Origin of the sequence: Paraburkholderia sp. SIMBA_054, from assembly GCF_046534875.1 — a bacterium.
GTDB classification, from domain to species: Bacteria; Pseudomonadota; Gammaproteobacteria; order Burkholderiales; family Burkholderiaceae; genus Paraburkholderia; species Paraburkholderia hospita.
The window spans coordinates 113,795-169,874 of sequence record NZ_JAWRXV010000009.1 but is presented as its reverse complement, the minus strand read 5'-3'; the positions used below and the strand labels follow the sequence as shown (position 1 = coordinate 169,874).

Genomic DNA, 56,080 nt, shown 5'->3' with positions numbered 1-56,080 from the left:
CAACAAAGGGCTCATCACGGCCGTTCACTACAAGGACCCGAACGGCAACAGCACGCGCGTGACGGGCAAGCTGTTCGTGCTCGCGGCGAATGGTATCGAGACGCCGAAACTGATGCTGATGTCGACGTCCGACGCATTCCCGCACGGCATCGGCAACAGCTCCGATCAGGTCGGACGTAACCTGATGGACCATCCCGGCACGGGCGTCACGTTTCTCGCGAACGAATCGTTGTGGCCGGGGCGCGGGCCGATGGAGATGACGTCGGTGGTGAACTTCCGCGACGGCGCGTTCCGCTCGGAGTACGCGTCGAAGAAGCTGCATGTATCGAACGGTGTGCCGACCATGGCGATTACATCGGCGCTGCTCAAAGGCGGGCTGACGGGCGCCGAACTGGACCGGCAGATTCGCGACCGCGCCGCGCGCATGGTGACCATCAACAGTTTTCACGAGCATCTGCCCGAGCCGCAGAACCGCATCGTGCCTTCTGCCGATCACAAGGACGCGCTCGGTATCGCGCAGCCCGAAATCTACTACTCGATCAACGACTACGTGAAGAAAAGCGCTGCGCACACGCATGAACTCTATGCACAGATTGCCGGATTGTTCGGCGGCACCGAGGTTTCGTTCGACGATACCTTCGCGCCGAACAATCACATCATGGGCACGACGATCATGGGCAACGACGCCGCCAGTTCCGTCGTCGACGCCGACTGCCGCACGCACGATCACCCGAATCTGTTCATTGCGAGCAGCGGCGTGATGCCGGGCGCGGCGTCGGTGAACTGCACGCTGACGATCGCGGCGCTGTCGCTGAAGCTTGCCGACAAGCTCAAGCGCGAAATCTGAGGGCCTGTTGCCTATGAAACGATCAGACGGAAACGGCGGCAACCTCGATGCGGCGGTTTTCTCCGCGAGCCGGCGCGCGGCGCTCAAAGCGCGCCGCCGCGTATGGAAGATGGCGGCGCTCGCGGCGGCGTTCTCGCTGTTCGCGCTTTATCTCGCATGGCTCGAAGCCTACGACGCCGAGCCGCGCCACACCGACGAATCGCCGCTCGGCGAAGCCGTCGCGCAGGCCAGCGCGCCCGCAAGCGGCGCGTCGGGTCTGGGCCCCGATCTCGTCAGGCGCGGCGAGTATCTGGCGCGCGCGGGCGATTGCATCGCCTGCCATACGTCGGACAAAGGCCGTCCGTTCGCGGGCGGCCGCGCGATCAGCACGCCGTTCGGCACGATCTATACGCCAAACATCACACCCGATCCGGACACGGGCATCGGCCGCTGGACGGACGCCGACTTCATGCGCGCGATGCACGAAGGCATCGGCAAGGACGGCCAGCGGCTCTACCCGGCGTTCCCGTATGTCGAATACACGCGCGTCACCGATCAGGACGTGCAGGCGATCCGCGCGTATCTGAACACAGTGGTGCCCGTGCGCTACACGCCGCCGTCGAACGATCTGCGCTTTCCGTTCAACCAGCGCTGGCTGATGGTCTTCTGGAACCTGCTCGACTTCGACGAAGGGCGCTTCGTGCCCGACCCGCAGCGGAGCGCCGAATGGAATCGCGGTGCGTATCTGGTCGAAGGGCTCGCGCATTGCGAGGAATGCCATACGCCGCGCAACTTCACGCAGGGTCTCAAAACGGGCGAACGTCTGTCGGGCGCGATCCAGGCCGGCTGGCACGCGTACAACATCACGCCGCACAAGACGAGCGGGATCGGCAGCTGGTCGGATCAGGACATCGCCAGCTATCTGTCGACAGGCATTGCGCAGGGCCGCGCGAGCGCGGCGGGGCCGATGGCCGACGTGGTCTCCAACAGCACGCAGTATCTGAACCGCGCAGACCTGCGCTCGATCGCAATCTATCTGCGCGCGCTCAAGCCCATTGACCGGGGCGAGGCGCGTGCGCGTGCCGAATGGGGATCGCCCGCGAGCGACGCCGTCGCGTTGCGCGGCGCGCGGATCGAGGGCGTGAACGGCGCGCAGCTATTCCTCGCGAACTGCGCGAGCTGCCACCACTGGACGGGCGAGGGCGTGGGCGCGAGCGCGCCGGGCGCGTATCCGTCGCTGATCCATAACAGCGTCGCGGGTGCGAGCGACGCGAACAATCTGGCGATGGTGATTCTGCACGGCGTGCACCGTACGACGAAAGACGCCGACGTGCTGATGCCCGCGTTCGACCGCGAACTGACCGACGCGCAGATCGCCGCCGTCACGAATTACGTGACGAAGCAGTTCGGCAATCCCCGATCGACGCTGAGCGCGGAGCAGGTCGGCAGGCTGCGCGGCGTGCCGCAGTGATGGCGCAGTGATCGCCCACTGAGCGTTGGAGCCTGCATTTTGGCGGTGCGCGTGCGCGAAGCTTGTCGCAGCGCATGCGCTGCGAACGAATCCGGCTCACGAACGGCGTGCGAACGCGAGATGCCGCGCATACACGGCTTGCGCGCCCGCACTATCATGGTGTTATGGATTCCACACTTGTCACCGTCGTCCAACATCATCCCGTCAACCGGACCGGGCGCGATTTCGTCGTCGGCGATCTGCACGGCTGCGTCGACGCGCTGCGCTTCCTGCTGCGCGAGGTCGATTTCGATCCGTCGCGCGACCGGCTGTTCTCGGTCGGCGATCTCGTCGATCGCGGCTCGCAGTCGGAAGAGGCGCTGGCGCTGCTCGACAAGCCCTGGTTCCATGCTGTGCTCGGCAATCACGAGGACGCGCTCTGCGCCGTTACTGAAGGCAAGCTGAAGAAGCAGTGGTGGTATGGAATCGGCGGCCTGTGGAGCGTGCAGGTGCCCGTCGAAAGGCTGCGCGTCTATGCGCGGCGTCTACGCACGCTGCCGCTCGTGCGCGTGATCGGCTCGGGTAGCGAGCGCTTCAACGTGCTGCATGCGGAATTTCTCGGCTCGGACGCCGAACTCGACGCCGACACCCTCTCCGAAGAAGTCCGCCAGCAACTGCTGTGGGGCCGCAGCCTCGCAATGGGCGCGGGCGATCCGATGCGCCAGCTTGGGCTATCGCTCACGTATTGCGGCCATACGCCCGTGCGCGAAGTTCAGCAGATTGGCGCGCAGATGTTCATCGATACGGGCGCATTCGGTCCCGGCGGCAAGCTGACCCTCGTCGAGGCGCGCACGACGAAGCGCTGGTCGGTGACGGTCGAACGGGCGCGCTCGGTCGGCGCTTCGGCGCTGGCGTTGCCTTGAGCGCGCTTTAGCGTGCTCAAGCGCTTCCGGCGCCGCTGCCTTTACCCCACCTGGTGCAGTTCGAAGACGATATCGACGGCGCTGCCGTTCCAGTTGTATTCCAGATACGCCGCGTGATGGCAGTCGCGCAGCAGCGTCGTCTTGAACGCGGCGAGGCATTCGCCATCCGCATCCCGCACCGACGGATACACGATCCCCGGCGCGCCCGCCTCGCGTGCCGCGCGGCCGAGCGCCTGGCCGGGCGCGTAGTCGTTCGGCGACAGCACCGACGCATCGACCGATTCGGCATCGCGCAGGTCCACCACGTCGCCCTGCGCCATCACCGTATAGAGGCGCATCTGCTGACGCATCGGCGTCTCCTGCGTGGCGGCGAGGAAGAGACCCGAGTGATAACGCGTTTCAGCGATCGCGGTTTCGCGCGAGCGCGCGCAGTAGAACACGCCGTAGGTGCCGTCCGAGAAACGGCTGCCTTGCGGATTCAGATGCGTGAGCGCGGCCATGATCGGCCCGTAGCCGGGACCGAAGCACCGTTCCTCGCGCGGCACGAGATCGAGATCGCCGACTTCGGTGCGCACGCGGTCGTTGGTCATGGCTTCGAGCGCGTAGAGCGCGTCGAAGTCTTCGGGCGACGCGACGCGGTCGAACAGGTTGACGGCAGGAAAGCGCGTAGGGATCACGCGGAACGCAGGTGTCCAGGCGAGCGAGGCCACACGCCATTGGTCTTGCCATTGCAGTTCAGTCACGCCCAGCCGCCTCGCATTGCGTCGAGATACTGGCGCACAGCCACGAGGTCGCTGATGTTGCCCGCCAGCATGCGGTCCAGCGCGCGGCGCCCGCCGAACGGCGGCGCGCTGTTGGGGCGCTTGATCCACGTGTCGGCGGCGGCAGGCTGCGGCAGCAGGATTTGCAGCGCCTTGTAGATGCCGAGCAGAAGCGACAGCCGCTCCAGCGTGTCGCGGCCGAGGCGCGCTGTTTGCGGCGCGTTCTTCCATTTGAAGAAGGTGGAGCGGCCCGGCGAGCCGAGCAGGATGATCTGCTCTTCGGCGCTCAATTCCCAGTCGCGTGCGATGTTGAAGAACGCGCGCAGACCGGCGGCGGACATGTCCGCCATGGAAGGTTCGGCGGGCGGTCGTCGCAACGGGCGTTCGGCGCTCGAGTAATGGGCAGCGGAAGACATGATCGGAGTCCTGAGTTGAACTTTTTTAACATGTTAGTCTATATATGGATTAATGCAAGCGCGGCTGTATAATCCGCCCTCCAGTTTTTTGCACGGAGACTGCGGTGTCGCTGCGTTCGAAGGTGTGGGTATCGGTTGGTTTGCTGTGCGTGTCGATGGCGGCGCGCGCCGAGTACAAGGAAGTGTGGAATCCGCCTGAGGCCGCGCAGCACGCGAGGCATTCGAAGCACGCGGCCGGTTCCGCTGGTTCGGGTGCAGCGAAGGCCGTGCATCAGGGCAAGTCCGCGCCGCATGGGAAGGTGGCTGCAAAGGCTTCCATCCCGTTCGGGAAAACAAAAAAGACTGGCGCCGCCGTCAAAACGGCCCACGCGCCTGCGCCGCGCGATTCATCGCAAAAGCCTGCGCGCGCAAAACCGGTCGTGGTGGCGGCGAAGCCTCACCAGGTTGCGCAGAGTAGCGCGCCGCAAACCAGCAGCGCACAACCTCCGCGCGAACTTCCGCCGATCCTCCACTAGCTCCCGCCAGCGCCTCACTGCGCGATCAACGCGTTCGTCACGAGCCGCAGCGATTCGACCGAACGCGCGTCGCGCACGCGCGAATGCAACGTGACGCGCGATTCCGGCAACGCCGGCAATCCAAGCCGCGCGCCTGCATCGACCAGTCCGCGCGGCGCGACCCGCCTCGCCAGTGGCGACACGGCAAGTCCGGCCGCAGCCGCTGCGCCGACGGCCTGCACGCCGCCGCCGACAAACGCCTCGCGCCACGCGATACCCGCACCATCCAGCGTGCGCAGCGAGATCGAGCGCACGTTGCAGGGCGCAGCAAGCAGCGCCAGCGGCAGCGGCTCGCCCGCGCGCGGCTGCCATTCGGGCGTCGCGAGCCACGACAGCGGCTCGGTGAAGAGCAACTGGCCGTCTTCGCGCGGTACGTCGTCGGGCTCCGAGCGCACGACCACGGCATCGAGCCGCCGTTCGTCGAAGTGCTGCAACAGCGTCGACGACAACCCCATGTGCAGTTCCAGCACCAGCCCCGGATCATGGGCGTTCACGCGCGCGAGCAGCGCCGCGAGGTCGGTGCCCGCCACATGCTCGCTCAAGCCCAGCGCGAGGCGCCGTCTGTCGGCGGATAACGCGCCGAGCGCTCGGTCGTGCGCGCTCAGCAGGTCGCGTGCGCCATCGAGAAACGCCTGGCCGTGCTCCGACAGCCGCACGACGCGTGGCGTGCGCTCCAGCAAAGGCTTGCCCAGATGCGCTTCCAGCCGTTTCAGCTTGAGGCTGACGGCGGATTGCGTGGTGTCGAGGGCATCGGCGGCGCGGGTGAAGCTCCGCAAATCCGCGACCAGCACGAAAGCGCGCACTGCATCGAGATCGAGTACTTTCATTTCAGATGAAAATAGATGAAATATCCAGTAATATCTGTTCATTATGATAAGCCCGAACTAATCTGAATGCACTTTCTGTTCATTCATAGGAGTTCGACATGCCTTTCACTCGCATCGCAGTTCGCGCCGGCAAGCCCGCTGCTTATCGCCAGGCGCTCACGCAAGGCATCCAGCGCGCGCTGATCGCCGAGTTCAACGTCCCCGAGGACGACATCTTCATGGTCATCACCGAGCACGACGAGAGCAACTTCGTCTATGACCGCAACTATCTCGGCATCGCGCGCAGCGACGATTTCGTGCTGATCCAGCTCACCGTGACCAACAGCCGGACGCAGGAGCAGAAAAAAGCGCTCTACAAGCGCATCGCCGACAACCTCGCCGAGCATCCGGGCGTGCGGCGCGAGGACGTGTTCATCAATCTCGTCGAAGTACTGAAGGAGAACTGGTCGTTCGGCAACGGGATCGCGCAGTACGCGCTCTGAGTGTTCGCGCCACGGCTGGCGTGCGGTCGGCGCAAGGTGCGTCGCTATAATGGTTTGCACCTTGATCCGTTCTTCAGCAGACGCGCACGCGAGCCATGACATCCGATAACAACGACGCTTCCCACGACGCTTTGCAATTTGGCGGTTCCGTCTGGTTCCGCTCCGGCGAGCAGGCGCTCGGCGGCACGCAGCGCATTGCGCTACTGGCGGCGATCGGCGAAACGGGGTCGATCACGGGCGCGGCCAAAGCCATCGGCATGAGCTACAAGGCCGCGTGGGATGCCGTCGATGCGATGAACAATCTCGCGGGCGAAACACTCGTGATCCGCTCGACGGGCGGCAAGGGCGGCGGCGGCACGACGCTCACGCCGCGCGCGCTGACCTTGATCGACACGTTTCGTGCTGTCGAACGCGAGCACCGGCTGTTTCTCGAACGCGCGGGCGCGGCGATCGCTGGATTCTCCGACGACTGGCAGCTGATCGGCCGCATCGGCATGAAGACGAGCGCGCGTAACCAGTGGTACGGCAAGGTCAGCGCGATCCAGCGCGGCACGGTCAACGACGAAGTCTCGCTCGCATTGCCCGGCGGGCAGTCGGTCGTCGCCGTCGTCACGCACGAAAGCACGGAGACGTTGGGGCTTGCCGTCGGCGGCGAGGCGGTGGCGCTCGTCAAGGCGTCGTCAGTGCTGCTGGTTGCCGATGACGGCACGGCGGAGCGCCTGTCGACCCGCAACCGCCTGCGTGGCACGGTGTCGGCCGTGCAGCGTGGCGCCGTGAATGCCGAAGTGTCGCTGACGCTCGAAGGCGGAGCAGTCGTGACGGCCGTCGTCACGAATGAGAGCGTCGCGGAACTGGGTATCGCTGAAGGGCAGGCGCTCGTGGCCGCGTTCAAGGCGTCGAGCGTGATTCTGGGCGTGACGGCCCTGGCTTAAGCGCGGGCGGTCCCGTCTGCTAGGACACCGTGCGCGGATAGCCCGCGAACGGCGCGTTCTCGCGCACGCTGCCGTCGTACACCTGCACGACCTGATCGCCGAACGCGGCGACATCGTCGGGATCGCGCGTGATCAATAGCATCGGGATGTCGAGCCGCGTCTGCAGATCGGACAGCTCCTGCCGCATGCGCGCGCGCAGCGCGTGATCGAGTGCGGAAAACGGCTCGTCGAGCAGCAACAGGCGCGGCTGCGCGACGAGCGCCCGCGCCAGCGCCACGCGCTGCTTCTGCCCGCCCGAAAGCTGAGCCGGATGATGACCGGCCACCGTTTTCAGATCGAGCGCGTCGAGCCAGTAGTCAATCTGCGGATGTGAAAAACGCCGTCCCGGATTCAGCCAGCCTGTGTGCATGCCGAAACCGATGTTTTGCCGCACGTTCAGATGCGGGAACAGCGCGTAGTCCTGAAAGAGATACGCGAGACGGCGCGCCTGCGGCTTCTGGTCGATGCCTTGCGTGCTGTCGAAGAGTGGGTCGCCGTGCAGCACGATCTGGCCTTCGTCGGGACGCAGCAGGCCGGCGATTGCCTGCAGCGTCAGGCTCTTGCCCGCACCCGACGGCCCGAACAGCACCATGCGTTGCGCGCTCGCGGTGAACGATACGTCGAGCGTGAACTGGCGTTCGGCCGTGCGCAGCGTTTTGCGGATATCGACGGTGAGCGGCATGTCAGCGGGACGTCATCAGCGAGTGTTGCGGCACGAGCCGGCCCGCGAGCACGAGAATCACGACGCAGGTGACCGAGGTCACGAGCACGAGGAAATTGGCCGTGCTGTCGTCGCCCGCCTGCACGGCGGCGTAGACGGCAACCGACAGCGTCTGCGTGCGGCCCGGCAGATTGCCCGCGATCATCAACGTCGCGCCGAACTCGCCGAGCGCGCGTGCGAACGCGAGCAGGGCGCCAGCGAGAATGCCGCGCGACGCGAGCGGCAGCGTCACGCGAAAGAAGATCGCCGTTTCGCTGATGCCGAGGGTGCGCGCGGCGCGCTCCAGTTGCGGATCGACGGATTCGAACGCGGCCCGCGCCGACTTCAGCACGAGCGGAAACGCCACCACCATCGACGCGATCACCGCGCCTTGCCACGTGAACACCAGCTGGATGTCGAAACGTTCGAGCCACGCGCCGAATACGCCGCGCCGGCCGAGCAGCACGAGCAGGTAATAGCCGAGCACCGTTGGCGGCATGACGAGCGGCAGCGTCAGCAGCGAGTCGATCAGGTCACGCGCGCCCGAGTGCCAGCGCGCCAGGCCGAAGCCGGCCGCGACACCGAACACGATGTTCAGCGCCGTCGCCCAGCCCGCGACCTTCAGCGACAGCATCAGCGGAATCCAGGCCTGTTCCATGATTTGGGCGTCGTGCTTCGTCTCTGGCGGCGCAGCTTAGTGCGCCGGCTTGAAGCCGTACTTCGCGAGCACGGCCTGGCCGGCCGGCGACAGCACGAAGGTGATGAACGATTGCGCGTCGGCGGCGTGCTTGCTGCCTTCGACCTGCGCGATCGGATAGGTGATCGGCGTGGTGGTCGGCACGGTCAGCGCGACCTTGACCTTGTCGGGCATCACGGCGGCATCGGTGCCGAACACGAAGCCGGCGTCGACTTCGCCGCGCGACACGTAATCGAGGCTCTGACGCACGTTCGACGCCAGCACGCCCTTCGCGCTAACAGCGTCCCACACGCCCGCCGCCTTCAGCGCGCCTTCCGTGTAGCGGCCTACCGGCACGGATGCCGGATCGCCGTATGAAACGCGCTTCACGCTCGCCGACGTCAGCTCGTTCAGGTTCGACGGCGCGAGCTTGCTGTCCGTCGGCACGATCAGCACGAGCGAGTTCGCGGCGAAGTCCTTGCGCGTCGACGGCACGATTACTTTTTGCTCGGCGGCCTTGTCCATCGCTTTCTGGTCGGCGGACGCGAACACGTCGGCGGGCGCGCCCTTCACGATCTGCTGCATCAGCACGTCGGACGCGCCGAAATTGAACAGCAGCTTGGTGCCGGGATGCTCCTTCTCGTACGCGTCGCCGACGGCCTTGAACGCGTTGGTCAGGCTCGCGGCCGCGGACACGACGAGTTCGTCGGCGCGAGCCTGCGCGGCGAAGGCAAACGAAATCGCGCTCGCGGCGAGCAGGGCAGGTTTCAGGAAGCGGATCATCGACGGGAAGGACATGGGAAGGTGGCGCCGGGTCGACCGGAAGCGGGTTGAAAACGCCATCGTAATATATGTAGGGTTATAGCGGTCGGCATATTGAACATGTGGCGCGCAAGATAGCCGGTTTCGTGTGATTTATGCGTCGGAATCGGGCAGGGGCACAGCGACGTTGCGTGATTTCTGCCACGGCGCGATGGGCGCGGCGGGGGCGGCTGGCGCAGCGGGCGCGTAGGCGTCACGCAGCGCCTTCCAGCGGGCGCGGACGAACGGCCGGTCATGGCCGGAAATTTTCAGCGCGATATGTGTGACCCAGCGCTGGGTCGGCAGATGCACCGCGTGCAGACCGAGTGTGATGATCATCAGGCTCAATACCACGGGCGCGACGGGCAGGCGTCCGGGCGGCGTGGCGTTCCACGCGATCCGGACGAACACGAGCGCCGTCAACCCGCCGACGATGCACCCCGTGATCGCTTCCGAAGGCGAATGTGCCTCGATGACGACGCGCGAAAAGCCGACCAGCGCGCCGCCGAACAGCGCGAGCGCTACGCCGACGATGCGCACGGCGGGCGGCGCTGGCAGCAGGACGAGCAAGGCGGCAACGGGGAACACGGCCGTGGCGAACATCGCGTGTCCGCTCAGGCCGGTGAAGTCCCACACGCGCACGCCGACACCCCAGCCGAGGAACGCGATCTTCGTCGCCGTGACCAGCGCGACGGCAACACCGAGCAGAAACAGCCAGACCGCGGCGAGCCGCCACGAATAACCGACGGTGAGCCACAGCGCGATGGCGAAGGCGAGCGGCAACGTCAGACCGGCGCCGCCGAAGTTCGTGACCAGAAGCCAGAATTGAGGTGGAAGGTGAAGCATGGACAATCCTTAACGACATGTACGGGGCGCGAACTTGCCTACGGCCAGAGGTTTCCAGGACAGCCGACGACGGTGCCGGATCGGGAAGGACGTTCCCCGCCCGCGCGTATTCTATAAGTATAGAGGCAGCGGTTACGCGGCAGATGAAAGGAAAAGCCCGAAAACTGCCAGATGTTAGGACGATTCGGAAATCGTCTTATACGAAGCTCGGTGCGACGGGCTTTTTCCGAAAACGGCCTCAGTCGGTGTCAGCATCGCACGGAGATTGATGTTATTGTGCATCGCACAAGACTGCCGGAAGGCAGAGAGCATGAGTCCCTATTAGCGAGAAAATCCTATGCCAAAAAGCTTGACCAAAATCTGGCTAGGCGGCCTGAAACGCCTGTTTGCGATCCAGACGGAGCACGCCCGCGCGACTACGAAGCGCAAGCCAAAACGGTCGTCGACCCGGGCCGCCACCCGGCCGGCGACCACTACGGTCGCGAAACCGTCGGTGAAAGTCCGCCAGACCACTACGCGCGACGTGCCGCAGCGCGGCGCGCGCGAATCCCGTGTACGGCCGCGCGCCGCCGCGTGGGCGAGCGGTTCGTGGACGCGCTCGTTCCACTCCGCACCGGCCGCGCCCGGCAGCCTCATCAATCATTTGCAGTACGGGCTGTATCTGCCCGCCGGCAAGCCGATCAAGCACGCGCCGCTCGTCGTGATGCTGCACGGTTGCACACAGTCCATCGACGAATTCGCCGAAGGCACGCGCATGAACCTGCTGGCCGACCGCTACGGCTTCGCCGTCGTGTACCCGGAGCAGTCGAAGCATGCGCACGCGCATCGCTGCTGGCATTGGTATGACGATACCGACCGTGCGGGACGCGCGGAAGCGCGCGCCGTCGTGTCGCTCGTCGAGGCGCTGGTGGAAGCGCACGGCCTCGACCGCGAGCGGGTGTATGTCGCCGGGATATCGGCGGGCGCCGGGCTGACGTCGTTGCTGGCGCTGCATTTTCCTGAGCATTTCGCCGCCGTCGCGCTGCATTCGGGGCCGGCGTTCGGCGATGCGCATTCGGGCATCGCCGCGATGGATGTGATGCGGCGCGGCACGCGGCAGGACCCCGTTGCGCTCGTCGATGCCGTCGCGGACGTGACGACTTACCCGGGCATGCCCGCCATCATTTTGCAAGGCGAAGCCGATCGCGTCGTCGCGCCTGTCAACGCCGAGCAACTGACGGAGCAGTACCTCCGACTCAACGGAATCGTCGATGCGCGAGGCGTGCGCAAGGTCGGTGATGTCAAGGAAGACCGCAAGGCGACCGTCACGACGCGCGATTACACGCGCGGCGGGCGGCGCGTCGTGCGCCTGTGCCGCGTGCAGGGCCTCGGCCATGAGTGGAGCGGCGGCGACGATGCGGTGCCGTTCCATTCATCGAAGGGTCCGGATGCGTCCAGTCTGTTGTGGGACTTTTTCCGGCATCAGCGTCGCACCGAGTCGGCGCGGCCCGCCGGACGTGCCGCGGACGGCGCCCGGCAGCGCGTGAGTTGACAAATTGCCACACTTCGAATTTGGTGCTGGTGTGTTGCTAGGGTTTTCCCTATAATAGGGGTTATCCCTAGGTGTCAGCCACCTAACACCAAATTCGAGGTTCACCATGTATCTGATCAGCCGCCTTTTCCTGTTCCTGACGAAGTCCTATGACCTGCGCGTCAAAGAGCAAAACGACGCGTATCTGGCCGAAGCCACGGATCTGTACGACCTCGAGTTCCGCATGCGCAAGATCGACCGTGAAGCGCAACTGCGTCAACCGTCGTGGATGAGCCAGCACTAAGCTGCAGCAAGCACGGGCCGGCACGCGAGCCGGCCATGAAAAGCGCTCAACGTGAGCGCAGCATGCCATAGCGCGCCAATGTTTCCTGCCGCGCTTTTGCGTGATCGACGACCGGCTGCGGATAGTCTTTCCCCAGCACCACGCCCCAATCCTTCAAGTCGTCGGGATTCGCCTGCCATGGCGCGTGAATCCACTTCGCGGGCACCTTCTCCAGTTCCGGCAAGAAGCGCTTGATAAAGAGCCCTTGCGGATCGAACTTCTCCGATTGCGTTACCGGGTTGAAAATCCGGAACCACGGCTGCGCGTCACAGCCCGTCGACGCCGCCCATTGCCAGCCGCCGTTGTTCGCGGAGAAGTCGAAGTCGTTGAGCTTTTCCTCGAAGTAGCGCTCCCCGCGCCGCCAGTCGATACCCAGATCCTTCGCCAAAAAACTCGCCGTCACCATCCGCAGACGGTTGTGCATGAAGCCCGTCTGGTTCAGTTGCAGCATCGCGGCATCGACGAGCGGATAGCCGGTGCGCCCTTCGCACCAGGCGGCGAACAGCGCGTCGGCTTGCTTGCCCGTTTCCCAGCGCAGCGTGTCGAATTCCGGCTTGAACGACGCGCGCTTCGCGATATGCGGATGATGCGCGAGGATCATGAAGTAGAAGTCTCGCCAGATCAGTTCCGATAGCCAAGTGGCGGCCCCTTGGCCGTCGGGTTGCAGCGACATCTCGTGCGCGAGCCGCGCGAGCGTGCGAATCGAAACCGTGCCAAAGCGCAAATGCACCGACAGATGGCTCGTCCCGCGTGCGGCGGGAAAGTCGCGCCGGTCGGCGTAACTGTCGATACGGGTCACAAAGTCTTCGAGCAGCGTTTGCGCGCCGCTCATGCCCGTCAGCAGTATTGTTTCCGCCAGTTTGCCGGGCGCGAAGCCCATTTGGCCGAGCGTCGGCCATGCGTGATCGAGCTTGCGCGGCGGCCGCGTGAGACTCTTTGCGTACCGTTCGACGGGGTAGGGCTTCAGGTCGAACGGCGTCAATTTCTTTAGCCACGCGTTCTTATACGGCGTAAACACGGCGAAGGGCTTGCCTTGTCCGTTGAGCAGTTCGTGGCGCTCGAAAATCACCTGGTCCTTGAACGTCAGCAACTGACGTCCGTCGTCGCGCAGCCGATCTGCGACGCTTTCATCGCGCTCGATTGCGACGGGCTCGTAGTCGTGATTGGTGAAAACGGCTTCGGCTTCGAGTTGCGCGGCGAGCCTTGGAATCTCTTCATGCGGATCGCCATGCAGCACGATCAATCCGCCGCCGCCTTCCTTCAGCGACCGGTCGAGCTCTTCCAGCGACGCCAGAATGAATTCGATCCGCCGATCCTGCACCTTGCCCTTATGGTCATCGTGCTCGTTCGCCCAATCGATCAACGGCTGAAGAATGGTCGTGTCGAACACGAACACACACCAGACACGCTCGCAATCCTTGAGCGCGTAATAGAGCGCCGCGTTGTCGCCCGTGCGTAGGTCGCGGCGAAACCATACGAGTCCGTTCTGAAAATTTGCGTCGAGCTGGTAGGCGCGGGTCATGATCGATTGAGTTATTGCGCGTCAGCGGATGCGGACGTCGGGCCGAAAAGCCACCGCCGATGATAGTGTCCGCCAGTCGCAAACCCAACGCCCGCGGCATCGGAAATCAACGCAAAAATGAGGCAGCGCCCGCCTTTCGCACGAAAGGCGGGCGCTGCTCACGAAGCGACGGTCAGTTCAGAACGACTCAGACCACGTTCACACGCACATCGACATTGCCGCGCGTCGCGTTCGAGTACGGGCAAACCTGATGTGCCGCGTTCACCAGCTCTTGCGCTGCCGCTGCGTCGAGGCCCGGCAGCGAGACGCGCAGTTCGATATCCAGCGCGAAGCCGCCCTTGTCGTTCGGACCGACGCCGACATCGGCCGTCACGGTCGTTTCAGCAGGCACCGCCTGCTTGCGCTGGCCGGCGACGAACTTCATTGCGCTCAGGAAACACGCCGAGTAGCCGGCAGCGAACAGTTGTTCCGGGTTCGTGCCTTGCGCGCCGTTGCCGCCGAGTTCGCGCGGCGCCGCCAGCTTCACGTCGAGCGCGTTATCCGACGAAACCGCGCGACCATCGCGACCGCCATTGCTCGTTGCCGTTGCCTTGTACAGTACGTTCATTTTGACGCTCCTTGATCGGTTCCAGTGATTGGGTCAGTGCTTGCCAGTGCTTCGCGTCATCGCTATCGAACTGGCATGGGAGAAATGTATCGTACAAATCATTAGTGTGCAAACTAAATTGCCTATCGACGCGATAGGCGCGAATGCACGCGTTGTCAGTAGCGTTCGAGATAGTCGTTCAGCGTGCCGCGCAACTGTTGCAGATCGCTGCGCAGGCGGATGAGAAATTCGGGCGTCTGCTGGGTCGCGCAGAAGATTTCTTCCGGCACGTCGCGCGCGCTGCGCTTGAGCGCGACGCCTGATTTCGTCAGCCGGATGAAGACGAGCCGTTCGTCTTCCGTGCCGCGCACGCGCTCGATAAACCCTTGCGATTCGAGCCGCTTCAGCAGCGGCGTGACCGTCGCCGAATCGAGGTTCAGGCGCGCGGCGATGTCCTTCACGGTAACGTCGTCGCTTTCCCAGAGGATCAGCATGGTCAGATACTGCGGATACGTGAGGCCAAGCCGGTCGAGAATCGGCTTGTAGGCTTTCGTCATCGCGAGGGACGTCGAATAGAGCGCGAAGCAGAGCTGCTCGTCGAGCGTAACGGGAAAGGCGGTGCGCTGGGTCATGGACGTCCCCTGAAACGAAGCGTGCGAATGGATTGCGTGCAAACTATTGTGCCGCAAAAAAGCGGCGCGATGCCGATGCTTCACACGCGAGCGCGGAAAATCCGCGCCGCATGCGCGGCGCGGACCCGGAAAGCGGAACCGTTCAGGTAGACGACGAAGACGTGGGAGCGGGCGGCAACGGCTGGCCGGGCGATTGCACGCCGAAGCAGCCGCGATACGTGGCGTAGAACGAGCAGTAGAGCATCGTCGTGACGATGATCGACGCGGGCATCAGGATCACCAGCGCGAGTTCGCCCGCGCCAAGCGCCTGCAGCAGCGCGGACAGCCCGAACGAGACCGTCGTCGCGACCGCGAACCACAGCGCGCCATACACGATGAACGCGCCGCGATTACGCCAGCAACTGACGATACTGAAGAACATCGCCTTGATGGTCGGCACGTCGTGCCACGCGGCGAGCACGGGCGCGAACCAGAACAGCATCGCGACGGGCACGTAGAACGCGAGCGCCGTCAGCACGGCGAGGGGTATATCGCTATTGGCGACGGCTTCCGGCTGCATCGATTCGCCGCTGATCATCAGACGCAGCAGCATGCCGCCGTCCGCGAGCGCGGAACCCATCAGCACGATCGCCATCGCGATGATGTACAGCACGCCGAGCAGCAGCAGGCGCTTCGACACCTGGCCGCCGTACGAGCGGAAACCGTCGACAAGAATAGTGGGCAGCACTGGCTTGCCGGCGATCGTATCGCGGCACGCCGACATGAAGCCGACGGCGATGCCTGGAATCAACATGAGCGGCAGCACGCCGCCGATGATGGGAATCAGCGAGATCGCCGTCATCGCGAGCAGGTACGCGAAGAACAGCGTCAGAAATGCGAGCGGGTTCCTGCGAAACAGCCAGATGCCTTGCCGGAACCACACATAGCCGGTTTTCGCCGGAACTTCGATCAGTTGCATGAGGTATGGATGCCTAGGGTCTAGAGTGCGGCGCCCGCAAGGCGCTCGCGCAGGATGCGCTCGAAATGACCCGGATCGTGCGGCTTGAGCAGTTCGGCGGCGCGCGGCATATGGAAATCATACAGGCGCGACACCCAGAAACGGTACGCGCCCGCGCGCAACATGTCGCTCCAGTGCCGGTTTTCGGCGGGAGTGAACGGGCGCACGGTCTGATACGCGCGCAACAGCGCGTCGACGCGCGCGTCGTCGAGCTTGCCTGTCGCGAGGTCGACGCACCAGTCGTTGACGGTCACGGCGACGTCGAAGAGCCACTTGTCGCAGCCTGCGAAATAAAAGTCGAAGAAGCCGCCGAGTTCCACTTCATGATGCGTGCCGGGCGCGGCATGCGCGAACAGCACGTTGTCGCGGAACAGATCGCAATGGCACGGGCCTTCGGGCAGCGACGCGTAGTCCGCCGACGCGAAGAACGCCTGTTGATGCGCGAGTTCTTCCGTGATCAGCGTGCGCTGCGCGTTCGTCAAAAACGGCACGATGCCCGGCACCGTCTCCTGCCACCACGGCAGGCTGCGCAGGTTCGGCTGGTGATGCGCGAAGTCGCGTCCCGCCAGATGCAGACGCGCGAGCATCTGCCCCACTTCGACGCAGTGCGCGACGCCGGGCGTGAGTTCCGGCGCGCCGTCGAGCTTCGTGACGATGGTCGCGGGCTTGCCGTTGAGCATGCCGAACAGCGCGCCGTCGTCGCGCGGCATCGGGTCCGGCACGGGCACGCGGTGCGACGCCAGATGGCGCATCAGATCGAGATAGAACGGCAGTTGCTGCGCCGTGAGCTTTTCGAAGATCGTGAGGACGTACTCGCCGCGCGTGGTCGTCAGAAAGAAATTGCTGTTCTCGATACCGGATGTAATGCCCCGAAACTCGACGACTTCGCCGAGATCGTAGTGGCGCATCCAATCTGCGAGTTGGGCTTCGGTGACAGCGGTGAATACGGCCATGCGTGGGGCGTCGGATCAGGTTGATCGGCTGGCGTTACGCCAGTACGAGGTCGGGGAAAGCGGGCTGAAAGCGTTGTTGCGATCCACGCTGGACTCGTTTGGGCCGGTGGATCGGCTTGAAGCAAGCCGGCGCGCACCCGCAAAGGCAGCGCGCCGGCTCGGGGCGATCAGTAATGCAGGTTCACGGACGGCAGGCGTGCGGGCGGCTTGCCGGATTCGTACACGCGCGGCGACGTATCGGTCGGCGCGCTCATCTGGTAGCGCGTGCCGAAGTTCGAGCGCACGTCGATTTCGACGGGCTTGCCCTTGTCGCGGTACTCGGTGATTTCGGTGCCGTTGCCGCTACGTTCGTGGAAGCTCGGCGTGCGCGGCTGGTTGATCTCGACTTTCGAGCTGACTTCGGCCGCAGGGCGGTTGATCGCTCTCAGATCCGGCAGGCCGGCCCGTTCGTTGGCGGCGGCTTGGGCGTCTGCGGCTGCCTTCGCCTCTTGCGCGGACGGGGCAGGCTGGGCAGCCATCGCGACGCCGCTGACGGCAAGCATCAGCGCAACGGCGACGGGGAAGAGCGGCTTCATGGTGTTTCTCCGATTAGGTGGCCCAATTCTAGCAAATCCACTGCTGCTCACGGACATGAACAACGGGCGATAGCCTTATTTTGCGCGCTTCCCGCGCGACCTGCAGAAAGGGCAACCCTGCGTGCGCGACAACACGCAAACCCGCGATGCGCGGGCGCGTCTTCATCGAAAAGCACGGGTTCCGTGGTAATGTCGTTGCATCAATCGAGGCGAACGAAGATGAACTACGAGACCAGTCAACGCGCGGTGCATATGCCCGCAAACGCGTTCCCGACCGAGGCCTTCGGCGATGCAGCCGACGCCGTCACGCGCCTCTCGGCCATCTATGAAGCGAACACGTCGTTCCTGCGCGATGCGTTCGCGCGCTATCGCCGCAACGAACCGTTCGACCGGCGCGTGAGCGCCTGCTATCCGTTCGTGCGCGTGCGCACGGAGACCAACACGCATGTCGACTCGCGCCGCTCGTATGGCTTCGTCGCGGGTCCGGGTGTGTTCGAAACCACGGTGACGCGGCCCGATCTGTTCGGCAATTACTATCGCGAGCAATTGCGGCTGCTGGTGAAGAACCATCATGTTTCGGTCGAAGTGGGTGTGTCCGACCAGCCAATTCCGATTCACTTCGCGTTCGCCGAAGGCATTCACCTCGAAGGCGATCTGGATCGCGAGCGACTGCTGGCGATGCGCGATGTGTTCGACGCGCCCGATCTCGCGCTGCTCGACGACCGCATCGTCAACGGCACGTACGAGCCGCTGCCGGGCGAGCCGCATCCGCTCGCGCTTTTTACGGCGGCGCGGGTCGACTTTTCGCTGCACCGGCTCAAGCACTACACGGCGACTTCGCCGACGCATTGCCAGAACTACGTGCTGTACACGAACTATCAGTTCTATATCGACGAGTTCGTGAAGCTTGGCCGCACGATGATGACGAAGACCGACGACGCCGATCTGCGCGCGTACCGCAGCGAGTACACGTCGTTCGTCGAGCCAGGCGACGTGATTACGTACAACGCGAATCTCGGCGAGCAGGAAGACGAGGGCCATGCGCCGCCGCGCCTGCCGCAGATGCCCGCGTATCACCTGAAGCGCGCGGACGGCAGCGGCATCACGATGGTCAATATCGGCGTCGGCCCGTCGAATGCGAAGACGATCACCGATCACATCGCCGTGCTGCGTCCGCATGCGTGGATCATGCTCGGGCACTGCGCGGGGCTACGCAATACGCAGCGTCTTGGCGACTACGTTCTTGCGCACGGCTATGTGCGCGAGGATCACGTGCTCGACGACGATCTGCCGCTGTGGGTGCCGATTCCGGCTTTGGCCGAAGTGCAGGTTGCGCTCGAACGAGGGGTAGCGCAGGTCACGCAGCTCGACGGCGCCGAACTCAAGCGCGTGATGCGCACGGGTACGGTGGCGAGCGTCGATAACCGGAACTGGGAATTGCGCGATCATCGCGAGCCGGTGCTGCGTTTGTCGCAAAGCCGGGCTATTGCGCTCGATATGGAAAGCGCGACTATCGCCGCGAATGGGTTCCGGTTTCGGGTGCCTTACGGCACCTTGCTGTGCGTGTCGGACAAGCCCTTGCACGGCGAACTGAAGCTGCCGGGCATGGCCGACCAGTTCTATCGCGCGCAGGTCGATCAGCATTTGCAGATTGGCGTGAAGGCGATGGAGATTCTGCGCACCAACGGCTTGCACAAGCTGCATAGCCGGAAGTTGCGGAGTTTTGCGGAAGTGGCGTTTCAGTAGGGGTTTGTGCGGGATCGGGGGCCTGGCGCGCCGTGAGCGGTCGTGCAGGGCTTTGACCATGTGCGCTGTCATCTGCGCCGGGTTGAAGTCGGCCTGCCGCTGCGGAGTTTGCTGGTGTTTGCGCTGGCATCCGCGCTTTGTTAGCGTGCTTCAAGCGTCGCCCCTGTGCGGGGCGGCACCTACTTTTCTTTGCCGCCGCAAAGAAAAGTAGGCAAAAGAAAGCGGCTAACACCGCTAATTCTTGTACCTGCCTGAGGGCCCCCAACCGGTCCCACGCTTCACGCGGCGGCGAACCTGTTCGCGTGCGTTGCCAACGTTCTCTCTATACGCCTCACCCGCTTCATCTACCCGCGTCACAGCACGCCGTGCCAGATATTCCACCGCCGCCCAGGTGGCAAACTATGTGTAGGTTGTCGTACCGCACAGGTTAGCGCTCTTACCAGAAACACCGATCTGCTACCCAGTCCGGAGTGATGCGCGAATGGCACGAAAGCCTACACACAGTTTGCCACCTGGGCGGCGCAAACCATTCGCTGCCGCCAGCTCTGGTGCGGGTGTGCGAAGCGGGTGAGGCGTCAATTCAAAGCGTTGGCAACAAACATGAGTCACGTGGTTGCCGTGTGAAGTGTGGGACCGGTTGGGGGCCCTCAGGCAAGAAGAAATGTTGGCGGTGTTAGCCGCTTTCTTTTGCCTGGCGGTTTCAAAGGCTAAGTGCAACAGCGGGGTTGATCGCAATATCCTGTTCCGCGCATTTTTCCATAAAAGCTTCTGCAGGGGTCTTCCAGCCGAGCGTCTTGCGCGGACGGATGTTCATGCGCATCGCGATCAGGTCGAGCTGGCGCTGCGAGAACACGGAGAGGTCTGTGCCTTTGGGCAGGTACTGGCGCAGCAGACCATTGGTGTTCTCGCAGATACCGCGTTGCCAGGGGCTGTGCGGATCGCAGAAGTAGATACGGATACCGGTGGCCTCGGCAAGCTTTTTATGTTCTGCCATTTCCTTGCCCTGGTCGTACGTCAGGGTCTGGCGCAGTTCTGCCGGCAGCGGCGCGAACGCCGCACTGTAGGCATCAAGCGCCGCCTCGGCGGTGCTGCCATCAATCTTCACCAGCATCACGAACAGGGTGCTGCGATCAATCAGGGTCCCCACGGCCGAACGGTTGCCCGCACCCTTGATCAGATCGCCTTCCCAGTGGCCCGGAATCAACCGGTCGTTGGCCTCGGGCGGGCGCACATGAATGCTCACCATGTCGACGAGCTTCCCACGGCGGTCCTGCCCGCGTGTGCGCGGCTTGCGCGTGCTACGCCCCTGCCTGAGCAGGGCAACCAGTTCACGCCGCAATGCGCCACGCGGCGCGGCATAGATGGCGTGGTAGATCGTTTCGTGCGAGACGTTCAAGGCAGGTTCTTCGGGATGCACACGTTCGAGTTGGGCGCACACCTGCTCAGGCGAGAGGCCGCCTTCCAGGTATTGACGTACCTCGGCCCACAATGGTCCGTCAGGATGCAGCTTGCGCTCACAGCGCGGCTTGCGCCGCAGCCTTGCCGCCCGGCGGCCCGCGTTCGCGGCATTGTAGCCGCCAGCGATAGCGGGACGTCCCATTGGACCTCGCTCATGATCCGGCTTCCAGCCATTGCGCCTGAGTTCACGGCTGATCGTGGCTGGCGAACGCCGTAACACACGTGCAATCTCCCGCGTACTCTTGTTCTCCTGCTTCATTGCAAAGATAGCACCGCGCTCCTCGGCACCAAGGTGTTCGTATTTTTGTCCCATGCAACACATCCTAAATGAAGTGTTGCACTTGATCCTTGAAACCGCCCCTACTTTTCTTTGCGGCGGCAAAGAAAAGTAGGTGCCGCCCCGCACAGGGGCGACGCGTGAAGCACGAAGACATAACGCGGATGCCAGCGAAAACACAAGCAAACCAAACCAAAGCGTCAAGACATAACTCCCATGCCGATATAGCGCATTCACTTCACACGTACGCCAGCCCAACAAGCCCCACAACCGCCCCGCCTCCCAGCAACCACAACGGGTGAATACGCGTCTTGAACGCGAGCACCGCGCATGCGCCTGTAATGACCCATGCGAGCCACGACGTATCCGACGACTGCGCGATCAGCAGCGCGCTCGCCGCGACCAGCCCCGCCGTCACGGGCACCAGACCTTTCTGCGCGACGCGCCGCCACGGACGGTCCTTGAAGCGGTTCCACGCGTGCATCGCGAGAATCGTCACGATCGACGACGGCCCGAACTTCGCCACCGATGTCACCAGCATTCCCGCCCAGCCCGCTACGTGCCAGCCGACGAGTGTCACGACCATCATGTTCGGACCGGGCGCGGCCTGCGCGAGTGCGAACAGCGCGCTGAACTCGCTGGCGGGCATCCAGTGATGCACTTCGACGACCTGCCGCTGCATCTCCGGCAGGATCGTATTGCCGCCGCCGAAAGCGAGCAGCGACAGCTGGCTGAAGATGACGGCAAGAGCGATCAGCGTTTCCATCATTTCGACACCTCGTTCGGCTGTGACGACGCGGCCGCCGCTTCGGCTTTAGCCACGCGCGACGCGAGGAAGATGCTGAGCGGCGTCAGCACGAGCATCGTCGGCAGCAGCGGGAAGCGCAGCAGCGCAATCGCGACGAAGCCGAGCGCGGCGATCGCCGCGGCACGCGGATCGTGGCGCAACGGCATCAGGATCTTGACGGCCATCGCGACCAGCAATCCCGCCGCAGATGCTGCCAGTCCAGCGAACAGATGCTTGATGTGCGGATCGTTCTGCGTGTGCTCGTAAAGCACGCCGAGCGCGATCACGACCAGCGACGGCCCGGCGATCAGACCGAGAATGCCAGCGAGCGCGCCGCGCAAGCCCCGAAAGCGCATACCGAGCGCTACCGACAGATTGATCACATTACCGCCCGGCAGGAACTGGCACAGGCCGAGCAGATCGGTGAATTCGGCGGCCGTAAGCCAGCGGTGCCGGTCGACGATGGTCCGCCGCGCGAGCGGCAGCGCGCCGCCGAACGACGTCAGGCCGAGGCCCAGAAAGCCCATGAAGATTTCGCGCGTGGTCGGAGCGGGCGCGTGCTCCGGCGCGTCGGGGTGCTGATCCATGACGTTCACTATCCAGTACAAGCCGTGAAGGTTAACGCCGTTTGCCGATCGCTCAAAACGATTTCTTGGGCAAGTCTTTGTGATCTAGAATCACAAGGATGAACCGCAAGCTTCCCCCTTTTCCGGCGCTGCGCGCCTTCGAGGCCGCGGCCCGGCACAACAGCTTCACGGCAGCCGCCGATGAATTCCATGTGACGCACGGTGCAATCAGCCGGCAGGTGGCTGCGTTCGAGGCGTGGGTCGGTGTGCAGGTGTTTCATCGCAACGGCAAGCGCGTGCGGCTCACGGAAGATGGCCGGCGTTATCTGTCGAAGGTGCAGGACGCGTTCGACAGCATCGCTACCGCGACCGATCAGTTGCGCGACACGGGCGTCGTGCATGTGCTGCGCGTGAATGCGCTGCCCACGTTCGCGATGAAGTGGCTGTTGCCGCGTCTGTCGCAGTTTCAGCGGATGGCGCCGAACGTCGAGCTGAGGCTCGCGACATCGAACGAGCCTGTGGAGATGCTCGACAGTTTCGACGTCGCCGTGCGGCGCGGGCCCGCGCACTGGCCGAATTGCGCGAGCGGTCAGTTCCTCGACGAAAGCGAGATTCCCGTGTGCAGTCCGGCGCTGCTGCAACGCCTGCCCATCCACACCGCCGACGATCTCGCGCGCCATGTGCTGCTGCATTCGGATACGCGGCCGGACGCGTGGCATCACTGGTTGCAGACAGCGGGCGTCAAGGCGAAGTGCCGCAAGAAACAGTCGTTCGACCATTTCTATCTGGCCTTGCAAGCGGCCGTCGATGGGCTGGGCGTCGCGCTCGGTCCAATGCCGCTGCTCGATGACGAACTCGCGTCAGGCCGGCTGGTCACGCCGCTGGAAGGACCGCGCATCGATGCGCGCGGTTACTGGTGGGTCGCGCGGCGCGAGGTGGCGAATGCGCCGCTCGTCGAGCAGTTCTGCCGTTGGCTCGAAGCGCAGGCGAGGGAAACGAAGCAAGATAACGCGCAAGAAAAAACGCGCGGCAAGGAGCCGCGCGTCGTGACGCGATAGCGCGCATCGCGGACGCGCCTTCTATACAGCACGCATCCGGGACGCAATCGCGTCAGAAGCTCACAGATAGAACATCCGGTCTTCGTCCGACTTCGGCTGTTGTTCGGGTTGTTCCTCGCGCTCTTCATAGAACGCGAGCACCGCTTCGAGCACCTGGTCGGGATCGTCGATCACCTGCATCAGGTTCATGTCGCCGGGATTGATGAGGCCCATCGGCACCAGTTGCGATTCGAACCAGCCCAGCAGTCCCTTCCAGAACTCCGCGCCGACAAGAATGATGGGCACGTGCCGCGACTTCTTGGTTTGAATCAGCGTGAGCACTTCGGCCAGTTCGTCGAGCGTGCCGAATCCACCCGGCATCACGATCACGGCATCCGAGTTCTTCACGAACGTGACCTTGCGCGTGAAGAAATGACGGAAGCGCAGCGAGATGTCCTGCCACTGGTTGCCCGACTGCTCGTGCGGCAACTCGATGTTCAGGCCGACCGACGGCGCCTTGCCTGCATGCGCGCCCTTGTTGGCCGCTTCCATGATGCCGGGGCCGCCGCCGGAGATCACGGCAAAGCCCGCGTCGGACAGTTTGCGCGCGATCTGCGTGGCCAGTTTGTAGTAAGGCGAGTTCGGTTTCAGACGCGCCGAACCATAGATGCTCACGGCCGGGCGGATCTCCGACAGGTACTCGGTCGCCTCGATAAACTCTGCCATAATCGTGAACATCTGCCACGATGCGCGGGCCTTCTTGGCTGTTGCGCGCTCTTGATCTGCGAGCGATCGCAGACTCGGAATCACTTTTCTCTTAGTCATAATGCCTGAAGAACAGAACCTGGAAGGTAAGACCCTGCTATTGGTTGACGGTTCGAGTTATCTGTACCGGGCCTACCACGCGATGCCTGATTTGCGCGGTCCCGATGGTGCGCCAACGGGAGCGCTCTACGGGATCATCAACATGCTCCGTCGTATGCGCAAGGAGGTTACGGCAGAGTATAGCGCGTGCGTGTTCGATGCCAAAGGCAAGACGTTTCGCGACGACTGGTATCCGGAATACAAGGCGAACCGTGCGTCGATGCCCGACGATCTCTCGAAGCAGATCGAACCGATTCACGTCGCCGTGCGTTCGCTCGGCTGGCCGCTCCTGATGATCGAAGGCGTCGAGGCCGACGACGTGATCGGCACGCTCGCGAAGCGGGCCGAGGCGCGCGGCATGAACGTGATCGTATCCACTGGGGACAAGGATCTGGCGCAGCTCGTGACGGATCATGTCACCCTCATCAATACGATGACGAACGAGAAGCTCGACCGCGAAGGCGTCGTGGGCAAGTTCGGCGTACCGCCCGAGCGCATCGTCGACTATCTGTCGCTGATCGGCGATACCGTCGACAACGTGCCAGGCGTCGAAAAATGTGGCCCGAAAACCGCGATCAAATGGCTTACGCAATTTGAAACCCTTGATGGCATCGTCGCACACGCGGATGAAATCAAAGGTGCGGTAGGAGACAATCTGCGACGCGCGCTCGATTTCCTGCCGATGGCACGAAAGCTCGTCACGGTGGATACGGATTGCGATCTGACGGAACAGATCAACTCGTTCGAAGAAACGCTTGCTACTCGCCCCGAATCGCGCGAAGAACTGCGCGACGTGTTCACGCGTAGCGGCTTCAAGACGTGGCTGCGCGAAGTGGAAATTGCTGATGCCGTCGAAGGGCCCGAGACGGACGTGCCGCCCGCGCCGACTGTCGATGGCGAGCACGAGTACGACACCGTGCAGACGTGGGAGCAGTTCGACGCGTGGCTCGACAAGATCAACGCGGCTGACATTACTTCGTTCGATACCGAAACCACGTCGCTCGATCCGATGACGGCGCAGATCGTCGGCGTTTCGATCTCGGTCGAAGCGGGCAAGGCCGCGTATATACCGCTTGCGCATCGCGGACCGGATGCGCCCGTTCAGTTGCCGCGCGACGAAGTGCTCGCGAAGCTCAAGCCCTGGCTCGAAAGCCGCGACAAGAAGAAGGTCGGCCAGCATCTGAAGTACGACGAGCAGGTGCTCGCGAACTACGGCATCGTGATGGACGGCATCGAGCATGACACGCTGTTGCAGTCGTACGTACTCGAATCGCATCGTCCGCATGACATGGACAACCTGGCGCTGCGTCACCTCGGACTGAAGACGATCAAGTACGAAGACGTCGCGGGCAAGGGCGCATCGCAGATCGGCTTCGACGAAGTCGCGCTCGACAAGGCCGCCGAATACGCAGCCGAAGACGCCGACATCACGTTGCGTCTGCATCAGACGCTGTATCCGCAGGTCGCCGCGGAAGCGCAGCTCGATCACGTGTACCGCGACATCGAAGTGCCGACCTCGCGCGTGCTGCGCAAGATGGAGCGCAACGGCGTCTTGATCGATGCGGAAAAGCTGCGCGTGCAAAGCAACGAGATCGCGACGCGTCTCGTCGAACTCGAAAAACTGGCGTATGAATTCGCAGGCGGTGAATTCAATCTCGGCTCGCCGAAACAGATCGGGCAGATCTTCTTCGAGAAGCTCGAATTGCCCGTCATCAAGAAGACGCCCAGCGGCGCGCCGTCTACTGACGAAGAAGTGCTGCAAAAACTCGCGGAAGACTATCCGCTGCCAAAGGTCCTGCTCGAACATCGCGGCCTGTCGAAGCTCAAGTCGACATACACCGACAAGCTGCCGCGCATGGTCAACGCCACCACGGGCCGCGTGCATACGAACTATGCGCAGGCTGTTGCCGTGACGGGCCGCCTGGCATCGAACGATCCGAATCTGCAGAACATTCCTGTGCGTACAGGCGAAGGCCGCCGTATTCGCGAGGCGTTCATCGCGCCGCCGGGACACAAGCTGGTGTCGGCGGACTACTCGCAGATCGAGCTGCGCATCATGGCGCATATCTCGGGTGACGAAGCGCTGCTGCGCGCGTTCAAGCAGGGCGAGGACATTCACCGCGCCACGGCTTCCGAAGTGTTTGGCGTGACGCCGCTCGAAGTATCGAACGATCAGCGGCGTATCGCCAAGGTCATCAATTTTGGCCTGATCTACGGCATGAGTTCTTTCGGTCTCGCGTCGAATCTCGGCATCACGCGCGATGCGGCGAAGCTTTATATCGACCGCTATTTCGCGCGCTATCCGGGCGTCGCCGCGTATATGGAGAACACGCGGACGAGCGCCAAGATGAAGGGTTATGTCGAAACCGTGTTCGGCCGCCGCCTGTGGCTGCCCGAGATCAACGGCGGCAACGGCCCGCGCCGTCAGGCGGCGGAGCGCGCCGCGATCAACGCGCCGATGCAAGGCACGGCCGCCGATCTGATCAAGATGTCGATGATCGCGGTGCAGAAGTGGATCGAGGAGTCTGGCATCGGCACGCGCATGATCATGCAGGTGCACGATGAACTGATTCTCGAAGTGCCGGAGGACGAACTATCCGACGTACGTAAGCGCTTGCCGGAACTGATGTGCGGCGTCGCGCAACTGAAGGTGCCGCTCGTCGCCGACGTGGGCGCGGGCGCAAACTGGGAGGAAGCGCACTGAGCGCACATCGAGGCTTGGGAGGGCGCACTGACATGTCAGTCATGCTTTTCATGCCACACTGACACAACATTGTTGCTTCTTCAGGTCAATGGGATAACGTCGCTCGCATGTCACAGTTATGTTTTGACAGGCTTGTGACTTGTCCCATTGCTCGCCGACAATCGACACTACGCGATTACACAGCGGCCGCACGCGCGCCGCATCGACGCACAGCTTTATCGGTCAATACGGAGAGTTCTGATGCATCGTTTTGTCGTCGTAGGTGGAGGCGCGGGAGGCCTGGAGCTGGCGACACGGCTCGGCGATCGCTATGCGCGCAGAAAGCGCGGCGGTGAGCCGCGCGCGCAGGTGACGCTGGTCGATCGTAATCCGACGCATATCTGGAAGCCGCTGCTGCACGAGGTGGCGGCGGGCAGCATGGACCCGTTCACGCAGGAACTCGAATATGCGGCACAGGCGCGCTGGCATGGCTTCGAATTCCAGCAGGGCGAACTGGTGGCGCTCGATCGCACGGCGAAGTCCATCAGGCTTGGCCGCGTGCTCGACGACGACGGCGCCGAACTGCTCCCCGAACGGGCTCTCGAATACGACACGCTGGTGATTGCGATCGGCAGTACGACGCATTTCTTCGGCGTCAAGGGCGCGCCTGAATATTCACTCGCGCTCGATACCGTTCACCAGGCCGAACGCTTCCGCAAGCGCCTGATCGCCGCCTGCATGCGCGCCGAGCATCAGGCGCACGAACCCGTCGAAACGAATCCCGGCACGACGTCGACGGAGCCGCGCATCCAGGTCGCGATTGTCGGCGGCGGCGCGACGGGCGTCGAATTGTCGGCGGAACTGCGCAATACGGCGCAGGTGCTGTCCGCCTATGGGCTGCACAAGCTCGATCCGCGCCACGATGTCGGCATCGTGCTGATCGAGGCCGGGCCGCGCATTCTCCCGGCTCTTCAAGAACGCGTATCGACGGCCACGTCCGAGCTGCTGCAAAAGCTTGGCGTGAAGCTGATGGTCGGCGAGACGGTGGCGGAAGTCGCGCCGGGCGTCGTGCGCACGGCAAGCGGCAAGACGGTGCGCGCCGATCTGACCGTGTGGGCGGCGGGCATCAAGGCGCCAGCCGTGCTGAGCCAGCTCGACGGCCTGCCCGTGAACCGGCTTGGCCAGCTCGAAGTGCGTCCCACGCTGCAGACCATGATCGATGACAACGTCTTCGCGCTCGGCGATTGTGCCGCGTGTGCGTGGCCAGGCAACGAACGCAACGTGCCGCCGCGCGCGCAGGCCGCGCACCAGCAGGCGAGCTTCCTGCTGCGGGCGCTTGGCAACCGGCTCGAAGGCCGGCCGCTGCCGGAGTTCACGTATCGCGACTTCGGCTCGCTGGTGTCGCTCGGGCACTTCAGCGCCGTGGGCAATCTGATGGGCGGCGTGATCGGCGGCAATATGCTGATCGAAGGGCTGTTCGCGCGCTTCATGTACATGTCGCTGTACCGGCTGCATATCGCCGCGCTGCACGGCTATGCGCGCATGGTGCTCGATACCTTCGCGCACTGGCTGCGGCGGACCACGCTGCCGCGCGTCAAGCTGCACTGAACCATCATTGAACCTTCGTTGATCGATATCGATGCTTCTGCAACAGGATGCGCTTTGCGCGTATCCTGTTGGCTCCTTGCCGTCTACCCATTCCAAAAGAGGAGCACAGCATGTTGAAGCCAGAAGTCGACAGTCTCGTTCCCCATGTTCCCTTCGACCGGCGCACCTTCATCAAGGCGGCGCTCGGCACTGGCTTCGCGGCATGCGTGCTGCCCGTGTCCGCGCAGACGATCCATACGGACAGCGAAGGCCTCGAGGCGGGCGAAGTCGGCATCAAATCGGGCGATACGCTGGTGCCCGCTTATCGGGCGCAGCCGAAGGGCAAGACGCATCTGCCCGTGATCATCGTGGTTCACGAGGCGTTCGGCGTGCACGAACATATCGCCGATGTCTGCCGGCGCTTCGCCAAGCTTGGCTATCTTGCGATCGCGCCCGACCTCTTCGAGCGGCAGGGCGACCCGAACGCGTATCCGACGATCCAGCAATTGAACGAGCAGATTCTCAGCAAGGTGCCCGATTCACAGGCGATGGCAGACCTCGACGCGACCTTCAAATGGGCAGGCGAGCATGGCGGCGACGTGAACAAGGTCGGCATCAACGGCTTCTGCTGGGGCGGGCGCATCGCGTGGCTCTATGCGGAGCACAATCCGCGGCTGAAGGCGGGCGTGGCGTGGTATGGGCGCGTGGCCGGCAATCAGACGCCGATAACGCCTGCCAATCCGATCGACCGTGTGTCGGATCTGCAGGTGCCCGTGCTGGGGCTATACGGTCGGCAGGACCAGAGCATCCCGCAGGACTCGCTCGACAAGATGAAGCAGGCGATCGCGCAGGGGCCGCAGGCGGGGCGCGGCTCGGAGTTCGTCGTGTATGACGACGCGGGGCATGCGTTCTTTGCGGATTATCGGCCGAGCTACAAGCAAGCCGATGCCGAAGACGGCTGGCGCCGCACGCTTGCGTGGTTCAAGGCGCACGGCGTCGGTTGAGTTTTGGCTCGCGTCTGCGCCGCCGGCGATCGTCGGCAGCGCAGACAAAAAGCGGTTACGGATTCGGTCCCGTCGCCACAGGCCGCGACGTATCCGAACTCCATTCGCTCCACGACCCGGCATACAGCGCCGCGCCATGCAGCCCGGCGATTTCCATGGCCAGCGCGTTGTGGCAAGCGGTGACACCCGAGCCGCATTGCAGCACCACATGCTCGGCGGACACGCCTGCGGGAATTACCGCGTTGAAGTCGTCGCGCAGCGTGTGCGCGGACTTGAAGCGGCCGTCCGCGGTCAGGTTGTCCTTGAAGAAGCGGTTGCGCGCGCCCGGAATGTGGCCGCCCACGCGATCCAGCGTTTCGTTCTCGCCGCGATAGCGGTCAGCGGCACGCGCGTCGATCACCACGCGTTCCTTCGTGCCGATGTTGCGTTCCACGGCCTGCGCATCGACGGTCACGGCCAGCGGCGCGCCCGCCTTGAAGTCGCCGCTCGCCTGGGGCGGCGCGTCCTGCGTCAGCGGGTGGCCAGCCGCTTCCCACGCCTGCAGCCCGCCGTCCAGCAGCGCGACGGAATCGTGACCCAGCCAGCGCAGCAGCCACCACAGACGCGCGGCGTACATGCCGCCTTGCGCGTCGTACGCGACCACTTGCTGGCCTTGCTTGAGGCCGAGTGCGCCGAGACGCTCGACCAGCTTCTGACGGTCCGGCAACGGATGACGTCCGTTGCTGCCCGTCTTCGGTCCGGACAGATCGCGGTCCAGGTGCAGATAGTGCGCTTGCGGCAGATGGCCCGCCGCGTAGGCTTTTTCGCCGGAGTCGGTATCGGCGAGATCGAAACGGCAATCGACGATGAACACGCTGCCCGGCGCGGCGGCCAGACGTTCGGCGAGATTGCCTGCGGAGATCAGCGTGGTGTAGTGAGTGTGTGGCATGACGGCTCCTGAGAGACTGACTTCGGCAGCGCCGAACGATATCTCTAGTCTAAACAAAAATGACGGGCCGAAGCCCGTCATTCCTTGTATGAAGCCGTAGATGCCGCTCGCGGCGGCTCGATCAGACCGTGCCGAGCTCGCGGCGCAGGAACTCGTGGAAGTGCTGCATGCCGTCTTCCATCGGGCTCTGATACGGACCGACCTGCGATTCGCCGCGATCCAGCAGCGCGCGGCGTCCGGCGTCCATGCGTTCGGCGATTTCGTCGTCTTCGCGCGCCGTTTCCATGTACGCGGCGCGCTCCGCTTCGACGAAGTCGCGCTCGAACAGCGCGATTTCCTCAGGGTAATAGAACTCGACGACGTTCGTCGTCTTCTGCGGTCCGCGCGGAATCAGCCATGACACGACGAGCACATGCGGATACCACTCGACCATGATGCCCGGGTAGTACACCATCCAGATCGCGCCGAACTCGGGCATCTTGCCGTCGCGGTAGCGCAGCACTTCATCGTGCCACTTACGATACGTCGGGCTGCCCGGACGTGCGAGCTGGTTGTGCACGCCGACCGTCTGCACGCTGTACCAGTCGCCGAACTCCCACTTCAGATCGTCGCAGTTGACGAAGCTGCCGAGGCCCGGGTGGAACGGCACGACGTGATAGTCCTCCAGATAGACCTCGATGAAGGTCTTCCAGTTGTAGTCGCACTCGTGCACTTCGACGTGATCGAACATGTAGTCCGTGAAGTCGAAGTGCTTCGCCGTGCCGAGACGTGACAGGTCTTTCGCGACGTCGCGGCCCTGCGTTTCGAACAGCAGGCCGTTCCAGCTTTGCAGCGGAGTGGCGCCGAGATTCAGGCAGGGGTTGTCGGCGAAATGCGGCGCGCCGAGCAACTGGCCGTTCAGGTCATAGGTCCAGCGGTGCAGGGGACAGACGATGTTCTCCGTCTGCCCGCGGCCGTTCAGCATGATCGCCTGACGGTGGCGGCACACGTTCGACAGCAGTTCGATCTGCGACTGCTGGTTGCGGACGAGCACACGCCCCTCGCGTTCGCTAGGCAAGGCAAAATAGTTACCCGCTTCGGGAACCATGAGTTCGTGCCCGACGTAGCGAGGACCTTTCTTGAAAAGGGTTTCGAGTTCGCGCTCGTGGAGCGCCGGGTCAAAGTAAGCCGTGACTGGCAGCTGGCTGTGAATAGCCTTGAGCTGCAATGCATTGCTCAGATTGGACATTCCCACTCCCGATGAAGACGTGAAAGCAGTGAACAACCCAACCATCGAAGATTCGATTTAGGGAGCCCGCGATTATACCCGTTTCCCCCTCCTTGGGGCGCTTAAGTACCTGATTTGGGTTAAAAATGTCGGGGAAGCTCGCGATTTCGCCACGCAAACGTTGGATTTATTTCTATCGTCTAAAGTGTTGCGCAACGGCCGTGCCGATACCCATTGGTGGGCTCACAGGTCGAAAATCTCGCTTTTGCCGTAGAATGTTCGACTTGTTTTAATTTTGCGACGATTCATGGCGAAGACGGCTTCCACGGATACGGCTGGTTTGTCCCCCACCAGCACCGAAGGTTCCGACAATTCACCGCTGCCCGAGAGCTACGAGGCAGCGCTGGCGGAACTGGAGGGGCTCGTTGGGCGCATGGAGGGCGGCAGCCTCAGTCTGGAAGAGTCGCTTGCGGCTTACCGGCGCGGCGCCGTGCTCGTGGCGTTCTGCCAGCAGCAACTCGAAAAGGTGGAGCAGCAGGTGCGCGTCCTCGATGGCGAAACGCTCAAGCCGCTTCCCGTGAACACAGCAGGTACAACCGCTGCCGACAGCGGAGACGATCTATGACCTTCGAACAATGGATGCGCTCGGTGCTGGACCGGGTAGAGGGCGCACTCGAGCAATATTTGCCGGCGGACTCGACCGAGCCCGCCCGGCTGCATGAAGCCATGCGCTACGCCGTGCTGGGCGGCGGCAAGCGGGTGCGCCCGCTGCTGTGCCACGCGGCGGGCGAGCTGACGGGCGCGAAGGCCGAGTGCCTCGACGCGGCATCGGCGGCGCTGGAGATGATCCACGTCTATTCGCTCGTGCACGATGACATGCCCTGCATGGACGACGACGAACTGCGCCGCGGCAAGCCCACGGTACACGTCAAATATGACGAAGCGACGGCACTGCTGGTCGGTGACGCGCTGCAGTCGCAAGCTTTCGTTGCGCTGACATCGGATGTGCTCGCACCCGCGCAGCAGGCCGCGCTGGTGCGCGAACTGGCGCTCGCGAGCGGCTCGATCGGCATGGCGGGCGGCCAGGCGATCGATCTGGCGAGCGTCGGCCACACGCTGACGCGCCCGCAGCTCGAAACGATGCACCGTCTGAAGACGGGCGCGTTGCTGCGCGCAGCCGTGCGGATGGGCGCGCTGACAGGCGAGACGCCGGACGCCAAGGCGCTGCAGTCGCTGGACGCCTATTCGGCGGCTGTGGGTCTCGCGTTTCAGGTCGTCGACGACATTCTCGACGTCACGACCGATTCCGCGACGCTCGGCAAAACGGCTGGAAAGGACGCGAAGGACGGCAAGCCGACCTACGTGTCGATCATCGGGCTCGACGCTTCGCGCGCGCTGGCTGCGCAGCTGCGCAGCGACGCGCACCAGGCGCTTGCACCTTTTGGCGCCCGCGCGCAGCGGCTCGCCGAGTTGGCTGACCTCGTGGTGAACCGGGTTAGCTGATGTAGCTGTAACGCGAAAGCCCGCCGCCCGCACAAGACTTCTCGGGTGTGCGCGAACGAAGTGCGGGCGCGTAAGTTTTCCTACAATGGAACGACGATGTACGACTTGCTGAAAACCATTGACGACCCCGCGGACCTGCGCCGCCTTGATCGCCGCCAGTTGCAACCGCTTGCCGACGAGTTGCGTGCCTTCGTGCTCGACAGCGTGTCGCAGACGGGCGGCCACCTGTCGTCCAACCTCGGCACGGTCGAACTGACGATCGCGCTGCACTACGTGTTCGACACGCCGCGCGACCGCATCGTCTGGGACGTGGGTCATCAGACCTACCCCCACAAGATTCTGACGGGCCGCCGCGACCAGATGCACTCGCTGCGCCAGTTGGGCGGCATCTCGGGCTTTCCGAAGCGCGACGAGTCGCCGTACGACACGTTCGGCACCGCGCATTCGAGCACGTCGATCTCGGCGGCACTCGGCATGGCGATCGGCAGCAAGCTGCGCGGTGAAGACGCCTACTCGATCGCGGTGATCGGCGACGGCGCGATGACGGCGGGCATGGCCTTCGAGGCCATGAACAACGCCGGCGTCGAAGACGACGTGCCGCTGCTCGTCATCCTCAACGACAACGACATGTCGATTTCGCCGCCCGTCGGCGCGCTGAATCGCCATCTCGCGCGTCTGATGTCGGGCCGCTTCTACGCGGCCGCGCGCGCCGGCGTCGAACGCGTGCTGCGCCACGCGCCGCCCGTGCTCGACCTCGCGCGCAAGCTCGAAGAACACGCGAAGGGCATGATCGTTCCGGCCACGCTGTTCGAAGAGTTCGGCTTCAACTACATCGGACCAATCGACGGCCACGATCTCGACTCGCTGATCCCGACGCTGCAGAACATCAAGGAACTGCGCGGTCCGCAATTCCTGCACGTCGTGACGAAGAAAGGCCAGGGCTACAAGCTGGCGGAAGCCGATCCCGTGCTGTACCACGGCCCGGGCAAGTTCAACCCGGCCGAAGGCATCAAGCCTTCGACGACGCCCGCCAAGAAGACCTACACGCAAGTGTTCGGCGAATGGCTGTGCGACGCGGCTGAGCTGGATTCGCGCGTGGTCGGCATTACGCCGGCGATGCGCGAAGGCTCGGGCATGGTCGAATTCGAAAAGCGTTTCCCGGATCGCTACTACGACGTCGGCATTGCCGAGCAGCACGCCGTCACGTTCGCGGGCGGCCTGGCGACGGAAGGGCTCAAGCCCGTCGTTGCGATCTACTCGACGTTCCTGCAACGCGGGTATGACCAGCTGATCCATGACGTCGCGTTGCAGAATCTGCCCGTTGTGTTCGCAATCGATCGCGCGGGCCTCGTCGGCGCGGACGGCGCGACGCACGCGGGCGCGTACGACCTCGCGTTCCTGCGCTGCATCCCGAACATGACGGTGATGGCGGCGTCGGATGAAAACGAGTGTCGCCAGATGTTGTACACGGCGCTGCAGCAGCCGAACCCGACGGCCGTGCGTTATCCGCGCGGCGCGGGCACGGGCGTCGCGACGGTCAAGCAGATGGCCGCGCTTCCGCTCGGCAAGGGCGAAGTCCGTCGTCAATCGACGCAGCCGGCCGGCAAGCGCATCGCGATTCTCGCGTTCGGCACGATGGTTGCGCCTTCGCTCGCGGCAGCGGAGCAGCTGGACGCGACGGTCGCCAACATGCGCTTCGTGAAGCCTATCGACGCCGATCTGGTGCGCGAGCTGGCCGAGACGCACGACGCCATCGTCACCGTCGAAGAAGGCTGTGTGATGGGCGGCGCGGGTTCGGCGTGCGTGGAAGCCATGATGGAGAGTGGGGTTATCCGACCCGTACTACAATTGGGCCTTCCCGATCGCTTCATCGATCACGGAGATCCGGCGAAGCTGCTGGCGTCGTGTGGCCTGGATGCTGCGGGCATCGCGAAGTCCATCCGCGAGCGATTTGTGGAGCACGCGAGCGGCAAGTCGGTCAAACGCGTCGCTTAACATAGCGGGCCGCCGGAACAAAAAGGCGGCTCGTTGCATCTACTCCAATATGAATCGGCGGGTCGCGTACCCGCCGGGCTCCGCCGGCGCAAGCCGGCGGTTGTCATTTTGCGCGTCGATTCGCGCTGCCAGTTGAGGACAAGAACATGAACCAGATGAACCCCGCCTTCGTGATGCCTGACGTGCAGAGCACGGTCGACACCCGCCAGATTCCGATTCAGCGGGTCGGCGTGAAGGCGGTGCGTCATCCGTTGACGGTTCGCACGCCGGACGGCAGCGTGCAGCCGACTATCGGTACGTGGAATCTCGATGTTCATTTGCCTGCCGAGGTGAAGGGCACGCATATGTCGCGGTTCGTCGCGTTGCTTGAAGAGAACAAGGCGCCGTTGGATTCTGCTGCGTTTCGCGCGATGCTTGCGGCGATGCTCGAGAAGCTTGAAGCGCCTGCGGGCCGTATCGAGGTGTCGTTTCCGTATTTCGTCAACAAGACGGCGCCTGTGTCGGGCGTGCAAAGTCTGCTGGACTACGAAGTGACGTTGGCGGCCGATTCGCGCGATGGCGCCACGCGGTTGTTTCTTAATGTTCTGGTGCCTGTCACCAGCCTGTGCCCGTGTTCGAAGAAGATCTCGCAGTATGGCGCGCATAATCAGCGCTCGCATGTGACGATTAACGCTGAGTTGATCGAGGACGTGCCCGTCGAGGATTTGATCCGTATCGCGGAAGAAGAGGCTTCGTGTGAGTTGTGGGGGTTGCTCAAGCGGCCTGATGAGAAGTTCGTTACCGAGCGTGCTTACGAGAACCCGAAGTTCGTTGAAGACTTGGTGCGCGATGTCGCGCAGCGGTTGAATGCTGATAAGCGGATCGTTGCTTATGTGCTCGAAGCGGAGAACTTCGAGTCTATTCATAATCATTCGGCTTATGCTGTGATTGAGAAGAGGGCTTAAGGTTTTTTTGTCTGCGACGGCTGTTGGGTTTGCTGGTGTTTTTGCTGGCATCCGCGTTTTGCCTTCGTGCTTCAAGCGTCGCCTCTGTGCGGGGCGGCACCTACTTTTCTTTGCCGCCGCAAAGAAAAGTAGGCAAAAGAAAGCGGCTAACACCGCCAGCCCGTGTTCTTATCCACGGGCCCCCAACGTCCCCACGCTTCACATGACAGTGCCCTGGTCGGTGCTCGTTGCCAACGCTTCGAATAAACGCCTCACCCACTTCAGACACCCACACAAGAACTAACGGCAGCGATTGGTTTGTGCCGCCCAGGTGGCAAACTGTGTGTAGGTTGTCGCGTCGTATAGCTTGACGCTCTTACAGGGTGGGACGCGTGCGCTATCGGTTCGAAGTGAGGCGTGCGGGGCTCTACGACCTACACACAGTTTGCCGCTATAGAACGTGGGGAATTTGATCACGCGCGCGGCGACGCGGGCGCGTGAAGCGGGTGATGCGTCAATTTAGAGCGTTGGCAACAAACATGAGTCACGTGGTTGCCGTGTGAAGCGTGGGACCGGTTGGGGGCCCTCAGGCGAGAAGAAGAGTTGGCGGTGTTAGCCGCTTTCTTTTGCCTACTTTTCTTTGCGGCGGCAAAGAAAAGTAGGTGCCGCCCCGCACAGGGGCGACGCTTGGAGCACGAAGGCGAAACGCGGATGCCAGCGGAAGGGCTACAACAACCAAATCGGCCAATGCGAACGCATATACCACCGGCAGACTAAAAAAACCTCACCTCGCGAGAGAAGCCAAATCCCACCGTGGCTTCACGGTAAAAGCATAGTCATTACCAGCCTGCGCGGGCCAGCGTTCCAGCCGAAGCGCGCCGGCGAGCGCAATCATCGCGCCGTTATCAGTGCACAGCGAGAGGTCAGGATAGTGCACATGAAACCCGCGCATCTTCGCGGCAGCCGAGAGAGCCTCACGCAACTGCCGGTTCGCGCCAACACCACCCGCGACAACAAGCCGCTTGAGCTTGGTCTTCTTCAGCGCCGCGAGCGATTTCGCAGCCAGCACATCGACGGCCGCGTCGACAAAACCACGCGCCAGATCAGCCTTAGCCTGGTCGCACACATTGCTGCCAAGCTTCTTGACATGCGTCAGCACAGCCGTCTTCAGCCCGCTGAAACTGAAATCCAGGTCACCGGAATGCAGCATCGGACGTGGCAGCACGACAGCGCCCGGCGTGCCGAACTCCGCAAGCCGCGACACTTCCGGCCCGCCCGGATAGCCGAGTCCAAGCAGCTTCGCGGTCTTATCGAAGGCTTCACCGGCGGCGTCGTCGAGCGTCTCGCCGAGTGTCTCGTAGACACCCACATCGGTGACGCGCATCAGTTGCGTATGACCGCCCGACACGAGCAACGCGACAAACGGAAACGGCGGCGGCTTGTCGACAAGCAGCGGCGACAGCAAATGCCCTTCCAGATGATGGATGCCGATAGTCGGCTTGTCCCACGCCATCGCCAGCGCATTGGCGATACTCGCGCCGACCAGCAGCGCGCCCGCGAGCCCCGGGCCCTGCGTGTAGGCGATCGCGTCGATGTCGCCGCGCGCGGCGCCCGAGCGCTCCAGCACCTGTTCGAGCAGCGGCAGCGCACGCCGGATATGGTCGCGCGAAGCCAGTTCCGGCACCACGCCGCCATATTCGCGATGCATCGCGATCTGCGAATGCAGCGCATGCGCGAGCAGCCCGCGCTCCGTGTCGTAGAGCGCGAGGCCGGTTTCGTCGCAGGAGCTTTCTATGCCGAGAACGAGCATGATTCGACCGTCGATCGGGCGCCTGACGTGCCGCCCGAAACATCAGAAAAGGAACCTGAAAGTATAGCAGCGCAGGCAAGGTGCCGCCGGGCGCGCCCGGCGTGGCGGTTACAATGCAGCCCCATGGAATCCTTCGACATCGCCGTAATCGGCGCGGGCGCGGCGGGCATGATGTGCGCATCGGTGGCGGGGCAGCTCGGCCGGCGCGTCGTGCTGATCGACCACGCGACGCGGCTCGCCGAGAAAATCCGCATTTCGGGCGGCGGCCGCTGCAACTTCACGAATCTGTACGCCGGGCCGAACAATTATCTGTCGGCGAATCCGCATTTCTGCCGTTCCGCGCTGGCGCGCTACACGCCGCGCGATTTCATGGCGCTGCTCAAGCAGTACCGGGTGACGTGGCACGAGAAGCACAAGGGACAACTCTTCTGCGATCAGTCGAGCGACGCCGTCATCGACGTGCTCAAGAGCGAATGCGACGCGGGCAACATCGCGTGGCGCCGGCCGCTCGCCGTCGAGCAGGTGCGCCACGCCGATTCCGACGGCTTCACGCTGGACACACGCTCCGGCCCGATCCGCGCCCGCGCGCTGGTGATCGCGACGGGCGGTCTGTCGATTCCGAAAATCGGCGCAACCGATTTCGGCTACCGGATCGCGAAGCAGTTCGGCCACAAGCTCATCGACACGCGCCCGGCGCTCGTGCCCCTCACGTTCGCTCCCGCCGACTGGCAACCGTTTGCGGAGCTGTCGGGCGTGTCCCTGGAAGTGCATCTGGCGACGGGCGTGAAGAAAGCGGGCGGCGAGTTCGTCGAAGACCTGCTGCTCACGCATCGCGGGTTATCGGGCCCGGGCGTGCTGCAGATTTCCAGCTACTGGCAGCCCGGCGAGCCCGTGCACGTCAATCTGCTGCCCGAGCAGGACGCCGTCGCCGCGTTGCTCGACGCGAAAAGCGCGACCAAGCGCCAGATCGGCAACCTGCTTGCCGAATGGGTGCCCGCACGCCTCGCGCATGTCTGGTTGCAGACCCACGGCGTACCCGCCGATGCACGGCTCGCCGATCTGCCCGACAAGTCGCTGCGCCGGGTCGGCGAGGCGCTGTCGCGCTGGTCGCTCACGCCGAACGGCACCGAAGGCTACAAGAAGGCCGAGGTGACGCGCGGCGGCGTCGATACGCGCGAACTGTCGTCGGCGAGCATGATGAGCGCGCGCGTGCCAGGCCTCTATTTCATCGGCGAGGCAGTCGACGTGACGGGTTGGCTAGGCGGCTACAACTTCCAGTGGGCGTGGGCGTCGGGCGTGGCTGCCGGGCAGGCGGCAGCGGAATTCGCGGCTATCGGGTAGCCCGTAAAAACGGGCCCGGACGCCCGTCAAATCAGGGCTTGACACCTTTATACGATTGTGCGAAACAACTGCTATACTTTCCAATCTTTGCCAAGCTCCGTTATTGAAAGATGACGACGATCCGCTTAAAAGAAAACGAGCCTTTTGAAGTTGCGATGCGCCGCTTCAAACGCACGATAGAAAAGAACGGGCTGTTGACCGAACTTCGTGCTCGCGAGTTTTACGAGAAGCCGACATCCGAGCGAAAACGAAAGAAAGCAGCGGCAGTGAAGCGCCTTTTCAAGCGCCTGCGCAGCCAGCAACTGCCCAAGAAGTTTTACTGATTCAACGTGAAGTCGCGGCGCTCGTACGGTCTCTTGAGCGATAGCGAAAGCGGCGGCTCACACAAGGTGGCGGCGCGGGAGCATGCCGGCGCTTGCGGTAACCGGCCGCGCATGTGGCCGCTTGAGTGGCCGCTGACGCCGGGAGGCGCGGAAGGCCGCTTCGGTCCACGCTCCGCAAGGCCGTATCCAGGTGCACGGTTCACCGCGTATTTGGCACTAACCCGCTTGAGGAACGATCCCAAGCGGGTTTTTGCGCTCTGCGCCGCGTCTTCACCCGTATTTCAAACCCTCCACGCATTCAGGTGAACGATGAGTCTCAAAGTCCGAATCAGCGACGACATGAAAGCAGCGATGCGCGCGCGCGAAACCGAGCGTCTCGGCACGATCCGTCTGCTGCTCGCTGCCATCAAGCAGCGTGAAGTCGACGATCGCGTGGAACTGGACGACGCCGCCGTGACAGCCGTCGTCGACAAGATGATCAAGCAGCGCAAGGACTCGATCGCCCAGTTCGAAGCGGCTGGCCGCACCGATCTCGTCGACAAGGAAAAGGCCGAACTGGACGTGTTGGCCGCCTACATGCCCGCGCAGCTGTCGGACGCGGAAGTGGCAGCCGAAGTGCAGGCGGCCGTCGCGCAGGTCGGCGCCGCGGGTCCGCAGGACATGGGCAAGGTGATGGGCGTGCTCAAGCCGAAGCTCGCCGGCAAGGCCGACATGACGGCCGTGTCCGCGCAGGTCAAGGCCGCGCTGTCGAAATAAGCCCCGTTTCGTTTGCCGCCGTGCGCGCGCCCCATTCCGGGACGGCGCGCATGGCCGGGTGTGTTGCGCACCCTTGCCTCATCCTTTTTAAGGCCGCGTCTGCATTGTGATCCCGCATTCCTTTCTGCAAGACCTGCTGAACCGCGTCGATATCGTCGACGTGGTCGGCCGGTATGTGCAGCTGAAAAAAGGCGGCGCGAACTTCATGGGACTCTGCCCGTTTCACAACGAGAAGAGCCCTTCGTTCACCGTTAGTCCGACTAAGCAGTTCTATCATTGTTTCGGCTGTGGCGCGCATGGCACGGCCATTGGTTTCCTGATGGAGCACGCGGCGCTTTCCTTTCCGGAAGCCGTCAACGAACTGGCGCAATCCGTCGGTCTGACCGTGCCGCAAGAGCCTTCGCCGATGCGCGGCGGCGTTGGAGGCGGCGGCGCGGGCGGTGGCGAAGGCTATGCGCCCGCCGTCTCGAAAGCTGTGACGACGGCCCTCTCCGACCTGATGACCACGGCCAGCGACTTTTACAAGACGCAACTGCGCGGCGCGCCGAACGCTATCCAGTACCTGAAAAAGCGCGGCCTGACGGGCGAGATCGCCAAGCGCTTCGGTCTCGGCTATGCGCCCGATGGCTGGCAGAACCTCGAAACGGCATTCCCCAACTATCGGGACGATGCGCTCGTCGAGGCGGGCCTCGTGATCGTCAGCGAGAAGTCCGACGCGCAGGGTCAGAACCGCCGCTACGACCGTTTCCGCGAGCGCGTGATGTTCCCGATCCGCAACGTGAAAGGCCAGGTAATCGGTTTTGGCGGACGCGTGCTGGACGGCGGCGAGCCCAAGTATTTGAATTCGCCCGAAACGCCTTTATTTAACAAAGGCAGCGAGCTGTACGGCCTGTTCGAGGCGCGGCTGGCGATCCGCGAACAGCGTTACGTGCTGGTCGTCGAAGGGTATATGGACGTGGTTGCGCTTGCCCAGCTGGGCTTCGAGAACGCCGTTGCGACGCTAGGCACTGCCTGCACGCCGATTCATGTGCAGAAACTGATGCGGCAGACGGATACGGTGGTGTTCAGCTTCGACGGCGATTCGGCCGGGCGGCGCGCGGCACGCCGCGCGCTCGACGCCTGCCTGCCGCATGCCGCCGACAACCGCACCATCCGCTTCCTGTTTCTGCCTGCCGAGCACGATCCCGACAGCTATGTCCGCGAATTCGGCACGGACGCCTTCGCGGAGCAGGTGCGCCGCGCGATGCCGCTGTCGCAGTTCCTGTTGAATGAAGTGCTGGCGGGCAAGGAGTTGGACCAGCCGGAAGGCCGCGCGCGGGCGCTGTTCGACGCCAAGCCGCTGTTGCAGATGCTGCCCGCCAACGCGTTGCGCGCCCAGATCATGCATATGTTCGCCGACCGGCTCGACGTGCCATTCGAGGAAGTGGCCGCGCTATGCGAAGTCGACGCGCGGATCGCCGCCGTAGCACGCAGCGCGCCTGCCCGCAAAGACCGGCGCAGCGTCACGGGGATCGAGCAGCGGGCGCTGCGCAATCTGGTGATGCACCCGCGCATAGTCGCGGTGCTCGGCGAAGAGGAAGAGCAGGCGCTGCTGACGGTCACGCGGCACGGCGAACTGTTCGAGGAAGTGACGACGCATGCCCGTGGGTTGGGCGACACGGCCGAATTCCAGTTGCTGTCGGACCTGTTGCGAAACGGGGCTAACGCCCCCACCTTCGAGGAAATCTTCCGGGAAATTCTGGACTATGATGAAAACGTTCGGGATCTGCTGTTGAAGAATCCCGAAGACGCGACGGTGGCCGAGGAGCGCCGTGAACACGAGCGCCTCGCAGGGGAAGAATTGAAAGCGGCCATTCTGAAAATGCGTTACGACGCTTATAGCGAGCGGCTGGATCAATTGTCGCGTCAGTCGAGGCACACCCCGGAGGAGTTGCTGGAGTATCAGGAATTGAGCAGGACGTGCGCTGACATGAAGCGTCAGCGCGGGCAGTGAAAGGGAAGCGCTGAAAGGCCAAATGCTATAATTAAAAGATTTCAGCGGTTTTGTTTTTCTCCAGGCAAAGGCGATATAAGGCGATTGCAATGGTAAAGACTACAGGCGGAAAAAAGGCGACAGGCAGCGGCTCGGACGAGCCGAAAACGACCACCGGGGTCAGCGCAGCCGGGTCGGCTCCTTCCGTACCAAAAAAGTCTGCCGAAACCGCTGCTACGCCGGTTGCCCGGAAAAAAGCCTCGACCGTTTCGGCCGCGCGGGCGGCATCGGTGACATCGAAGTCGGTGGCGTCGGTCGCGAAGCGGCAGGGAGTCAGCAGCGAAAGGGAAGCGGATGTCGCGCAGGACGATGCGGCTCCCCGCGAGTCTTTGGTATCCACGGTTCAACCGGCTGTCGTCCAGCAGCCGGCAGTCGAGACTACAGCCGGTATGGCGAACTCCATGACGAAAAAGCTGAACGAAGTATCCGTCGATGACGACGCATCCCCGAGCGAAGAAGCAGCCGCCGCAACTCCCGCTACGGGCAAGGTCGAAAAGGTCAAGGCACGCGACCGCCGCGCAAAGGAGAAGGCGCTGCTCAAGGACGCGTTCGCGTCTTCGCAGCCTGGCACCGTCGAGGAGCTCGAAGAGCGCCGCTCGAAGCTGCGCGCGCTGATCAAGCTCGGCAAGGAGCGTGGCTTCCTGACCTACGGCGAAATCAACGACCACCTCCCGGACAACTTCACGGAAACCGAGGCGATCGAAGGCATCATCAGCACGTTCAACGACATGGGTGTCGCCGTCTACGAACAGGCGCCCGATGCCGAAACGCTGCTGCTGAACGACAACGCCCCCAACGCTTCGTCGGATGATGAAGTGGAAGAGGAAGCAGAAGTCGCGCTGTCCACCGTCGATTCCGAATTCGGCCGCACGACCGACCCGGTGCGTATGTACATGCGCGAAATGGGCACGGTCGAGCTGCTCACGCGCGAAGGCGAAATCGAAATCGCCAAGCGCATCGAAGATGGCCTGAAGCACATGGTGATGGCCATCTCCGCCTGCCCGACCACGATCGCCGACATTCTCGCGATGGCCGAGCGTGTCGCGAATGAAGAGATCCGCATCGACGAACTCGTCGACGGTCTGATCGACACGAACGCCGAGGACACGGACGGCTTCTCCGAACAGGAAGCCGAAGCGATCGAGAACGAGGAAGAAGAAGAGGCAGAGGCGGACGAGGAAGAAGAGGAAGACGACGACGGCGCCGCGCAAGCGACGGCCAACGCCGCCCAGCTCGAAGAACTGAAGCGGATGTCGCTCGAGAAATTCGCGATGATCAGCGAATGGTTCGACAAGATGCGCCGCGCGTTCGAAAAGGAAGGCTACAAGTCGAAGTCCTACCTGAAGGCGCAGGAAACCATTCAGGAAGAGCTGATGATGATCCGCTTCACCGCGCGTACCGTCGAGCGTCTGTGCGACACGCTGCGCGCGCAGGTGGACGAAGTGCGTCAGGTCGAGCGTCAGATCCTGCACACGGTGGTCGACAAGTGCGGCATGCCGCGTGCGGAGTTCATCGCGCGTTTCCCAGGCAGCGAGACGGACCTCGAATGGGCCGACAAGATCGTCACCGAGAATCACGCGTATAGCGCGATCCTGTCGCGTAACGTGCCGGCCATTCGCGAGCAGCAGCAGCGTCTGCTCGACTTGCAGGCGCGTGTCGTGCTGCCGCTGAAGGACCTGAAGGAAACCAATCGCCAGATGGCGGCGGGCGAACTGAAGGCGCGTCAGGCGAAGCGCGAAATGACCGAGGCGAACCTGCGTCTCGTGATCTCGATCGCGAAGAAGTACACGAACCGTGGTCTGCAGTTCCTGGATCTTATTCAGGAAGGCAACATCGGCCTGATGAAGGCCGTGGACAAGTTCGAATATCGCCGCGGCTACAAGTTCTCGACGTACGCAACGTGGTGGATCCGTCAGGCCATTACGCGCTCGATCGCGGACCAGGCGCGCACGATCCGTATCCCGGTTCACATGATCGAGACGATCAACAAGATGAACCGCATCTCGCGTCAGATTCTGCAGGAAACCGGTCTTGAGCCGGATCCGGCGACGCTGGCCGAGAAGATGGAGATGCCGGAAGACAAGATCCGCAAGATCATGAAGATCGCGAAGGAGCCGATCTCGATGGAAACGCCGATCGGCGACGACGACGATTCGCATCTGGGTGACTTCATCGAGGACAACAACACGGTCGCGCCGGCCGACGCCGCGCTGCACGCCAGCATGCGCGATGTCGTGAAGGACGTGCTCGATTCGCTGACGCCGCGCGAGGCGAAGGTGCTGCGCATGCGTTTCGGTATCGAAATGAGCACGGACCATACGCTCGAAGAAGTCGGCAAGCAGTTCGACGTGACGCGTGAGCGTATCCGCCAGATCGAGGCGAAGGCGCTGCGCAAGCTGCGTCACCCGAGCCGCTCGGACAAGCTGAAGTCGTTCCTCGAAGGAAACTGACCGAACCTGTTTGCTGGCCGTAACACGTGGCACTACGTCAGGGCTTCCCGATAGCTTTGTTCAGCGAAGCGATCCCGGAAGCCCTGTTTTCGTGTAGTATGTCGGCCAATCGACAGACAGGCCCGGCCTTCAGACCGGGTCTTTTTGTTGGTTTTCTCCAGCTTCCGTTGCGAAGCATCGTTGGGCCGGACGCCGTGCTGGTTGCAGGCAGCGGACTCATAATCCGCCTCCGAAAGGACACCGTGGGTTCGACTCCCACCCGGCCCACCAACATTCCCCAAAATTTCGAAGTTCGCCGCGGTGTGTACCTGCCTGACAGGACACGGGGCGGGCTTGCGTCTTCATGCCGGCTGCCAGCAAAATTGCAACATAACAAGCAGCCGCTCCCGCTCCAATAAACGAAGCGGCTGTCCGAACCAACGGGGCGGCCTGATATGCTTTCTGTCATCCCCATGCCGCTTAGCATTACGGGTCGGCCTATCTGAATTCGCCATTACGCCAGCTTTCCGATGTCTCAATCCGCGAACCTCGCAGAAGTCCTCACTTTGGCCGAAGTTATGTCGCGCTGCGACGAGAAAACCTTCGCACGCGGCAAAGCCTATTTCCATGGCGGCAAGGTATCGCGCCTCGAGGAGAAAGACGGTGGCGTGCGCGCAATCGTGCGCGGCACTGAACCGTACAACGTCGAGCTGACCACTCGATATGGCGGACTTACGTGCTACTGCGATTGTCCCGTAAGCAGGGCCGCGACCTTTTGCAAGCACGCGGTCGCCGTCGCGCTGTCCTGGCTGGAAAATTCCGGCACGGAGGTGTTCCAGCCCGATGAGGAGACACAACCGAAAAAGCCGCGCAAGAAGCGAAAGACCTACGCGGAACAGGTTCACGAATATGTGGCGAAGCTCGATGCGGACGCGCTTCGAACCTGGTTGATGGAAGCGGTCGAGCGTGACGTGGCGCTTCGCGACAAGCTGCTGCTGGCTGCGCGTTCGGCTGATGCAAGCGATTTGCCGGGCATGAAATCCGCTGTCCGGCAGGCGACGCGCGTCAGGCGCGTGATGCACGACTGGCGGGAGGTCGCCGAATATGCGGATGGTCTGTTTTCGATGTGCGACGTACTGAGGTCGCGGCTCAACGGACCCCATGCGGCTGACGTCGTTGAACTCGCTGAACTTGCGATAGCCGAGGTGGAGAACAGCCTCGAGAAAATCGACGATTCGAACGGCTACATATTGCCCGCCATTCGGGAACTCGCGGCCATCCACCTCGAAGCGTGCGAGCGGACCCGCCCCGAGCCGGAAAAGCTCGCGGAGCGGATTTTCCGCTTTCAGCTGGAGGGCAAGTGGGGCACGTTTGCCGACTTGTTTCCGGCTTACGCCGAGGCGTTGGGCGATGTGGGGTTGCGGATCTATCGGGAACTGCTCAACGAACAATGGAGCGAGCTTCCGGCGCTTGCTACAAGCAACAGCGCCTACGCGTACGACTCGCGGCGCTCGAAAGTCACTCACGCGATGGCCGCGCTCGCAGAGTTCGACGGAGACGTCGACGCACTGATTCGCATCAAATCGAAAGACTTGTCGACCTCGTATCAATTCCTGCAGGTGGCATCGCTTTGCCGGGACCATGGCCGCTTGGATGAAGGGCTCGCATGGGCAGAACGTGGCATCGAAGAATTAAAAAAGAATTTCGATCCAGAGCTGCTGGCGTTCTGCATCGATGGCTATCTGAGTCGCGGTGATGTCGACAAGGCAGATGCATATGCATGGCGGCGTTTCGTATCCCACACCAGCGCCCTCGCGTTCGAGGCGCTGCTGAAGGTTGCAGCCGCGACAGGCAGGCGTGACGAGACGCGACAGCGCGCGCTCGAACACATGTGGGCTTGCGTTACGAAGGAGGAGGCGGGGAAGGCGAAACGCAGCGTATGGGACACGTCCACGCGTACCGAGCTGGTCAAGGTGTATCTGGCCGAACACGACAACGAGGCGGCATGGAACGCCTTTACCGGCGGACCCGTCGCAACGCAGATCTTTGAACGGATGGCGGCCGTGCGTGGCGCCACGCATCCGCGCGATGCCCTCGTTATTTACCACAACCTGCTACCCGGCACGGTTTCAAGGGGTACGGGAAAGGCGCAATACAACGACGCATTCGAAATCGTGCAGGCCATCCGCGAGCTGCGTGCCAAACTGGGCGAGGACGCGCAGTTTGCCGCTGAACTGGCTGAGATGCGTCAGACCTATCGTGCGAAGCGCAATTTCATCGTATTGCTGAACACGTTGTCCTGACGAGGCCGCGGAAGCGCTCACCCGGAACAACTCAACACATGCAAGCGCCCAGCGCCACCGTCCCCATCTCCCTCGTCAACGGCTTTCTCGCCGCCGCCGACGCGCAGCCCGACGTCATGCAGCGCTATCTCGAGCAAGCCGGGATCACGCCCGAACTGCGCAGCGCAGCCGGCGCGCGGGTGACGGAAGAACAGTTCTCCATGCTCTACCGCACACTCGCGATCGAACTCGACGACGAAATGCCCGGTATCTTCAGTCGCCCGTTTCGCAGCGGCACGCTGAAGTTTCTTTGCCTCAGTCTGCTCGACGCACCCAACCTCGAAACCGCGCTGCATCGTTTCGGCCAGTTCTTTCATATCGTGCTCGACGATTTCCACATCGAGTCGCGCCGCGACGACCTGATGGCGCAGGTCGAACTGCGTCCTAACCCTGCGTATGGCAGCATCGGCCCGCTCGGCCAGGAACTGATGCTCAAACTCGCGCACGGTGTGTCTTCATGGCTGATCGGTCAGAAAATCCCGCTGCTGCAGGTCGATTTCGCGTGTCCGCAACCGCCGCATGCATTCGATCACCGCTACTTCTTCTCCGGCCCCGTGCGTTTCGGCTGCAACGCGACGCTGATGCGTTGCAGCGCGGCGTTTCTCGACATGCCGATCCGCCAGAGCAAACGCAATCTGCGCAAATTTCTCGCCCGTTCGCCTGGCGAGTGGATCTTCGAAACGTTCAGCGAGCAGCGAGTCAGCCATCGCGTGCGGCAGTATCTCGCGGGAGAACTGCCGGACCTGCCGACCATCGACCAGGCCGCCAAAAGCCTGCATTGCTCGGTACGCACGCTGTGCCGGCGTCTGTCGTCGGAGGAGACGACGTTTCAGCTGCTCAAGGACGAGCTGCGGCGCGATATCGCGATCCAGCGCCTCACGGACACGCAGGACACGATCGCCGTGATCGCCGGCGATATTGGATTCGACGATCCCAGCGCCTTCCACCGCGCATTTCGCCACTGGACGGGCAGCACGCCGGGCACGTATCGGCGGCCCTTACAGGCGGGGTAACCCACGGGTGGGTGGGATCTACCCCCCATTCGATGTGGCCAGGTTTGTCAGTACGCGGGCCGGTTTGGACAGCCGAATCGCCGGAGATACCGTTACGATCGGCAGGTATCGTCACCGCTTGGCCTTCGCTTCTATCGGGCGCCGTGGCAGTGATCCATTGAACGCCTGATTGGAAGATCGACCATGAGTTATATCGCCCCCGTAAAAGACATGCTTTTCGTGCTCGAGGAATTGAGCGGCATCGACGACATCGCGAAGCTGCCCGGCTTCGAGGAAGCGGGTCTCGAGACGGCACAAGCCGTGCTTGAAGAATCCGCGAAGCTGTGCGGCGAAGTGCTGGCGCCGCTGAACGTCGAAGGCGACAGGAATCCGAGCAGCTGGAAAGACGGCCACGTCATAGCGACGCCCGGTTTCGCCGATGCGTTCCGCCAGTTCGCCGCGGGCGGCTGGCAGGGCGTACAGCATCCCGTCGAGTACGAAGGCCAGGGCCTGCCGAAGCTGATCGCGACGGCGTGTATCGAGATGCTGAACGCGTCGAATCTGTCGTTCGCGCTGTGTCCGCTGCTGACCGATGGCGCGATCGAGGCGCTGCTCACGGCAGGCACTGAAGCGCAGAAACAGACCTACGTGCCGAAGCTGATTTCCGGCGAATGGACTGGCACGATGAATCTCACCGAGCCGCAAGCCGGCTCCGATCTCGCGCTGGTGCGCACGCGCGCCGAGCCGCAAGGCGATGGTTCTTTCAAGCTGTTCGGCACGAAGATTTTCATCACGTGGGGCGAGCACGACATGGCGGACAACATCGTCCACCTCGTGCTCGCGCGTACGCCGGATGCGCCTGAAGGCGTGAAGGGCATTTCGCTGTTCGTCGTGCCGAAGTTTCTCGTCAACGAGGACGGCTCGCTGGGTGAGCGCAACGACGTGCACTGCGTATCGATCGAACACAAGCTCGGGATCAAGGCGAGCCCGACGGCCGTTCTTCAGTTCGGCGATCACGGTGGCGCGATCGGTCACCTGATCGGCGAGGAGAATCGCGGCCTCGAATACATGTTCATCATGATGAACGCGGCGCGGTTTGCGGTCGGCATGCAGGGCGTGGCCATATCGGATCGTGCGTACCAGAAGGCCGTCGCGTACGCGAAGGACCGCGTGCAGAGCCGGCCAGTGGACGGTTCCGCCAAGGAGGCCGTATCGATCATTCAGCATCCCGACGTGCGTCGCATGCTGTCGACGATGCGCGCGCTCACGGAAGGCTCGCGCGCATTGGCGTACGTCGCGGCGTCGCACAGCGATCTCGCGCACCGCCACCCCGACGAGGCGAAGCGTGCGGAACATCAGGCGATCTATGAATACCTGGTGCCGATCGTGAAGGGCTGGAGCACGGAGCTATCGGTGGATGTCGCGAGCCTCGGCGTGCAGGTGCATGGCGGCATGGGCTTCATCGAAGAAACGGGCGCGGCGCAGTATTATCGTGACGCGCGCATCCTGCCGATCTACGAAGGCACGACGGCTATCCAGGCGAACGATCTCGTCGGTCGCAAGACGGTGCGGGACGGCGGCGCGGTTGCGAAAGCACTGCTTGCCCAGATTGCGCAGACGGTCGAAGCACTCAAGCATCAGAAGGGCGCAGCGTTCGATTCGATGCAAAAGCATCTGTCGCTTGGACATGATGCGTTGCAGTCGGTCGTGGCGTATGTCGTCGCGAATACGAAGAGGGATCCGAATGCAGTGTTCGCAGGCAGCGTGCCGTATCTGAAGCTTGCGGGCATTGTGCTGGGCGGCTGGCAGATGGCGCGCGCAATGCTCGCAGCGCAAGAGAAGCACGCGCAGGATCCGTCGTTCTACGGTGCGAAGATCGCGACCGCGCAATTCTTCGCGGAACATTTGTTGCCGCAGGCGGTAGCGCTAGAAGCATCGATCACGAGCGCGAAGGGCGGCGAGGGCTTCCTCGCGCTGTCCGAAGACCAGTTCTAAACCCGCAAACCACCCGCAATCCATCGACGGGCTTCGACTGAACGCGAAGCCCGTCCGCTTCAAACCCCCCCCCAAACCCTCCGCAACCCCCCCCCACCCCCCCCGCACCCCCCCCCCCCCCCGCGAGCGCACCGCTTACTCCACCTTCGCGCTCAACCCCTTCAAGCCCTTTATCACCACAAGCAACGCGCGGCCGTGCTCTTCCGAGCCGTCCCACGCGTCGACGATCGCGTTGCGCAGCAACTCGTTGTAGCCCGTCGCCCGCCCGCCGACATGGCGCGCTTCCACGCCATAGAAACTGCATAGCTTATTGAATGACGCGCTCTTGCGCACACGGCGCCCTTTCGACAGCCGAAGCCGCGACACCGTAGGCTGGCTAACCCCGGAAAGCCGTGCGATTTCACTGGACGAGCGCATGTCCGCCATCAACCGGCGCAACAGGTCCTGTACGGGAAAATCGCTCTTCGGGGCTTCCATTCCATGCATTATATCTATACATTAACGCTTGTTGAATGGCTGACTATTTCGCCAATGGCCCGCAAGTCGGCGAGCCGAGTGGCAGTCCCGAGGAAGTTGATGACACTGAAGCACCTACCGCCCACGTTCTGCTGGACCAAGACAGGCACCGAATCCAGAGAGGAACTCCCCAGCATCGTTCTCCAGAAGGAATGGGAACGGAGGCTGGGCGGCGGGCGTTTTCTGTGGGGTGTCGGTCAGTCGCTCGGCAATAGTGCGCAGATCGCGGCGCATCGCACCGGCTCGCTGCTCGCGCTCTTTTCGCCGGCGTCGAGCAAGCCGCGGCAAGGCGGGCGCAAGCGCGAAGACATGCTGCTGTGGAATGCGTGGATCGACAGTACGGGCCAGGTGCGGCAGCTGCCGCCACATGCGTTCATCGTCAGCCGCACGGTGTTGCCTTCGGGGCGGCGCAGAGAGCAGCACTACGCGCTGGTGTGTTCGTCGCCCACCGAACTGAGCATGGGCACGCGGCTGCACATCTACCCGGAGCACCTGCGCAGCGTCAGCACGGGCAAGGCGCTCGGTCCCGCGCAAGGCACGGCCGTCGTCGATTGCACATCGCGCGCGAGCGAACTGAGCGGCAAGCGCTATCCCGTCGCACTCGCCGTCGAGCTGGAAGCGCCGTATTTCGTGCGGCTTGCGCAACCCGTCGTGCTCAAGGCGCGCGACTTCGCGGAGGTCAACAAGGTCACGCGCGACGGCGACTTTGCGGCCTTCATCGAACTGGTCGGGCGTTTGCGCACCCGGCCGCCGCAGGAGCGCATGCGCGGCTTCACGCGCGATCTGTTCGACATGCCGCCCGTCGAGGCCATGGCGGCCTTCAACGCGGCGCACGCGCAGGCCAGCTTCGCCCTATAAACAGACGGGGATCAGAAACAGGCGTCCGGCGCATAAAACCTGGGAACACTGAATGTCGGGTGTTTGTGTACTAAACCGCACGCTGTTGCAAATCAGACCTGGCGCTTCGCACCGAGCGGAGAGAAAATCGGCAGCATGCCGCAGTCAATCCATTTTGTAGCGCTGGCTCGTATCGACAGCCATCGGCGCGAACCGCAAATGGGCGCGCCCCACGCATCGCACGCTGAATATCCGAACCGAATCCAGATGGAGGAATGCTTATGTCGGCAATGATGCAATCGAGGCAGGCTCAGGCCGCACAGCGTTTTGTCGAAGCGACACGCAATGTCGATCTGGCTTTTCGCGCCGTGCGCGCCGACCCGGAAGATGCCGCGTCGACGGTCGAGCATGCCGCCGCCGTCGCGCAACTGGACCGTGCGCTCGACGAACTGGCACGAGCCCAGGCGCTGTTCGACTCGGTGGTTCGCATCGACGCGCGGCGGCGCAATTGAGTCCGTCAGTCCTGGTTTCGCCCGTACGAATGGATTGCTGATCTCTCCACACTACGAATCGCACTTCGAATCGCACGAGCAATGTCTACTTCAATCGCAAAACTCGACGGCCAGGCGCGGGAGCGCCTGATCGCGTGGATCCAGAATCGAATGAGCGAATTCGGCATCACGTTCGACGCGCTGGAACGCTCGTTCGCCGAAGACGAAAAAAATGCCCGCGCCATCCGCTATCAGGATGCGTCAGGCCATGTCTGGGACGGCCGGGGCGATTTGCCCGAGTGGCTGCGCCGCGCAGTCGCATCGGGCCAGAACATCGATTTCTTCCGCTGCGAAGGCTAGGCGAACCGATCCATCAGCCTGGATCGCCATCATCGCGGCACTCGGGCGGCACGATGTCCAGCCGATAACCGACGCCATAAATCGAACGGATCATGTCGTGATCCGGGCGGACATTCTGAAGCTTGCGGCGCAAGTTCTTCACATGCGAGTCGACCGTCCGGTCGGCGACGACCCGATGATCGTCATACAGTTGCCGCAGCAGATGATCGCGCGAATAGATGCGGCCGGGCGTCGAGTGCAACAGCGCGAGCAGCCTGATTTCAATCGGCGTGAGATTGAGGTCTTTTCCATCGAGCGATGCGACATGCCTGTCGAGATCGATCGCCAGTCCGCTCGAAACAGATTCCGCGCCGGCGCGCGCCACGCCCGATAGCGACTCGATGCGGCGCAGGATCGCCTTCACGCGCGCCACGACTTCACGCGGGCTGAACGGCTTGCACACGTAATCGTCGGCGCCGAGTTCGAGACCGAGCAAGCGGTCGATTTCATCGACACGCGCAGTCAGAATGATCACGGGCACATCCGAAAACGTCCGCAACTCGCGGCAGATCTCCAGCCCGCCGCGTCCCGGCAGCATCAGATCGAGCAGAATCAGCGAAGGCGGATGCGCACGTACCGAGGCGATCACCTCGCGGCCATCTTCGATCACCTGGGTGTGGAAGTTCTCTGCGCGCAGATAGTCGGTGAGCAGTGCCGACAGCTTCGGCTCGTCTTCGACGATCAGCACGGAAGCAGGCGAACGGGCAAGTGAAGAGTCAGTCATCTTTGGTTTCTAACGTAGCGAACCGGACCGCGATCCACAGTCCTCCCAGCGGCGAACGCAATGCGTCGATGGTGCCGCCATGCTGGCCGACGATATGTTTGCACAGCGCAAGCCCGAGGCCCGCGCCGCCGCTTTGACGGCTGCGCGACGCATCGACGCGAAACAGCCGGTCGAACAGATGCGGCAGCAAAGGCTCTGGCACGGCGGGGTGCGTATCCTGCACATCGATCCGTATCTCATGCTCGTGCTTCGCGACGGCCACGCGGACCTTGCCGCCGGAATCGGTATAGCGCAACGCGTTTTCGAGCAGGTTCTTCATCAACTGCGTCAGCCGATACGGGTCGCCGAGCATGATGACGCTCGCGGCGCCGATATCCGTTTCCAGCGCGATCTTCTTGTCGGCGAGCCTGTCCTTGAACGATTCGGCGGCGGCTTCGACGATAGGCGCGACGTCGAGCCGTACTTTCTCGAAAGACAGTTCGCCGATGTCCGCGAGCGACAGCTCGTAGAGATCGTCGATCAACTGGCTCAGCAGCGCGACTTCCGCCTGCAGCGACGCGAGCGTCGCGCGGTCGGGCTTGCGCACGCCGTCTTCGATTGCTTCGAGTTCGCCGCGCAGCACGGCAAGCGGCGTACGCAACTCATGCGAAATATCCGCGATCAGATTGCGGCGCGAACGTTCGGCGTTGCCGAGCGAGATCGCGAGCCGGTTGAAGTCGGCGGCGAGATTGTGCAGTTCATCGCTGCCCGCATCGGGGACGCGAATCGAATAGTCGCCGCTCGCGAGCCGATGCGTCGCCAGCACGAGGCGCCGCACGGGCGCGAGCAGCAAACGCGAAAGCACTATGGCGACACCAGCGGCCAGCAACGCGGCGAACCCGGCGATGATCCACGTCGCGCGAACCTGCTGCGCCTGAAATTGCCGGTCGGCGGAATGAAACATCACTTCGGGCCCGGCGACGACCAGCCAGCCTATCACCTTGCCGTCGACGGTCAGCGGCAGGCGCGGGGCATCGGGCGGCGGTGGCGGTCCCTTTTGTAGCACGCTATGCATGTCCGTGTCGTAGACACGGAACGGCGGATGGCGGTTGCCCAGCGGTCCCGGGCTTCGCATGTCGCGCATGTCGAGAGGCGTGCCCGCGTCGCCAGGCGGCGGCCCCGGTTCCCCGCCGTTGCCGCCCGGCGCGCCGTCGGGCGGCGGCCCATCGTGCGGCGCGTTCATGTCGAGCGGGCCGGACGGACCGGGAGGCGGCACGCCTGCGTCGATCACCTCGGGAATCGCGGCCGCTGCCGTCACCGGGTCCTTGATGAAATCCCAGCTCCGATGCTTCGCCCACGCGGCTTCGAGTTCCTGCTGCAGGCACAAGGAATGTGTTTGCGACTGGCGCTGCAGATAGCCGAGAAAGCCCTGTTCGAAACTCCAGCGCACGGCAACGCCCATCGTGACGGCCACGAGTATGCACGCCGCCGAAATCGCGACGAAGAGCTTCGACGTAATGCCGATTCTCATGGCGAGACCCCACGGTCGCCACTTTTCATGCTTGCCACCCTGTGTTTCCCTGTCGGCATGCTTTGGCCAGCGCTCGAGCGCCGCACGCATGCCAGTTGCTATCGATATGCCGCCACGGCGCTATTTTGACGCGACGCGCGCGGCGACGGACGACCGTTCGGCGATCTCCACACAATCTCCTTAATTTTCACCGTCTTGCCTGCACAGTTGCTCTCTATCATGGTCCTCCATTCAAATGGGAGAAGGACGGATACTTCATGACCATCCATCTGCTCGTCGTCGAGCCTGATCAGGCAAGCCGCGACATGCTTCGGGCACATGTGCAGCAGCACAAGATCGAGATGTCCGTCCTGTACAACACCGACTCGCTGGAGCGGCGCCTGGAAGTCGAAGTGCCGTCGCTGATCGTCATGCGTCACGGCTTGCCTGAAGTCGACGGCCTGGCTGCATTGCGGCGTATCCGTTCGCTTGGCTACGACCTGCCTGTGATTATCGTCAGCCGGTCCGACGACGTCGTCGACAAGGTGCTCTCGTTCGAGCTCGGCACGAACGACTATGTCGTCGATCCGCACGATCCGCGCGAGATGATCACACGGGTGCGCAACGCATTGCGTTCGGGACCGCCGTCGCATGTGCCGATGCACATCGAGCGCGCGCCTATCGCATTCGACGATTTCGAAGTCGACGTTGCCGACCGCGTGCTCACTCGTGGCGGCGTGGAAGTGCCGTTGCGCAGCACGGAATTCGCGCTGCTCGTGGTGCTCGCGTCGAATCCGATGAAGGTGCTGTCGCGCGTGTGTATCCTCAACATGCTGCGCCGGCATTGCAGCGTGACGGAACGCGGACTCGATGTCGTCGTGTTCAGGCTGCGCGCCGCGTTAAAACTGTCGCCGACGGGCCGGCAATACATCAAGACCTTGCGCGGCGAAGGCTACATGTTCGCGCCCGACGACGCGCTGCCGCGCAATGGCGCCGCGGACGATCGGGACGAAGCGCGGGCGCCGATGCTCGATGTTGCAGCGCCCATCGTGGCCGAAGAGCGCATGCGTTTCGACAATACGGCGCGAAGAATCCAGTAGCGCATGCATTGCGCGGTATTAGAACCGCCACGTCGAAAGCAAAAGAGCCCGGTTCATGCCCCATGTGGGCTTTTTTTATGTGCTACAGATCAATGGAGTCAAATTTTTCTGATTCCATTAGTCACTAAGCATAGATTTCCTTTATACGCGCCACTTTCAGATATTTCTCATGGCGCGGCGTGCAGTTGCGCGTTCGAATCATCGTCGGCCCACGATGTCACCCAGACGTCGGGATAATCCGGATACCAAAGTATGGCTGAAGGTTTAGAAGGCGATGGTCTGCGTCTCAATGGACTGACTGGAAAACAGTCCTACTTTCTTGAAGTACCGGGCAGTGCACGCGCAAGCGGGCTATCCTTAGTCTCATTCGCCGCGACCGAAAGACTCGGCGAGCCCTACTGCGTCACGATCCGGCTCACGCACCCAATTCGACTCACGCGTACCGACTATCTCGGCAAGGATGCAACGTTTTCGATCGTTCCCGAAGACATTGATGGTCGACGCTTTGCGGGCTGGATTACCAGCTTTACCGAACTCAAGACAACACGCGATTTCACCAGCTATGAATTTGTGCTCGAAGCGCATTTT

General features: G+C 63.1%; 54 protein-coding genes and 1 tRNA gene (2 of these 55 cut by a window edge). 31 read left to right on the top strand and 24 right to left on the bottom strand.

The genetic code is table 11. The features are described 5' to 3' along the window. The 3 genes from SB822_RS13710 to SB822_RS13700 all read left to right on the top strand — a co-directional run. Nucleotides 1–847: the 3' portion of a GMC family oxidoreductase gene (locus SB822_RS13710; protein WP_007750153.1), read on the top strand. It extends 755 nt beyond the left edge of the window; only the last 847 of its 1,602 coding nucleotides appear in the window; its start codon lies beyond the left edge, outside the window; the stop codon is at nt 845–847. A gap of 13 nt (nt 848–860) precedes the next feature. Further along, nucleotides 861–2,297, top strand: a complete 1,437-nt coding sequence (locus SB822_RS13705; RefSeq protein WP_410854917.1) for a cytochrome c — start codon at nt 861–863, stop codon at nt 2,295–2,297. A 164-nt stretch (nt 2,298–2,461) separates the two neighbouring features. Continuing rightward, complete coding sequence (locus SB822_RS13700; protein ID WP_007750147.1) at nt 2,462–3,199, top strand: metallophosphoesterase; 738 nt, start codon at nt 2,462–2,464, stop codon at nt 3,197–3,199. Between the two features lie 41 nt (nt 3,200–3,240). On the opposite strand, the gene SB822_RS13695 is transcribed toward SB822_RS13700, so the two are convergent. Together SB822_RS13695 and SB822_RS13690 are read right to left on the bottom strand one after the other, a co-directional pair. Next, entirely contained in the window at nt 3,241–3,942 is a 702-nt protein-coding gene (locus tag SB822_RS13695) for an RES family NAD+ phosphorylase (RefSeq protein WP_410854916.1), read from the bottom strand. Continuing rightward, nucleotides 3,939–4,376: an antitoxin Xre/MbcA/ParS toxin-binding domain-containing protein gene (locus SB822_RS13690; protein ID WP_007582627.1), complete on the bottom strand. Its 438-nt coding sequence runs from the start codon at nt 4,374–4,376 to the stop codon at nt 3,939–3,941. The genes SB822_RS13695 and SB822_RS13690 overlap by 4 nt, the downstream gene beginning before the upstream one ends. A gap of 104 nt (nt 4,377–4,480) precedes the next feature. Between SB822_RS13690 and SB822_RS13685 the strand changes: the two genes are divergently transcribed. Further along, complete coding sequence (locus tag SB822_RS13685) at nt 4,481–4,891, top strand: hypothetical protein (RefSeq protein ID WP_410854915.1); 411 nt, start codon at nt 4,481–4,483, stop codon at nt 4,889–4,891. Between the two features lie 14 nt (nt 4,892–4,905). Here the strand turns inward: SB822_RS13685 and SB822_RS13680 are convergent, their stop codons facing one another. Next, nucleotides 4,906–5,757: a LysR family transcriptional regulator gene (locus SB822_RS13680; RefSeq protein WP_410854914.1), complete on the bottom strand. Its 852-nt coding sequence runs from the start codon at nt 5,755–5,757 to the stop codon at nt 4,906–4,908. 98 nt (nt 5,758–5,855) lie between these two features. Here SB822_RS13680 and SB822_RS13675 point away from each other — a divergent pair, with 98 nt between their 5' ends. Next, nucleotides 5,856–6,239, top strand: a complete 384-nt coding sequence (locus SB822_RS13675; protein ID WP_007745598.1) for a tautomerase family protein — start codon at nt 5,856–5,858, stop codon at nt 6,237–6,239. A 95-nt stretch (nt 6,240–6,334) separates the two neighbouring features. After that, nucleotides 6,335–7,171: a TOBE domain-containing protein gene (locus tag SB822_RS13670; RefSeq protein WP_007745600.1), complete on the top strand. Its 837-nt coding sequence runs from the start codon at nt 6,335–6,337 to the stop codon at nt 7,169–7,171. A 19-nt stretch (nt 7,172–7,190) separates the two neighbouring features. Here SB822_RS13670 and SB822_RS13665 read toward each other — a convergent pair whose 3' ends face one another. The 4 genes from SB822_RS13665 to SB822_RS13650 form a co-directional block, all read right to left on the bottom strand. Then, nucleotides 7,191–7,892: an ATP-binding cassette domain-containing protein gene (locus tag SB822_RS13665; protein ID WP_410854913.1), complete on the bottom strand. Its 702-nt coding sequence runs from the start codon at nt 7,890–7,892 to the stop codon at nt 7,191–7,193. Nucleotide 7,893: 1 nt separating this feature from the next. After that, complete coding sequence (gene modB / locus SB822_RS13660) at nt 7,894–8,568, bottom strand: molybdate ABC transporter permease subunit (RefSeq protein WP_007582640.1); 675 nt, start codon at nt 8,566–8,568, stop codon at nt 7,894–7,896. 36 nt (nt 8,569–8,604) lie between these two features. Then, nucleotides 8,605–9,384, bottom strand: coding sequence for a molybdate ABC transporter substrate-binding protein (gene modA / locus SB822_RS13655; protein ID WP_007582642.1), 780 nt, complete (start codon nt 9,382–9,384; stop codon nt 8,605–8,607). A gap of 117 nt (nt 9,385–9,501) precedes the next feature. Continuing rightward, nucleotides 9,502–10,233, bottom strand: coding sequence for a phosphatase PAP2 family protein (locus SB822_RS13650; RefSeq protein WP_007582644.1), 732 nt, complete (start codon nt 10,231–10,233; stop codon nt 9,502–9,504). A 337-nt stretch (nt 10,234–10,570) separates the two neighbouring features. On the opposite strand from SB822_RS13650, the gene SB822_RS13645 reads away from it, so the two are divergent. Then, a complete protein-coding gene (locus SB822_RS13645) occupies nt 10,571–11,764 on the top strand; it encodes a PHB depolymerase family esterase (RefSeq protein ID WP_007582645.1) in 1,194 nt (397 codons plus the stop codon). Between the two features lie 106 nt (nt 11,765–11,870). After that, nucleotides 11,871–12,047 carry a DUF3563 family protein gene (locus SB822_RS13640; protein ID WP_007582646.1) on the top strand — a complete coding sequence of 59 codons (177 nt, stop codon included), beginning with the start codon at nt 11,871–11,873 and terminating at the stop codon, nt 12,045–12,047. 46 nt (nt 12,048–12,093) lie between these two features. Here the strand turns inward: SB822_RS13640 and SB822_RS13635 are convergent, their stop codons facing one another. The 6 genes from SB822_RS13635 to SB822_RS13610 form a co-directional block, all read right to left on the bottom strand. Then, nucleotides 12,094–13,608: a cryptochrome/photolyase family protein gene (locus tag SB822_RS13635; RefSeq protein WP_410854912.1), complete on the bottom strand. Its 1,515-nt coding sequence runs from the start codon at nt 13,606–13,608 to the stop codon at nt 12,094–12,096. A gap of 187 nt (nt 13,609–13,795) precedes the next feature. Continuing rightward, complete coding sequence (locus SB822_RS13630) at nt 13,796–14,215, bottom strand: organic hydroperoxide resistance protein (RefSeq protein WP_007582650.1); 420 nt, start codon at nt 14,213–14,215, stop codon at nt 13,796–13,798. A gap of 155 nt (nt 14,216–14,370) precedes the next feature. After that, entirely contained in the window at nt 14,371–14,826 is a 456-nt protein-coding gene (locus SB822_RS13625) for a MarR family winged helix-turn-helix transcriptional regulator (protein WP_007582652.1), read from the bottom strand. Nucleotides 14,827–14,968: 142 nt separating this feature from the next. Next, entirely contained in the window at nt 14,969–15,784 is an 816-nt protein-coding gene (locus tag SB822_RS13620; RefSeq protein ID WP_007582654.1) for a BPSS1780 family membrane protein, read from the bottom strand. Between the two features lie 20 nt (nt 15,785–15,804). Next, entirely contained in the window at nt 15,805–16,776 is a 972-nt protein-coding gene (locus SB822_RS13615; RefSeq protein ID WP_410854911.1) for a homoserine kinase, read from the bottom strand. Between the two features lie 167 nt (nt 16,777–16,943). Continuing rightward, on the bottom strand, nt 16,944–17,351 hold the full coding sequence (locus SB822_RS13610; protein ID WP_007582657.1) for a hypothetical protein: 408 nt from the start codon (nt 17,349–17,351) through the stop codon (nt 16,944–16,946). A gap of 219 nt (nt 17,352–17,570) precedes the next feature. On the opposite strand from SB822_RS13610, the gene SB822_RS13605 reads away from it, so the two are divergent. Beyond that, nucleotides 17,571–19,097: an AMP nucleosidase gene (locus SB822_RS13605; RefSeq protein WP_410854910.1), complete on the top strand. Its 1,527-nt coding sequence runs from the start codon at nt 17,571–17,573 to the stop codon at nt 19,095–19,097. A gap of 700 nt (nt 19,098–19,797) precedes the next feature. On the opposite strand, the gene SB822_RS13600 is transcribed toward SB822_RS13605, so the two are convergent. The 3 genes from SB822_RS13600 to SB822_RS13590 all read right to left on the bottom strand — a co-directional run bounded on the left by SB822_RS13600 (nt 19,798) and on the right by SB822_RS13590 (nt 22,206). Next, complete coding sequence (locus SB822_RS13600) at nt 19,798–20,868, bottom strand: IS30 family transposase (RefSeq protein WP_079483546.1); 1,071 nt, start codon at nt 20,866–20,868, stop codon at nt 19,798–19,800. 202 nt (nt 20,869–21,070) lie between these two features. Next, the gene (locus SB822_RS13595) at nt 21,071–21,601 is read right to left on the bottom strand and encodes a chromate transporter (RefSeq protein WP_410854909.1); all 531 of its coding nucleotides are present in this window, start codon (nt 21,599–21,601) and stop codon (nt 21,071–21,073) included. Further along, nucleotides 21,598–22,206: a chromate transporter gene (locus tag SB822_RS13590; RefSeq protein WP_009771549.1), complete on the bottom strand. Its 609-nt coding sequence runs from the start codon at nt 22,204–22,206 to the stop codon at nt 21,598–21,600. The genes SB822_RS13595 and SB822_RS13590 overlap by 4 nt, the downstream gene beginning before the upstream one ends. A gap of 98 nt (nt 22,207–22,304) precedes the next feature. Here SB822_RS13590 and SB822_RS13585 point away from each other — a divergent pair, with 98 nt between their 5' ends. Further along, nucleotides 22,305–23,243: a transcriptional regulator GcvA gene (locus SB822_RS13585; protein ID WP_410854908.1), complete on the top strand. Its 939-nt coding sequence runs from the start codon at nt 22,305–22,307 to the stop codon at nt 23,241–23,243. A gap of 60 nt (nt 23,244–23,303) precedes the next feature. On the opposite strand, the gene SB822_RS13580 is transcribed toward SB822_RS13585, so the two are convergent. After that, complete coding sequence (locus SB822_RS13580) at nt 23,304–24,047, bottom strand: TIGR00730 family Rossman fold protein (RefSeq protein ID WP_007733054.1); 744 nt, start codon at nt 24,045–24,047, stop codon at nt 23,304–23,306. 1 nt (nt 24,048) lies between these two features. Between SB822_RS13580 and polA the strand changes: the two genes are divergently transcribed. From polA to SB822_RS13565, 3 genes are all read left to right on the top strand, one after another. Further along, complete coding sequence (polA, locus tag SB822_RS13575) at nt 24,049–26,790, top strand: DNA polymerase I (protein WP_410854907.1); 2,742 nt, start codon at nt 24,049–24,051, stop codon at nt 26,788–26,790. A gap of 240 nt (nt 26,791–27,030) precedes the next feature. Next, on the top strand, nt 27,031–28,377 hold the full coding sequence (locus SB822_RS13570; RefSeq protein ID WP_086915295.1) for an NAD(P)/FAD-dependent oxidoreductase: 1,347 nt from the start codon (nt 27,031–27,033) through the stop codon (nt 28,375–28,377). 110 nt (nt 28,378–28,487) lie between these two features. Further along, entirely contained in the window at nt 28,488–29,360 is an 873-nt protein-coding gene (locus SB822_RS13565; RefSeq protein WP_007733047.1) for a dienelactone hydrolase family protein, read from the top strand. 55 nt (nt 29,361–29,415) lie between these two features. On the opposite strand, the gene SB822_RS13560 is transcribed toward SB822_RS13565, so the two are convergent. Both SB822_RS13560 and SB822_RS13555 read right to left on the bottom strand, forming a co-directional pair. After that, on the bottom strand, nt 29,416–30,288 hold the full coding sequence (locus tag SB822_RS13560) for a sulfurtransferase (protein WP_079487734.1): 873 nt from the start codon (nt 30,286–30,288) through the stop codon (nt 29,416–29,418). 121 nt (nt 30,289–30,409) lie between these two features. Further along, nucleotides 30,410–31,516, bottom strand: coding sequence for an aromatic ring-hydroxylating oxygenase subunit alpha (locus tag SB822_RS13555; protein ID WP_009771554.1), 1,107 nt, complete (start codon nt 31,514–31,516; stop codon nt 30,410–30,412). Between the two features lie 286 nt (nt 31,517–31,802). Here SB822_RS13555 and SB822_RS13550 point away from each other — a divergent pair, with 286 nt between their 5' ends. The 4 genes from SB822_RS13550 (at nt 31,803) to folE2 (ending at nt 35,937) form a co-directional block, all read left to right on the top strand. Then, on the top strand, nt 31,803–32,120 hold the full coding sequence (locus tag SB822_RS13550; RefSeq protein ID WP_007733039.1) for an exodeoxyribonuclease VII small subunit: 318 nt from the start codon (nt 31,803–31,805) through the stop codon (nt 32,118–32,120). Next, entirely contained in the window at nt 32,117–32,998 is an 882-nt protein-coding gene (locus SB822_RS13545; RefSeq protein ID WP_007733037.1) for a polyprenyl synthetase family protein, read from the top strand. Before SB822_RS13550 ends, SB822_RS13545 begins: the two co-directional genes overlap by 4 nt. A gap of 96 nt (nt 32,999–33,094) precedes the next feature. Then, nucleotides 33,095–34,993 (top strand): 1-deoxy-D-xylulose-5-phosphate synthase, encoded by a 1,899-nt coding sequence (gene dxs, locus SB822_RS13540; RefSeq protein WP_007733035.1) that lies wholly within the window; start codon nt 33,095–33,097, stop codon nt 34,991–34,993. A 146-nt stretch (nt 34,994–35,139) separates the two neighbouring features. Beyond that, a complete protein-coding gene (gene folE2 / locus SB822_RS13535; RefSeq protein ID WP_410854906.1) occupies nt 35,140–35,937 on the top strand; it encodes a GTP cyclohydrolase FolE2 in 798 nt (265 codons plus the stop codon). Nucleotides 35,938–36,700: 763 nt separating this feature from the next. Here folE2 and tsaD read toward each other — a convergent pair. Further along, nucleotides 36,701–37,726 (bottom strand): tRNA (adenosine(37)-N6)-threonylcarbamoyltransferase complex transferase subunit TsaD, encoded by a 1,026-nt coding sequence (gene tsaD / locus SB822_RS13530; protein ID WP_410854905.1) that lies wholly within the window; start codon nt 37,724–37,726, stop codon nt 36,701–36,703. Between the two features lie 123 nt (nt 37,727–37,849). Between tsaD and SB822_RS13525 the strand changes: the two genes are divergently transcribed. From SB822_RS13525 to dnaG, 4 genes are all read left to right on the top strand, one after another. After that, a complete protein-coding gene (locus SB822_RS13525; protein ID WP_079487744.1) occupies nt 37,850–39,067 on the top strand; it encodes an NAD(P)/FAD-dependent oxidoreductase in 1,218 nt (405 codons plus the stop codon). Nucleotides 39,068–39,177: 110 nt separating this feature from the next. Then, nucleotides 39,178–39,390: a 30S ribosomal protein S21 gene (rpsU, locus tag SB822_RS13520; protein ID WP_007748291.1), complete on the top strand. Its 213-nt coding sequence runs from the start codon at nt 39,178–39,180 to the stop codon at nt 39,388–39,390. A 309-nt stretch (nt 39,391–39,699) separates the two neighbouring features. Continuing rightward, entirely contained in the window at nt 39,700–40,146 is a 447-nt protein-coding gene (locus SB822_RS13515) for a GatB/YqeY domain-containing protein (protein WP_007748288.1), read from the top strand. Nucleotides 40,147–40,252: 106 nt separating this feature from the next. Beyond that, a complete protein-coding gene (gene dnaG / locus SB822_RS13510; RefSeq protein WP_079487746.1) occupies nt 40,253–42,139 on the top strand; it encodes a DNA primase in 1,887 nt (628 codons plus the stop codon). A gap of 31 nt (nt 42,140–42,170) precedes the next feature. On the opposite strand, the gene SB822_RS13505 is transcribed toward dnaG, so the two are convergent. Beyond that, entirely contained in the window at nt 42,171–42,518 is a 348-nt protein-coding gene (locus tag SB822_RS13505; RefSeq protein ID WP_009771562.1) for a hypothetical protein, read from the bottom strand. A gap of 61 nt (nt 42,519–42,579) precedes the next feature. Here SB822_RS13505 and rpoD point away from each other — a divergent pair, with 61 nt between their 5' ends. The 5 genes from rpoD (at nt 42,580) to SB822_RS13480 (ending at nt 49,936) form a co-directional block, all read left to right on the top strand. Further along, nucleotides 42,580–44,628, top strand: a complete 2,049-nt coding sequence (gene rpoD, locus SB822_RS13500; RefSeq protein WP_009771563.1) for an RNA polymerase sigma factor RpoD — start codon at nt 42,580–42,582, stop codon at nt 44,626–44,628. Nucleotides 44,629–44,810: 182 nt separating this feature from the next. Continuing rightward, nucleotides 44,811–44,898: transfer RNA gene (locus tag SB822_RS13495), tRNA-Ile, on the top strand. 239 nt (nt 44,899–45,137) lie between these two features. Further along, complete coding sequence (locus tag SB822_RS13490) at nt 45,138–46,910, top strand: SWIM zinc finger domain-containing protein (RefSeq protein ID WP_410854904.1); 1,773 nt, start codon at nt 45,138–45,140, stop codon at nt 46,908–46,910. A gap of 38 nt (nt 46,911–46,948) precedes the next feature. Then, nucleotides 46,949–47,962: an AraC family transcriptional regulator gene (locus SB822_RS13485; RefSeq protein ID WP_007748278.1), complete on the top strand. Its 1,014-nt coding sequence runs from the start codon at nt 46,949–46,951 to the stop codon at nt 47,960–47,962. A gap of 183 nt (nt 47,963–48,145) precedes the next feature. Next, complete coding sequence (locus SB822_RS13480; protein ID WP_410854903.1) at nt 48,146–49,936, top strand: acyl-CoA dehydrogenase; 1,791 nt, start codon at nt 48,146–48,148, stop codon at nt 49,934–49,936. 135 nt (nt 49,937–50,071) lie between these two features. Here SB822_RS13480 and SB822_RS13475 read toward each other — a convergent pair whose 3' ends face one another. Beyond that, nucleotides 50,072–50,413, bottom strand: coding sequence for a helix-turn-helix domain-containing protein (locus tag SB822_RS13475; protein WP_035537633.1), 342 nt, complete (start codon nt 50,411–50,413; stop codon nt 50,072–50,074). Nucleotides 50,414–50,512: 99 nt separating this feature from the next. On the opposite strand from SB822_RS13475, the gene SB822_RS13470 reads away from it, so the two are divergent. The 3 genes from SB822_RS13470 (at nt 50,513) to SB822_RS13460 (ending at nt 52,140) form a co-directional block, all read left to right on the top strand. Continuing rightward, nucleotides 50,513–51,310 (top strand): hypothetical protein, encoded by a 798-nt coding sequence (locus tag SB822_RS13470; protein ID WP_410854902.1) that lies wholly within the window; start codon nt 50,513–50,515, stop codon nt 51,308–51,310. A 260-nt stretch (nt 51,311–51,570) separates the two neighbouring features. Beyond that, a complete protein-coding gene (locus SB822_RS13465) occupies nt 51,571–51,801 on the top strand; it encodes a hypothetical protein (protein WP_086916336.1) in 231 nt (76 codons plus the stop codon). Nucleotides 51,802–51,882: 81 nt separating this feature from the next. After that, nucleotides 51,883–52,140, top strand: a complete 258-nt coding sequence (locus SB822_RS13460) for an H-NS family nucleoid-associated regulatory protein (RefSeq protein WP_007732480.1) — start codon at nt 51,883–51,885, stop codon at nt 52,138–52,140. A 13-nt stretch (nt 52,141–52,153) separates the two neighbouring features. Here SB822_RS13460 and SB822_RS13455 read toward each other — a convergent pair whose 3' ends face one another. Further along, complete coding sequence (locus tag SB822_RS13455) at nt 52,154–52,903, bottom strand: response regulator (RefSeq protein ID WP_410854901.1); 750 nt, start codon at nt 52,901–52,903, stop codon at nt 52,154–52,156. Next, nucleotides 52,896–54,413, bottom strand: coding sequence for an ATP-binding protein (locus SB822_RS13450; RefSeq protein ID WP_410854900.1), 1,518 nt, complete (start codon nt 54,411–54,413; stop codon nt 52,896–52,898). The genes SB822_RS13455 and SB822_RS13450 overlap by 8 nt, the downstream gene beginning before the upstream one ends. A 257-nt stretch (nt 54,414–54,670) precedes the next feature. Between SB822_RS13450 and SB822_RS13445 the strand changes: the two genes are divergently transcribed. Together SB822_RS13445 and SB822_RS13440 are read left to right on the top strand one after the other, a co-directional pair. Next, on the top strand, nt 54,671–55,492 hold the full coding sequence (locus SB822_RS13445) for a winged helix-turn-helix domain-containing protein (protein ID WP_410854899.1): 822 nt from the start codon (nt 54,671–54,673) through the stop codon (nt 55,490–55,492). 252 nt (nt 55,493–55,744) lie between these two features. Then, nucleotides 55,745–56,080: the 5' end (the start) of a type VI secretion system Vgr family protein gene (locus tag SB822_RS13440; RefSeq protein WP_410854898.1), read on the top strand. It continues 1,980 nt past the right edge of the window; the window shows 336 of its 2,316 coding nt (coding positions 1–336); it begins with the start codon at nt 55,745–55,747; its stop codon lies off the right edge, out of view.

What these genes read in the sequence shown, in the direction of transcription:
- SB822_RS13705 (WP_410854917.1), top strand. Translation starts at nt 861, where the DNA reads ATGAAACGATCAGACGGAAACGGCGGCAACCTCGATGCGGCGGTTTTC.
- SB822_RS13700 (WP_007750147.1), top strand. Translation starts at nt 2,462, where the DNA reads ATGGATTCCACACTTGTCACCGTCGTCCAACATCATCCCGTCAACCGG.
- SB822_RS13690 (WP_007582627.1), bottom strand. Translation starts at nt 4,376, where the DNA reads ATGTCTTCCGCTGCCCATTACTCGAGCGCCGAACGCCCGTTGCGACGA.
- SB822_RS13680 (WP_410854914.1), bottom strand. Translation starts at nt 5,757, where the DNA reads ATGAAAGTACTCGATCTCGATGCAGTGCGCGCTTTCGTGCTGGTCGCG.
- SB822_RS13675 (WP_007745598.1), top strand. Translation starts at nt 5,856, where the DNA reads ATGCCTTTCACTCGCATCGCAGTTCGCGCCGGCAAGCCCGCTGCTTAT.
- SB822_RS13670 (WP_007745600.1), top strand. Translation starts at nt 6,335, where the DNA reads ATGACATCCGATAACAACGACGCTTCCCACGACGCTTTGCAATTTGGC.
- SB822_RS13665 (WP_410854913.1), bottom strand. Translation starts at nt 7,892, where the DNA reads ATGCCGCTCACCGTCGATATCCGCAAAACGCTGCGCACGGCCGAACGC.
- modB (WP_007582640.1), bottom strand. Translation starts at nt 8,568, where the DNA reads ATGGAACAGGCCTGGATTCCGCTGATGCTGTCGCTGAAGGTCGCGGGC.
- modA (WP_007582642.1), bottom strand. Translation starts at nt 9,384, where the DNA reads ATGTCCTTCCCGTCGATGATCCGCTTCCTGAAACCTGCCCTGCTCGCC.
- SB822_RS13650 (WP_007582644.1), bottom strand. Translation starts at nt 10,233, where the DNA reads ATGCTTCACCTTCCACCTCAATTCTGGCTTCTGGTCACGAACTTCGGC.
- SB822_RS13645 (WP_007582645.1), top strand. Translation starts at nt 10,571, where the DNA reads ATGCCAAAAAGCTTGACCAAAATCTGGCTAGGCGGCCTGAAACGCCTG.
- SB822_RS13640 (WP_007582646.1), top strand. Translation starts at nt 11,871, where the DNA reads ATGTATCTGATCAGCCGCCTTTTCCTGTTCCTGACGAAGTCCTATGAC.
- SB822_RS13635 (WP_410854912.1), bottom strand. Translation starts at nt 13,608, where the DNA reads ATGACCCGCGCCTACCAGCTCGACGCAAATTTTCAGAACGGACTCGTA.
- SB822_RS13630 (WP_007582650.1), bottom strand. Translation starts at nt 14,215, where the DNA reads ATGAACGTACTGTACAAGGCAACGGCAACGAGCAATGGCGGTCGCGAT.
- SB822_RS13625 (WP_007582652.1), bottom strand. Translation starts at nt 14,826, where the DNA reads ATGACCCAGCGCACCGCCTTTCCCGTTACGCTCGACGAGCAGCTCTGC.
- SB822_RS13620 (WP_007582654.1), bottom strand. Translation starts at nt 15,784, where the DNA reads ATGCAACTGATCGAAGTTCCGGCGAAAACCGGCTATGTGTGGTTCCGG.
- SB822_RS13615 (WP_410854911.1), bottom strand. Translation starts at nt 16,776, where the DNA reads ATGGCCGTATTCACCGCTGTCACCGAAGCCCAACTCGCAGATTGGATG.
- SB822_RS13610 (WP_007582657.1), bottom strand. Translation starts at nt 17,351, where the DNA reads ATGAAGCCGCTCTTCCCCGTCGCCGTTGCGCTGATGCTTGCCGTCAGC.
- SB822_RS13605 (WP_410854910.1), top strand. Translation starts at nt 17,571, where the DNA reads ATGAACTACGAGACCAGTCAACGCGCGGTGCATATGCCCGCAAACGCG.
- SB822_RS13600 (WP_079483546.1), bottom strand. Translation starts at nt 20,868, where the DNA reads ATGGGACAAAAATACGAACACCTTGGTGCCGAGGAGCGCGGTGCTATC.
- SB822_RS13595 (WP_410854909.1), bottom strand. Translation starts at nt 21,601, where the DNA reads ATGATGGAAACGCTGATCGCTCTTGCCGTCATCTTCAGCCAGCTGTCG.
- SB822_RS13590 (WP_009771549.1), bottom strand. Translation starts at nt 22,206, where the DNA reads ATGGATCAGCACCCCGACGCGCCGGAGCACGCGCCCGCTCCGACCACG.
- SB822_RS13585 (WP_410854908.1), top strand. Translation starts at nt 22,305, where the DNA reads ATGAACCGCAAGCTTCCCCCTTTTCCGGCGCTGCGCGCCTTCGAGGCC.
- SB822_RS13580 (WP_007733054.1), bottom strand. Translation starts at nt 24,047, where the DNA reads ATGACTAAGAGAAAAGTGATTCCGAGTCTGCGATCGCTCGCAGATCAA.
- polA (WP_410854907.1), top strand. Translation starts at nt 24,049, where the DNA reads ATGCCTGAAGAACAGAACCTGGAAGGTAAGACCCTGCTATTGGTTGAC.
- SB822_RS13570 (WP_086915295.1), top strand. Translation starts at nt 27,031, where the DNA reads ATGCATCGTTTTGTCGTCGTAGGTGGAGGCGCGGGAGGCCTGGAGCTG.
- SB822_RS13565 (WP_007733047.1), top strand. Translation starts at nt 28,488, where the DNA reads ATGTTGAAGCCAGAAGTCGACAGTCTCGTTCCCCATGTTCCCTTCGAC.
- SB822_RS13560 (WP_079487734.1), bottom strand. Translation starts at nt 30,288, where the DNA reads ATGCCACACACTCACTACACCACGCTGATCTCCGCAGGCAATCTCGCC.
- SB822_RS13555 (WP_009771554.1), bottom strand. Translation starts at nt 31,516, where the DNA reads ATGTCCAATCTGAGCAATGCATTGCAGCTCAAGGCTATTCACAGCCAG.
- SB822_RS13550 (WP_007733039.1), top strand. Translation starts at nt 31,803, where the DNA reads ATGGCGAAGACGGCTTCCACGGATACGGCTGGTTTGTCCCCCACCAGC.
- SB822_RS13545 (WP_007733037.1), top strand. Translation starts at nt 32,117, where the DNA reads ATGACCTTCGAACAATGGATGCGCTCGGTGCTGGACCGGGTAGAGGGC.
- dxs (WP_007733035.1), top strand. Translation starts at nt 33,095, where the DNA reads ATGTACGACTTGCTGAAAACCATTGACGACCCCGCGGACCTGCGCCGC.
- folE2 (WP_410854906.1), top strand. Translation starts at nt 35,140, where the DNA reads ATGAACCAGATGAACCCCGCCTTCGTGATGCCTGACGTGCAGAGCACG.
- tsaD (WP_410854905.1), bottom strand. Translation starts at nt 37,726, where the DNA reads ATGCTCGTTCTCGGCATAGAAAGCTCCTGCGACGAAACCGGCCTCGCG.
- SB822_RS13525 (WP_079487744.1), top strand. Translation starts at nt 37,850, where the DNA reads ATGGAATCCTTCGACATCGCCGTAATCGGCGCGGGCGCGGCGGGCATG.
- rpsU (WP_007748291.1), top strand. Translation starts at nt 39,178, where the DNA reads ATGACGACGATCCGCTTAAAAGAAAACGAGCCTTTTGAAGTTGCGATG.
- SB822_RS13515 (WP_007748288.1), top strand. Translation starts at nt 39,700, where the DNA reads ATGAGTCTCAAAGTCCGAATCAGCGACGACATGAAAGCAGCGATGCGC.
- rpoD (WP_009771563.1), top strand. Translation starts at nt 42,580, where the DNA reads ATGACGAAAAAGCTGAACGAAGTATCCGTCGATGACGACGCATCCCCG.
- SB822_RS13490 (WP_410854904.1), top strand. Translation starts at nt 45,138, where the DNA reads ATGTCTCAATCCGCGAACCTCGCAGAAGTCCTCACTTTGGCCGAAGTT.
- SB822_RS13485 (WP_007748278.1), top strand. Translation starts at nt 46,949, where the DNA reads ATGCAAGCGCCCAGCGCCACCGTCCCCATCTCCCTCGTCAACGGCTTT.
- SB822_RS13480 (WP_410854903.1), top strand. Translation starts at nt 48,146, where the DNA reads ATGAGTTATATCGCCCCCGTAAAAGACATGCTTTTCGTGCTCGAGGAA.
- SB822_RS13475 (WP_035537633.1), bottom strand. Translation starts at nt 50,413, where the DNA reads ATGGAAGCCCCGAAGAGCGATTTTCCCGTACAGGACCTGTTGCGCCGG.
- SB822_RS13470 (WP_410854902.1), top strand. Translation starts at nt 50,513, where the DNA reads ATGACACTGAAGCACCTACCGCCCACGTTCTGCTGGACCAAGACAGGC.
- SB822_RS13465 (WP_086916336.1), top strand. Translation starts at nt 51,571, where the DNA reads ATGTCGGCAATGATGCAATCGAGGCAGGCTCAGGCCGCACAGCGTTTT.
- SB822_RS13460 (WP_007732480.1), top strand. Translation starts at nt 51,883, where the DNA reads ATGTCTACTTCAATCGCAAAACTCGACGGCCAGGCGCGGGAGCGCCTG.
- SB822_RS13455 (WP_410854901.1), bottom strand. Translation starts at nt 52,903, where the DNA reads ATGACTGACTCTTCACTTGCCCGTTCGCCTGCTTCCGTGCTGATCGTC.
- SB822_RS13450 (WP_410854900.1), bottom strand. Translation starts at nt 54,413, where the DNA reads ATGAGAATCGGCATTACGTCGAAGCTCTTCGTCGCGATTTCGGCGGCG.
- SB822_RS13445 (WP_410854899.1), top strand. Translation starts at nt 54,671, where the DNA reads ATGACCATCCATCTGCTCGTCGTCGAGCCTGATCAGGCAAGCCGCGAC.